The organism is Rhizobium sp. BK591 (assembly GCF_014195045.1).
In the GTDB taxonomy this organism is placed as follows: domain Bacteria; phylum Pseudomonadota; class Alphaproteobacteria; order Rhizobiales; family Rhizobiaceae; genus Rhizobium; species Rhizobium anhuiense.
The window spans coordinates 1-57,671 of record NZ_JACIAZ010000010.1 but is presented as its reverse complement, the minus strand read 5'-3'; the positions used below and the strand labels follow the sequence as shown (position 1 = coordinate 57,671).

Below are 57,671 nucleotides of genomic sequence, written 5' to 3'. Positions count from 1 at the left end.
TTCGCCGTGTAGGCGTCAATCTTCGACGCGGTGTCCCTGACGTTTTTAGATGCTACTTGCGGCATCCATTCCTCTTGACGGTTATGAGCCCTTTACGGGGCAATTTCCGTCAACGTTGCCAGAGGCCATCCGATTCCACAAGGCATTTTTAGTTAATGAAATCTTAACGCCCATGAATCTAAGGGGCGGGTCATGGCCGCAAATGCCCATGCGAAGATTCAAAAACTTTACAGTTGTAAAGTTCCGAATCTTCATCGCCCGACGCAGAAAACTTTACAGTTGTAAAGGCCGCGCACATTCGGAACCTTGCGCGACGCTTAGCATCGTGAAGCCTCCATGACCGTGGATGGCCCGATTCGCGCCTCCACTACAAGAGCATGATCGCCCTCTCCCTGGCTATTCGGTCGAGCGCCTCGCCACAAGCTTATAGGTAGAAGCGGCGCTCCTGAGGCCAGCCTGTTTCACGAGCGATTTCTGCATCTGGCCTCCCTCACGCGGGGATCGAGGTGTGCCTAAAGGTACCCGAGCCGACGAGAACAAAGCCATTCCGACGAACCCGATCCGACGCAAGTGCAGAGCGCGCGGGTCGTAGCGGACCTAGTATTTTCCCCTTGAAGGGACCGGCGGATCAATCACGATATTGACATAACGAATGGTCTTGCCCTGCTCGACCGTCTCTTCGGGCATTTCGTGTTTCGGGATCGGGTCCATGGTGACGGCCACGAGATGGATCTGAGATTTGAGTTCGATCGCGCCGAGGGCGCCAGATACGTAATTCAATGCCTGTCCCTTTGCCGAAGCGAAGGCCTGTTCAATCGCGCGGCGATTGACCTCTTTGATCTTTTTCCATTCTGTCAACACGAGAGCCCCGCCAGACGCTCCGACAATACGGTCGTCGATCGGCTCGAAGGTCACCAAGTCGGTACGAGCACCCTGGGAATCGACCTTGAAAGCCCAAAGACCATGCCACAGCAGATGCGTGGCACCGAGGCGCTCACAAGCTTCCTCACGCTTGCCGAAGGCGGCGGCCCAATCTGCCTTGAGGCGCGCGTCGACCGATATGAGCCGTTGCAAATGCTTGAACGCCAGATCGGTCTTGTTGCGAATCCACAATTCGAAATCTGCGAGGAGATATGTAATTTCGGCCTCAAGAAGGCCAATTGAAAGCACCCAGTCTTTGACCAGTCTCTTCATCTCCGTTCGTGGATGGGCGTCCACGTCGTCGGGAATGAACAGTTCGGCGGTAACGCGCCTGCCGCTTTGAAGCCGCAGGTCGCACTCGGCAAACCCCTTCAGCCCTCTGGCAGCAGACCGCTGGATGAAGTCGAAGCAACTGTCATATGCGTGCCTCAATTCCCTCAAGAGATTTACCTCCAGGGCGCCACAGGGTCGATCGTCGACAAAATTATCTTGAAGATAAAGCCAGGTCCGCTGTTCCAGCGCCCCGATCCACTTTGCAAACGGATCCCATTCTTCCCTCACGTCCATAACCGCACCCTTTAAATCTGACGCGCCTTCGTAGCGAAAAGAGACCAACGGCCCATAAAGGAAACGCTTCAAATCAGAACAATTGGGAATGAAGCGCCCTCCCCCATGTCCTGTTCGCTCGTATCGAGCCTGAGCAAGAGTGGTTTGTCTTTTTTCCGGTCACCGGCTCGAGTTTCGCCAACCTACGCCATTGAGGATGCGCCGGTTGACTCGACGGCCAACCACAAGTTTTTCCGGGAGGAGGGGCGAGGCTTCAGGTCGTTGGATCGAGCGAACGTCGTTCCACTCAATCGAGCAGAGGAGGCCGCTGAACCGGGATCAAAAATTACCCAAGAGACCATTTCCAGGTGAACCCGACGATTTCCGACGGCCGGCATTCTGATTTGCGCCAAAAAACCAATCTACCATCCTTACACACTACTGAGCCGACTTGGATTTAGCGTCGGCCGCCCATTCCCGCAGCCGGTCGAGCGTCTCGTCACCAAGACCCGCGATACCAGGGCACGTTCCCGCCGTAGACCGCGACAGGATAATTTCCGATGCTGCGGCTCGAGGCTCAGAGGGAAGTTCGACGATGGCGCCGTCTTCACTTGATGTTCGTCCCAGCATCGTAGCTGCAATATATGGAACGCCCTTTCGTGAGCATGCAAGCTCCGCTAGGAATACGGCGCGCGCTGAGTCATCGCGATCTTGCTCAGCACTGTGCCAAAACGCCAGTGGCGTCGCGTCTTTAGGATCGGGTTGCCCCGGGTCGACCACCGAAAGAGCTTTCGTAATTTTGTCTCGGGTATCACTCGATACGACGCCGTCCGTCGCGTCCGCCAAATCGAGATCATATTGGCTTTTTTCGGTCGGCTTTGAGAATGTGTTGATCAAGGATGATCTCGTGATGATCGCCGACTCTGCGCCGCTCGTGCGCCAGTTGATCCCAGGGTCGAAGACAGCACCACGAAGATCTGAACCGTCGAGAGAAGCCCCCGCAATATCGGCTGGATCAAGCATAGCTCCATTGAATTCCGCGCGGTTGAGTTGAGCCCCTTGAAGCTTTGCTAAGGTCAGGATCGCACCATTCAACTTCGCGTCGGTAAGAGTTGCAGCGTAGAGTTTGGCACTCAAGAGAACCGCTCCTTCAAGATCCGTGGCGTAGAGAGAAGCGCCTTGAAGCTTTGCCTCTATAAGGATGGCACCCTTCAAATTCGCACCGTCCAGGCCCGCACCTTGCAGTTTGGCCCGTCTGAACACAGCTTCTTCGAGATTGGCGTAATCGAGTGATGCCTCCCGAAGATCCGCACAGCCGCTCCCGAAGCCTGGGACCTTGGCTTGCCCGATTTCCGCGCCGGTATATTCGCATCCAAAAATAGCGCCCTGCAGCTGCGTCTCCTCAAACACGGCGCCTTGCATGAAGGCACCGGTAAAATCTGCCTTACGCAAGTCGCTGCGGCTGAAAAATCCCATTTCGAGATGTCGCCCGCGAAATGATCTCGATGTTTTCTTTTTTGCCAGCGCCGCATCGTCAAGCTCAACAAAATCGTGATCGGGAAGCACAAGGCGATTGGAGAAAAGGCTATAGGGAACACCGCGCACTTCATCGATGAAACCGTCGAACAGGGCTTCGCTGAGCGATACAAGACAATCGTCGTCTTCCCCGACGTCTTGGACGATCTCATTTCTCAGTCGACAGAAGGAATGCCCCTTCGGCAACGACCAGTCGATGATTGCCGCCACCCGATTATGATAGATTGGCTCCCCCGGAAAAGTTGCGATGAATACGGCGATTAGAGCGAGCGAGACGCTCAACGCGACGCCAATTCCATAGATCCACCAGTTCGCCCTGAAGGAACCCTGTATTTGTGGCCAGAGGTACCAAACGAGTGTCACGCCGCCAACGATAGCAAGACGATGCAGCCAGGTGATCGCCTCGCTGTGGTAAGGCAAGAATTGAAACTGCATTTGCGCCAGGATGAGAAGTGGCCCCAGAACTACAGTAGCTAGGGCGGCGCCGGCGATGAGGAGATGCAATGCCCCGCGGCTGTTGTTGCTCGGCGCTGCAATGAGCTGCACAGGGATAAAGTTCGGCAATTGCATACGGAGCGCATCGTCAACGCGACGGCGCTCGCTCACATCTTCGATCGCGGAAAGGCGATCGTTCTTTTTTTTCTCCCAATCACGCAGATTGTCGCTCATGAGCTTCAAGTTCAAAAGCAGGTAACCCCACATAATCAAGTAGAGAAGGGGAGCGAGCCAGAAGAAGGCAACGAGTGGCACCTTGATCCCCACTAAGGGTAACTGAAGCGGATTTTCCAAAAAGAGGTCGATATGGGCTACTGAACCCACCGCTACAAAGAAATACGCTGAGAGCGATACGAAACTTATCCAGAGACCGCGAGCCATGGAGACTGCGTCTTCCAGAGCCTTTCTCGAAGCTGCGAAATCGTCGGCTTGGTCGATCAACTCCTTCGCCAAAGCGAGCCCAGCAGGTGCCGAGATGGGCTCTGACATCTCCGACACATCAATTTTCCCATCCGCGTTCGCCACTCGAGGTTAACTCCTCTCGCTTCGGCAGAGGATATCAGTCCTTAAGGCAGACGCAATGCTACCAATCATTGCTACGGGAGCGAAATGCAACGGGTTCGTTTGTGCTGCTTATCAGTCAAGAAGTCGTGCCGCTCGCCCGCGTTGTCTGTTGGCATTATTGTAGTAGCGGGAGGCTTGCTGTACCGAGCGATGACGCGATTGCTCCATCGCTTCAGGGAGCGGTATCCCCTGGTTCGCCGCTTCCGTCAGATATCCCGACCGCAGGCCATGCGCTGAAAACTCCTCACTGTCTAACCCCGCCATCTCCGCTCTTTGCTTGATCATCGCATTGACCGACTGCGGATCGAGCGCCCGCCGCGAAACCTTGCCCCAGCGCCCGATCGCGCGAAACACGCTGCCGCTGTCGATCGTCGCGGCCACCATCCATGCATTGAGCGCCTCCACCGGCCGGCCGGTCAGATAGACGACATCGTCCTGCTCGCCGGTGCTGGTCTTCGTTCTGCCGAGATGGATGGCGAGCGAGGGGAGGGGAGGGCCATCCGGTATCTCGATCGGCGGCTCGACGGTCAGCTGCTCGCATCGCAGCCCGGCGATCTCGCTGCGCCGGCGGCCGCCGGACGCGAAGGCGACCATCAGGATCGCCCGGTCACGCAGATCGCGCAGGCTGTTGGACGCGCAGGTCGCCAGCAGTTTTGCGAGCACGTCACCGGTGACCGCCCTGGCGCTCTTACGAAGACGTTGTCTTGGCGCGGCTCGGATCGCCAGCCGAATGGCTGATTTGAGGGCAGGGGAGGCGAAGGCGCCGTCGAGGCCGCGCCATCTGGTCAGCGTCGACCAGTTCGCCAGCCGCCGGCGCACCGTTGACGGCGCGTGCGGGCCGACGGATTTGAGAAACCCCTGGCTCCGAAGACTCTGGTCGACGGCCGCCGGCATTCCATGGTCCTCATTGGTCTCGCGGTGTTGTGGATCCCACAGGTGATGCGCCACGAACTTCAGAAGAAGGGCCTCGGGCGCCGGCCAGGGCAGCGATCGTCCGGTCACGGCCAACCCCCAGGCTTCCAGATAGGCGAGATCCGAAGTCAGCGCCCGCAGCGTATTGTCGCCCATCCCCTGGTTGACGAGATGGCGCAGCGTTTCGACATCCTGATCGGTCAGCAGCTCGGCAAGTTCGTCGCGGCGCTCGATCGGCAGTACGGCGGCGATGGTGTCGAGCTCTTCGGCACGGCGCTCGACGGCGGTCAGTGATTTTTTGGGTTTGGCCAAGGACGCTCCAAAAGGTAGCGGGTTTTGGCGGCCTTGAGGGCCGTGAGTTGCCCGATTCTCTCTGATTTGCGCCCTGAAATCAATCTACCATCGATAACCTGTACTTATCGATGGTTAGACACCGCTTTAACGAAAGTATCCTGTAACGAACTCTAATTGCCAGATAGCATTCGTTTGGAAAATCATTTACCATGATTTCAATGGCTTACGATATCGCGAAAATTAGAACAACAGCCCTGATGCAGCCGGCTTTCGACGCCGGTATCGAATTGGCCCGTCTCGACGAGCGCATCGCCCGCTCGCGGGTCGGCGCGGGGTTTATCGAGCGGTCCCACTTCACCGACGCCTGCGCCTCGCTGTGGATTGACGGCGAGCTGGTCCATCTCGAGGACCTTGTCCTGCACGACGCCACGAAGGATATTCGCACACCCACCCATGAGCTGACAATCGCCCGCGACGTGCTGCGCACCCGCCGGCGCATCGCCACCCAACTTGCTGGCTGGGCCTTGTCCGCAGAGGGTATCCGAAGCTTGCGACAAACGTCGGACATTAACTCGGCCAGTGCCGAGGCTACGGAGCCAGCTGGCGTCATGCGGCCCGGGGTCGCCGCAAAAGATCCGGAAGGGGAGGGGGACGATGGTGATGACGCGGAAACCCTACCCGGCGTCGACTATGCCGCCATTGATGCGCTTCTCGCCCGATCCGAAGCTGCAATCGAACAAGCCAGGAAGGCGGGTCGAACTCCGGCCGACAACCGCGAGCGAGACCCTCTCGTGTATGATCTTGACTGGGACGAGGATGCTCGGCTCGGCGAATGGCGCGCAGTGTTGCGCCAGGCCGAAAACCTGCCGGCGGTGCTGCAAGCGATCGTCGCCCTCGATGCCTGGAATGAGCTGTCGGTGCTGCAGCATGCGTCCTGGCTGGGCCGGCTGCTGGCCGCCTCGATACTGCGCCAGGCCGGCATCACCACCGGCGCCCATCTCGCCGCCATCAATCTCGGCCTCAAAACCATTCCCGTCGATCGGCGCCGGCATCGCGATCGCGAAACCCGGCTGCTTGCCATCGCCCACGGGTTTTTGGCGGCCGCCGAGATCGGCATGAAAGAGCATGACCGGCTAACGCTGGCGAAGACGATGATGGATCGGAAGCTGGAGGGGCGGCGCACGTCTTCAAAGCTGCCTGAGCTGGTCGAGCTGGTGATGGCGAAACCGTTGGTGTCGGCCGGGATGGTGGCGAAAACGCTGGAGGTGACGCCGCAGGCGGCGCGGCGGATTGTTTTGGAACTCGGCTTGCGCGAGATGACCGGGAGGGGGAGGTTTCGGGCCTGGGGCCTGCTGTGATTAGCTGTGCCTGAACGCGTGTTTGCTCAGTATCGGCAATACAACGGCGTTTTCTGCAGCGATTGCGACGTTAAAGAATTCGCTTGCAGGAACGACATCTGCGCTGTTTCCTTAGGCCCTGAAAGTTCGGTGGACTTGTGGATAGTCAACGATTTGCACAACGAGCGCGCGTCGGACATGTCGTCATATTACTCGCTCTAGTATATTTAAAATCTGTAGTGAGTGCATGACTTCTAGGGGCCGTTTAATTGATGTCTGACAGTGCTTTCAAGTTTCTCCTTCGAGACGGTAGCCAACCATATTTTCCCTCGCGGTGTTTTGTCGTTGCAGATCCGGCTGCGGCAGAACGCGATCAGTGGTCGGTAGAACTCGACGAACCTGTCGGCGAGCGCTGGGTCCACCGCATCGACGATATCAAGGACTGGATGTTGCACGGGGAAAAAGATACCCGGCAAATGATCTTTGACCGAAGCGACCGTTTCACGCCTTTTCGGACCCTCAACCGTGACGAGGTTTTCAGGGCTTATTTGCGGAAGCTCCTGGAGCGTCTGCCGACTGAGTATCATTCGCATCGCAGACATGCACTCATGCCGTCAATCGCGGAAGAGAAGACACGTACCCGATACAAAGATGCCGTCGAAGCGGCAATCCCAGGAATCACTCTGCTCCCGGAGCCTGAGATGGTGGCAGAATACTTCCGTTTGGTGAAAGGCTCGCTCGAGCTGGAAGAGCGTAGAAACAATATTATCCTGGTGGTCGATGTCGGCGCATCGACTGCCAACATGACGATTATTGTAAGTCGACGTGATCAGAAGATCGTTTCGGCAGGGAAAAAGGGCAGTCAACGCGACCTCCGACTTCGGGCGCTTCGAGGAGACAGCGTTGGCAATGCCGGGCGTTGGGTAGATATGCGTCTCGCCGAAATGCTCGGAATGCCCGAAACCGCTGAGGCGTTGCGCGCTGTCGAAAGTGCCAAGATAAAGGTTAGCCTGAGTGGAAAATCGACCACGTTCGAAAGTGGCACCACGACCAAGCCGTCATCATTGACGCGGAAGTCACTGTCATCCGTCTCAAAAGAATTGTGGTTTCACCTTCGCCCGCTCTTCGAAAAGCTTTGCGAACGGCTCTACGAAAACCAGACGTCTTCGATTGACGCAAAGCGGTTGAGCGCGGATCGGATGCAGGAGTTGGGTGTCAAGTCACCTCAGGAAGGATATCGCCTGATCGACACAGTTCTACTCGCAGGTGGCACAAGCCTTTTGCCGGGTTTCGACGAGGCGATGCTGGAAACACTGTTCCCGGAGGGCGAGCCACCAAAAGTCCTTAGGGTGGGGAGTTCCTTCGCGATAGCCGCGGCAGCTGGGGGGCTCGCCCACATCCTCCAGAACTACGACCCTCCCCGGCTTCGTAGCCGACGCGCAGACAACACCGAGGTTCGGTCCGCCCCTCTTGAGTCAACGCTTCCCGATTCCCTTCTGCTCGGCATCAAGCAGCCCGGCGAACTGGAGCAGCGCATAGTGGTGCTCGATGCGTACGATCCGTTCGTGGATGACGGCGGTGTGAGGCCCATCGAGGGGCTGCCTGCCCTTGCAGCGGGTTCTCATCCGAAAATGCGCCTGGTTCCCGGTTTCGGAGCCGGGTTGTCGGCGCGCCAAGGGCGCCCCTTCAAAGCAATGGACGTGCGGCAGTCACCCGGCAAGATGTCCCTGAAGTGGGACCCCGACGAACAGAAAGCCTTTATCGTCTCCGACCAGATCGACGGGACCGGTTATCTCTGGATCGAGGGCAAAGATTTCCGAATGCGCTCGGAACCCGCATTGGAACCGTTTGAAGGCGAGTTGGAGACAGGTGATCTTGCCATCGACGGCGCGGAAGACCTTATCCTGGACCTCGGTATGTCCAAGATCGTCGTTATGACCGCCCAGCGCGGCAGGACCTCAGCCAACGAGCTCGAACGTTTGATGCGCGACGGCATTGGAACGGCCTCCGGCGACGGCGCAACGCCGGCGGCCGTCACCGTGTCTACATCGGAACTTGTGGATTCAATCGACGATCAACCACTCGCGGCAATCCAAGAGAAAGGGGAAAAGCCGCGTGACGAGCACGTCGAGGTGGCGGCAAGCCCGGATCCTGCTCGACCGCAAGACGCCGCTAGTCCTCTACTTTCCCAATCCGCTCTCAGGAAAGCGACCGCCCCGACAAACGGGTTCGATCACCCCGGCAACGTTCACCACGACTGGGGAAACCGGGTGCCGGAAACCGTTTTTTCGAACGCCCTGTTATCCCTCAAGGAAGCCGTGATCCGAAATACGCCGACGTTTCACTTCGATGACGTCGTAGTAACGTTGCTGGCAATGTCCGTCCGACCGGTCGTCCTGCTCGCCGGTCCCCCCGGCTGCGGAAAGTCGTCGTTGGTCAGGATGATTGCCCGCATGCTGGGCACGACGCACGGCGAGACATTCCACGAGATCGCGGTCCAGGCGCACTGGGAAAATGACAGCGTGCTGTTCGGCGAGTCCGGACTACTTCGCCCGATGCTCGGCAAGACGTCGAACCAGCACCTGATCCTCTTCGACGAATTCAACCTCACCCGGCCCGAATATTATCTTTCCCGGTTTTTCCACGCTTTGGACGGCGGTCATGGACATATCGAAAGCGGACTTAGCATCGCACCGTGCCGAATACTCGGAACGATGAATGTCGATGACTTCTCCCGACCTCCGTCGCCTAAAGTCATTGACCGCTGCTTTCTCCTGGAGCTTTCCCAAATCGCGTGGAATACAGACTCAGACGGAATGGTGGACCTGGGAAATATCGATCCCCTGCCCGGTCTCCCGGTGGTGAACCAGGGTGGAGCGGGCAAAGATGAGCGCATCGAGCATATCCTAAATGCACTCCACGTCGCGGTTCATGAACATGGTCTCCGTCATGACCTGCTTCCTTCCCGCCGCGTGCTGGGCGACATCAGGGCTATACTCAATCTGCATCATCAACTGGATCTGCAGGCCAAAGGTTTGCTAGACCGAGGTGAGCTCGTCGACCGGATCGTCGCAAGCCGCATTCTCGTGAAGATATCCGGCGCGATCGATCAGGTGCTGCCCGCGCTTGATGCCCTGGAAAGGGCGGCCAACGGGCTGGACGAACTGGTAAGAACCAAGGCTCGGTTGAGGCTTGCGCGACATCAGGCGCGTCTCGGGTTCGTGTCGCCTTGGCAGTAGAGGCTTCGTCGATCATCGCGGTTCGGGTCGCGGACGCCGACGGAGTCTACAAGGAGCTTCCGTGGAATCCGACAACTCGATATCTGATCCGGGACGACAAGCCCTACCTTGATGTCCTCGTTCGGGGGCCGCTCCTCAATGCCAGAATGGACCTTAAAGACGAATCGAAACTTCGTGACTTGAAGGAGATCCAGGAAAGCGGAGCCAGGTGGCAGAGATGGGACCTCGAAACTTATCTTGCGAGATTCCGCCGCTTCGGGGAGATCAACCTTGAACTCAAGGTTCCGAAAAACTCGGCCTTACGCTGCTACATAATACCGACCGCATTGCTGGACCTCCGGGATGTCATAGCCATGGTCGATGACATCGAAAGCGAACTTGGAATAGTGGCAGCTTGGGATGTCGACAGCCCGAAGCCTGAAAGATCATGGAGTCGGGGAACTGATCGGAAAGGTTCGATAACAGCCCTTGAAATCATTCGGGAGGCGTCAGAAGAGCTGGCAGCGGCAGCGTCTCTCCGACGGGAGCCGTTCATCGAGTTGGGGCCTCGCTCCAGACGGAACTTGCCTCTTCCGGAAAACGCTGTCGTGTCACATTGGGCGGCGAGAAGATGCGCGCAGCTTCGGGATTGCGCGGCCGCCTGCATGGCAGAGATTCAGTCGCTAGAAGACAGGGCGACACGCGGACACGCCGAAAGGCGAAGAGAACGGATAGAAGAAAGGCTCGCCACGCTGATATCGGTAAAGATGGAACTGGAAGACCTCACCAGTATCATCGCGCGGTTCGGTAATGACAGCACGGAACTCAACACTCTCGTTTACCCTACGCCCCTGTTTCATCGTGACCATCGCCTCAGGCTACTCCTGCGCGCGTTTTCGCCCCTGATGTCGGAGGCGATTGCCGAATCCGAGGCACTGCGATCGCGCTATCCCCCGATCTTTCTGACCAAGCTCTGGGAATTCTGGGGAGCCGTCTGGCTTGTGAAGGTGTTCCGCGAGCTTGGCTTTGCCGGACATTGCATTACGGAGCTGAAAAAAGCCCCTGATGCGTGTTCCTGGCGTCTTCGAAAAGGGGATATGCAAATCGAACTCGATTTCGAGGCCGAGCCGAATTACGTCGACTATTCCAAGATTCCGCCTTCGCACGAGCGGGCGGTACCAGTTTTAGAGTGGGCGGCGCTGAACCAGGAAATGGACCCGGAGCGCCCGTTCCTGGGACTGGAAGAGAAATGCACCCCGGACTACCTGCTCAGGATAACGGTCGGCGATGAGCGTATTCTCGTCGTCGGCGACGCTACTCTCGCGAGCGCGGAGCACCATCACAAAGACCCCAAGCCAAAAACGGTCGAGAAGTATCGCCGCACTCTCGGTTGGTCAGTTGATGGCGGAATAGTAAGATGTCACCCGATGGGCGGGTTCGTCATTTTCCCTCCGCCTTCTAGTTCTTGGAAAGAGTTCGAGGTCATTCCCGGAGCTGCGGACTGCGTGATCTTCGCACCGGGGCCAAGAGATTCAGAAATTGCAAAGCACCGACTCCTAAGTCTGTTGGGCGCTATTTCGCCCAACCTCAAAGCTAATTTGGAGCCCTAGATTTCTTCGGCATCGGCTATGTGTCGAGCATTCCGGGGTTGCTTCAAGAGAGTCGTTTGGTTGTGGAGGTCTTGGTTACAGGGGATCAAAGCTCGGCCACCAGTGAACAGACTTTACTTTTTTAACAAAAAAGTGCATTTGGCTTTATGTGTCTGACATGAGGTGATTCATGCGTCCGGGTGACGAGCTCAGAGATGTCGTCTGCAATGAACTGACACCGTCGTTCGTCGAGAGTATGACGAATTTTGCGGCTTGGGAGTATCGACAACTTTATGACAGGCTGGCTGAAGAGCCGCTGATATCACCCGACCAGCGATACTATGAATTCGCCCGGGGTCGCAGCACGGCGATATCTAAGGCCCTAATCCGCGCCGCCCAAAAGCACGACATTCCTTACGACATCAAGCGCTTGGCTTGTAATGGTCAGGGAAAGCTGCTGGTGAAGGCCGGACGGGTCATCGTGATGCAGGAGCCGATGGATGCACTCTATGGTGGTCGGCCGCGTGCAGCGGACTATAAACAAGAAATCAGCCGGCATGCGGGTATCATTACCCAACTCGAACTAGATCTTGGAGACCGTCCGCCCCAATTGCTCAACTGGTCTGACGGCCTCCTTGCGGTTCTACTCCATGGAGCATGCGGATCAAGGTTTGGAGAGCGAGAGTGCGAACTTGGCGCATTAATGCTCGCGATCCCTGACGCCGATTATGAAAACTGGATCGTGAGGCTTGATCTCCATGATCTTGCGATGTTTGGAGGCGCACGCACCGATATTGGCGCCTCAAAGTACGGCCACAGCATACAGGAAGACCGCGTTATCGTGAGAAGGAAGAACGGGAAGGGCGTGTTGCGATCCAATGGTTAAGGGTGTCGCAAATTTTTCGGGTGAGAAACTAACGGAAGCTCGGCTGGCGAGCGGCCTCCGTAAGAACGCGCTTGCTGATAAGATCGGCGTGACGTCGATGGCTATAACCCGCTATGAGGCAAACCAAGACCGACCGACCCAGGATAATCTTGAGGCTATTGCCATAGCCTTGGCTTTTCCAGTCGAATTCTTTACCCGGAAGGCTTGGTCAGAGAGTTTGGGAACGGTTTTCTGGCGCGACCAGGTCGCGGAGACGAAGGCCGCCCGCGAGATGACCGAACAACGTATGAAATGGCTCTGCGAATTGTTCTGGACACTCGAAGAGGAACTCGATTTTCCTGAGCAGGCAATCCCCGAAGTCGACCTTCCCAGCGACGTACGGTTGATATCACCGGTGATGATCGAGAAATGCGCAAGCGAATTACGCCGGCAATGGCAGCTGCGCAGCCTACCGATCCGGGATGTCGTACTCAGCGTTGAGAATGCAGGAATTCCGGTCGCAATGCTGGATATCCCTTCCGAAAAGCAAGATGGCTTCTTCTTTCGGTCGCCATTGCTCAAACGTAGTTTTATCGGTGTGAATGTCCACAGCGCGACAGCCGCAAGAGCTCGGTTCGATGTGGCCCACGAGCTTGGACATCTTGTATTGCATAAAAATGTCACGGCGGAACAGAACCGCGATCCCGACCTACACAAGATTATCGAAAAGCAGGCGCATCGGTTTGCCGGAGCTTTCCTTTTTCCAAAGGAAAGCTTCTGGGACGAAGTCACCATACCGTCACTTGATTATTTTTGTGCCTTGAAAAAGAGATGGGGCATGTCGATTGCCGCAATGATTGCCCGGGCGTTCGACCTTGGTATGATCGACGTCGAGGCAAAAAAGCGGCTTTACATCTCCATGAACCGGAGAGACTGGAGGCAGCCCGAGCCGTTCGATGACGTGATGGTGATGGAGCGTCCAAGGATGCTTCGTAGGGGTGTCGAAGCCCTTGTTGCGTCGGGAGACTACTCTCAGGACTTCCTTGAACATATGTTGGCACTGCCTCGGAAGGAAATCCTTCAACTTGTCGGCCTAACCGACGCAGGCATGAAAAGCTTTGACTCGGTGAGCTATCTTCTCAAGCCGCCAACGGTCGTCGAAGCAACCGATTTGGAGACAGGCGAGATCGTCAGATTTCCACAGCGACTTCGGAGTTGAGCACGGAATATCATCCGATGGATGTCAAGTGATTGTGTCGAGTTCGCAAGTGGTTCGGCGGCAAAGTTATTCATCGCCGCGTGTCGACCTATACCACCGCGCCGTTGGCCTGCGCCGCGGTATCTCAAGCCGTCGCGGACTCGACTGTGGCTTTTGAAGCAGGAAGCATATCAACGAAAATATGCCTCAGCCGGATTTTATGATCTCCACCGTTTTGCACGAGCGCGCCCTCAAGCACGGCTAAAGATTGTGCGTGCTGATCCGTCGCTGCGAGACCAGCATTCTTGCCGTAGATCTTCACGAGACGAGCATCGATGTACTTGACCACATCGGAAGCCGGCAGAGCTAATACATAGCCAAGCATGAAACCCCAGTCATGTCCGGCGGCATATCTGCTTTTGAAAAACCGATCCACTCCCTCAGTTACGTAGCGCGCGTTTAAGCCTGTATCGCCCGCGTGGACGCGTTTGCACTCAATGGCTACGTACGCGTCCTCATCACCGAATTGATGCATGAACTGCAAAGTTATATCGATCCGACCTAGAAGAGTTGGATCGTTCGTTGACATGTCCTCAAGCTCGACTTCGCCACGAATCTGCAGATTGGTGAGCCCGAGCGTTTTCTTCACGCGCCTCATGGCTTTGCGAACTACAATCGTGATTGGCACCTCAAGCATCCCAGCGGTGAGATCGCTACGAGCGGCAGAGCTTCCACGGCATACGAGATCCACTACTGTCGCAATTTGGTCGTCTGACAACGCGAATGTAGGGCGTCCAACAGGACCGTCAGGCGCGAGAAGGGACATCCCGCCTCCGTACCCAGTGATCAGCGAGAATGGCGTCGGCGTCGTTGAGGCCTAGTGTTTGAGTCCAGCAACGCGTCTCGGACGGTTTTAGAATAAAAAGATCTTCATCGCTATACAAACGCATTTGCCGTCGTTCATTGAGATAGGGAGGTATGTCCGCCTCAAGCTGGCCCCTTAATAGGTTTGTCAGCGATCCGAGCTCCTTTGCGTCTCCGATACGAACAACAGGCTTCTCGCCAGGACCTCCAGGTGCCATCATAAACCTAACGGCGGTGATACCCGGAACACCGGCTGCTAGATTGCCATTCTCCAATTTCGTTGGATACACAATAGCCTCAAGATGTCGCTCATTCCGTGCGCGAAGGTAAGCGTCGACTGAACCAGTAACCTGGGCTGCATAAGCCCTGAGGCAGTCTGAATCTGGCGATGCCGTAAGCCCAATTCTCTCGCCGCGATTTTCAAATATCAGGTAACGGGCCCGTGAAACGCTCTCCCGGACTAATACGCGCTCATCGCGCTCAAGGTCGTAGAGATCGAAAACAGCCTCGTCTAATCTGGAGAGTACTTGATGGTCACCAGGATGGTTGGCCGCGAGGCTCTCTGCGTCGATCACCGCCCTTAAGAGGCTGGTGTCGGCGGTATTCAGGTGAGGGATACGCAAAGACAACAGATCATGTGGCAGGACTGTCGGTCGCTCTAGACCCCAAGTCGGTCCACCCATAGCGAGCTGAAACGAAACGATGCTTGAGTTCAGTATCCCGCTGAGGACATACGCTAGAGGTTGGTCTGAAGTTGCGAATGAGACACCCGTAAAGTTCTCGCTGTAGAGTGCATCGTGTTCGAACACGGCCGCGCTAAATCGACCACGCTCGGCGCCGGCGTCGGAGCCTGCTTTCGAACAGACCAATAGCGGCCCCTTGAAGATAGAAGGGCTCCTGGTTCGGTGTAGTGTTTTGTGGGTAAGCTTGTGCAGATTTTCGAGTTGCAACCGAAAAGGGTTGAACACGTCGGGAGTGATCACCGGCAAATCAAAATAATGATCTGGCGGTGCGCTTTGCCCAGCGCCATTCACCTTGAATCCTTGACCGCGATGCTGCCTTTTGGCGATGCCGAGATCAGTCAATGCCCAATCGAGTGTTGGAAACTCCCTTTCAAGGCGCTCGATCAGCCAGCCATCACGCACGGTCCCAAACGTCGCTGCCTTTAGGAAGGGTGGTGTTGCCAGGACCTGTTTCAAGGGAACGGATCTGATTTCACCCGGGCCAAGGTGGAACACGCCGGTACGACGAAAATCTGGCGTCCAAGGAATGGATCCCACGAGCAGGCGAGTCTTATCTGGCCCCAATGCGCAACGAGCAAAGAAAAGCAGAGCAGGCCCAACCGCATCTGGGAAAAGTTCTTCGCGGCGAAGGTATGACAAATTGATTAGAGCTGAAGGTGCCAGCCGCTCCAACAAATGGGCGCGCGCAGCGACCGCATGCGTGTCTTTCGAGAAAAACGGAGTCGCTTTCATCACCATGCCAATTCGGCCCACGTCCCCGACCAAGTCGGCTGCGAGTCCGAGAAACGCCTGGTCAGGGCTACGCCGTGGCCTTAGCGTCGACGCATCAGGTGAGCGACGTTTTTTCACCCCTGTCGTCACGAAAGTCCACGGCGGATTGCCTACGACGGCGTCGAAGCGAGATTTGGTAATTTTCTCTGGCAGCTGGTCGGCGAGGGAATCTGCTTCAAACAGAGTTGTGTTGATGAGCCGATCAAATTTTAAGTCGGCGATATCATCGATCGGGTCTTCATCCAGTTCGAGAGCTGCCAAGTAGAGGCTGAACGCAGCAATGCCGAGAGCCGACCGGTTGATGTCAATACCGAAAAGCTGATTGTAAAGTATGTGGCGTACCAGCTTCCGGCCGACCGGTTTCCCCTCAGATGCTCTCCAAACTAACCGACGGAATGCCTCCACAAGGAAAGCACCAGAACCGCACGCCGGATCGATTATTCGCGCGTCATGCGGCAACCCCTCGAAAACAGGGTCGAGCGTCAAATGCACGAGTTCCACGGGCGTGTAATGAAGACCCTGCGATCTCGCCTCATCCGCGGCGCTTGTCCGTGCAAACTGCTGATAGATGGAGCTGATTAGATCAATCGGGATAGCGTTGAAGCGGAAGCGGAACAGCCGTCCTTGACCATATCGTTCTGAAATAAGGCTGCGACCTTCAACAAAATCCCTGATAAGTTCAAGGTGTTGCGAGGTAAGTTGTTCTCGCTCAGCACCCGGGTCATCCATCGGGAACAGGTCGCCGTTAAACGTCATCCTTAGCCAGTCGAAAAGTGCAAAAGCTCTTTCGGGCGTAGCAAACATCTCGCTTAGGTCTGCCGGCATTTCAGGAGGTAGAAAAGACTGTGCGATCCCTCTGTCCAAGAGATACCATGTGAAAATGCAACGACCGATGAAGCGTTGAGCAATGTCGCGAGCATGAGCCAGGTCGCGAACGCTCTTGTTCTTTTCCAGCGCGGTAAGACGATCTTCTAGCGCACTGATCTCCGCGAGCAGTTCGCGATCGACCCTGTGTCGCCTATCGATCTTGGAGCCGATAGCACTGGCCCAAAAGGCGCCGGTCTCAGTCGCGATTCGTCCGCACTGCGCATCAAGATCACGCAGCCGATCCGCTGAACTTAGAACGAAACTGTCGAGTACGCGTGGTTCGCCATTTATTATGGAGCCATCTTGCTCAGGTGACGCGTAGCAGTCGTAGATCCGTATGTCGGTCGGAGTGACAACCCAGAGAAGGGGTGCGACGCCGACATTCCACGCGGCTTCCTGCCACCGTCGCAAATCGATTTCGCTGGGAGCCGTGAAACCGGCATCTTTGAAGATGCTGGTTGGAGCGTTCTGTGCAGAGAAAATTGCGTCTGCATTCAGACCGACGACATCATCAGAGAATACCGCCCGCAGTCTCGCCGCGCGTGGATCCTCAGCCGATACGAAGCCAGGAGCCAATCGCCCGGTCGCGCTGAGGTATCCGGTCGCCTCTAAAGCTAGCTTGAACGCCGGACTTGTCACACTGATCTCCGCCGCTTCCCAGCGTCGGGCTGGACGAGGCTGATGCCAATCGAAGCATGGTCGACCGGATCAAGTGCGCGGACAGGAAAAAGCTCGAGCTGACCGGTCGATCTTGTAGGCAATGATAACCCAAAGCCCCTTGCCAGAACTTCAAGATGTGGGTGCAGGACAATCAAGATGCCGTCGCGAGAAGGTGCTCGCGAGGCTTCATCTTCCAAAGACCATAGGTTCCCCCCTTCCAGGATTAGCGTCTTGTCTCGAAGTGCGATGAACGACGTCTTTCTTAGACCAGTCTTGAGGCTCGTAAATAGAGATTGATGAAACTGAAGCTCCAGATGAAACCTGTCTCGCAAGGCAGCTGCAATTCTTAGAAGGAGGACTGTCTGCCATGTGAATCCGGCAGGCGAGCCTTTGCTCTTTGGAGGGAAGTCAGCTGGAATAAGGGCGCGTCGGCTTGTCCACTCACGAAGAGTGGCGGTCGAAAGTCCAGTCAACAGCGACGCGTCGGGGGTTGTGACAAATTTCATAACAGGCCTGAATGATCGGGTATTGTACCCGATCTCCCAGAATGGGTAACATACCCGATCTGAACCGTAAATAGACTATGGTTGCATTAGCCTGGCCGGCCCTGTTATCGCTCAACAAATTAAAGAGTTAGCCGGGGACTTTTCGCTGAAGCACCTACGACGACACGGCCGAGCATGCCCTGATTATTCTGGGCGCCTTCTCAGCCTGACAGATGAGACACGCAGGGGAGGGGTGACAATGATCATGGACGACCGCATGCCGCATGCGCTTAGCAGCGATGAGATCCTAGTAAGGATCGGTTTGAATGAGAGCGTGATCCGCGACCAACTGGGGACTTATGAGCAGAAGACGGCCATTTTCTCATGGCTGGACACGCTCAGAGCCATAGAAGAGTGCATCAATCTGCTCGTCGTCGATTGGTCAGCAGAAGAGGAGGCAGTCATCGCAGAGCTCTTCGCGACACGCGTCGAAAGATTTCTTGTCGAACCGACCTATCTCATCTGGATCAGGGAATGGCTCACCGTTAGGTTCAACGCAAACTTTGCGGCCCGGTTTGGAAACTTGATGGTCCAGTGTTTTGCCATAAGGCACTCCTTTGCCATGCACGGTATCGAAACGGCTGAAGAAGGCCTCGCAGACGTCGGCTCGATGATTGGTTATTTCCAGTCTCGCCGCAGACATCTTGTTGCTGTGCTCCAGCTCATGCCGCACGTCTGCCGGGGCGTTAAGCCTCTGCATCCGCTGGACACTTTGAACGTCGTCCTACCGCTTGTTGAGCTGCACGCCCTTCCAATGTCTGGCTGCCAAACCGTGCTCAACGTCAGGTTTGCGCGCCAAAGCTTGAACCTGTCCGACGATTCGAAGTCCGAACTTGCTATGTTGAGCCCGCTGTTCCTGGAGCCAGAACGGGCACCAATCGTTGACATGCCAATAAACGAAGAAGGACTGGAAATCCTGAGAAAGCGCGAACAGGTTCGCGATGACAGGCTCTTTTCGGCGGCGGAGCTTCGCAATGATATAGCGTTTATCGAGGCAGCCTATGCAGAATTTGATCTTACAGCGTCCGACTTTCCCGCATGCTCAAAGCTCATCCGCAAGCTTTCCAACGATTATATCGACCGCGATTTCTGGATCGCAATTACACCTCCTGACCTTGAGCGGCTTTTTCGCCGGTTCTCAGCATCTAAGGCGCTGAAAGATGCCTTCGTAAATCGCTCCGGCGACTATTCGAACTGCCTATCGACGTATGCGCCGATGGTCTTGGTCGGCGGAGTATATCGGTCTACCGTGACTCTGCTCAGCCGTTTCTTATACAACTGGCGTGCTCGCAGTCTTGACCGAAAAAAACGGTACCAGATCAGGTCGGGGTTTATTTTCGAGGACGCCGTCGCCGCAGAACTGGGAAAGCAGGGCTTCGCGCTGCAGGCCATCACACGCGTCGGCCGCGCTGAATTCGACGTGGTTACAGTGCGAGAGGGTATAATCTGGAACGTTCAGTGTAAGAACAATTTCCGGCATCTGGACCAAGTCGACTCCAACGCGGAACGCTTTGCAAGATACAATAGGAGCTTGGTGAGAGCATACGAAAGGGCGCTACAAAAGGAAGTGGGCCGTGAACACCTTCTGAAGACGAAGATCGGGCTCGATCGCGTCCAGCACATGCTGGTTTCACGCTTTCCCGTCGTGACCGACGATCTACGGGTCTTGCCTTTCAGCAGAATCGGCGACTTCAGTCAGAGGGCGCAGCTCGTCTTACAAGGTGCTTAATGACGCAGTGGCTCAATTCATATTTTCCTTCAGAAGGCTGATCGGGCGCTTTTAAGACGGGAGCCGCACTAATGGGAATAGGGTCGAGGACGAGCTAGCCGATAGCCGCTATAGTCGTTTTGCGCTTCGCTTCCAAATCATCGAAATAAGCTTTGATGTCCGCTGGCATAGGGGTCTTTGGCTCTGGCAACCGCGCAAGGTGACGCCACCTCTTGTCCAGCGCGTCGAGCGACACCTCGTCAACTAGCCCTCGTTTCGCTTGGGTGATGAAGACCTTTCGAAGCTCGGTCGGCACATCTTTATGCTCTTCCAGTCGCTTTGCGATCCATAGCGTGACATCGACCAACTCCAGACCTGCGCTTTCGTCACCTGGAATAAACGTGGGTGGCACGTCCGGCATCATGGAATAATCAAATTTCGGCATGCCCGGTCCCAGGTCAGTCGTGTGCTTGGCTGACCTCAGATTCTCGTACCAGCTGGCAAGTTCTCCCTGTGCTTTGTTGAATTCAGTCTGCCGATCTACGGTGATTTTGCGTACGGTGCGCCTCTTCTTCGCCGATTGGACCGCCATGACTTGCATCACCTGCTGAAAGCCCACGAGGTTGGGCGAAATCTGTAGTGCAGTATCATGGTTGCCCGCGCCATAGCCGATATCGAACGGGTTTGCCGCAGCCCACTTCAGCGCCCCAGTCACGAGCTCCTGGGAGCGCTGATCTACCAGCCTGTCCACACGTGCGATTAGAGCGTTGCAAAGCGCGGCCAAAGCTTCTGCGCATCTTGCTGCATTGGTTTCTCTCCGTGCCGCCCAAGCAGCTTTTCTAAGCCGCTCGTCGAACAGCGACGCGACTTTGAACAGCATGACATAACGGAGCGGGGTGAAGTAATGATGCCATGACACTGCATCGTTGACGCCAGAGTCGAAGACCTGGTCGTAGAAGCATATGATCGCGTGATCCGGTTTCGTGACCTTCAGCATCGAGAACCGCAAGTCATGCTTCCTGCTGAATGAAACTATCCTGTCAGCGATGGGGATTAGGCGCCCAGCACCAAGTTCCGCGGCATGAATGCGCTTCACGCCCAATTCGCTCCTCAAGTCGGATAGCAGGGGCTCCGCTACAATGTCCAGATTAGCAGGGCAACCTAGGACGCCGTAGTACAGTTTAGGTTGATGGACATCGAACAAATTCAGGCCCGTATTTCCGCTCTCGTCGATATAGTAATACACCAGCTGTTGTCCCCGCTCGTCCTTAGTCAAGGAAGACCTCGAGGTCATATGGATGTCAAGGGACACTGTTCGCAGGAGAAAGGGAAACGAGCTCGGCGCGCTTGTCTAAGCTCCTCTATTAGCCAGACGTGGCGACCGTGGATCAGCAGTGCGCGTTCCTTGACAGCACAGTCATCGGAAACTTGAGAAAATCTGATTGATTTCCAAAGCTTTAACAAAGTAAAGGGAGCTGACCGGAGGTTCACATCCCATCAAGGCGATGACCTTGATCAGGCACATCTTGCTCGATGCCAACTGCGGTTCACGCTCAACGACGGCTTTGCGCCCGCTTATTCGGTCGTTCCATCCGCGTCGACGGCTCCCAATATCCGCCGGTCTGCTTAGGTTATTTTTGAATGTCTGAGACGGGTGGAGAGTGCGCTCTGTGCAAGCCATTGAGATTGGTAGTCGGGGAAAACGGTGCGCTATTTTTGAATAACGCACCGTTTCGAAGATAATTTTCATCATGAAGAGATGACGGGCCGCTTGGGACCCGCCATCTATTATTACCCGAATGGCTTGCGGAAAACCGAGTTCGACCCGCCCAAAATGCCATCGGTATTCGACGGGTCCAGGAACCGCAAAGTTTTGCGCACTTCAGAATTCTCGCCGCCGGCAATCACGTTAGCGAGCTTACGAAGTTCGGAATTCTCGCCGCCCAAGATGCCGTGCTTTGCGATGTCCTTAGGGCTAACGCCGCTCACCGCCTTGAACACCTGCGTGACGAGATTGTGCTCGTCCTTCGCCGCTTCAAAGTTACCGCCAATCCAGCCGATTGGCGCGAGCGCCACACGAACGACCTGATTGCCGACATCGCTTTTGCACGAACCATCGAGGTCGTTCTTGGCATTGGTGTACTCGTCCTCGGTCTGCGCTCCATATTGAGTAACCTCTTCCTTTGCCAGCGTGCGAAAGGTCGTATTGATGAGCGCATCCAGGTCAGAGGGTGCGATAGAGGCGATCATATCGTCAAACCAAGCTCCGAACGCACCGTCCATGTCCGTCACCTTGTAGTTCGCCAGCACAGGGGCGACCTGTTCATCAAATACCGGACGCGCCTGTTCTCGTTTTGCTTTGAGCCACGCCGCGCGGAATTCGGGCGTATAGTTCATGGTGTCGATACTGGCGCTCGCCGCCACGAACTTCTCCCTCATCTGCTGCCGTTGCTCTGAGAAATCGCTTCGAGCCTTGATGCACGGATCGAGAAAGTCGAATGCGCCGGCGGCGAAAGCGGGAGTAACGCTCAGGGTGGCCAATCCCAACGCCGAGACCAAGAGAAACCTTTTCATGACACTGCTCCTTCTTCGGATAATTTGGGGTGGAGTGGGGTGGCGAGCTCAAGACTCGCCACTTGCTAGTCAGCCGAACGGCTTGCGAAAAATCGAGTTCGGGCCGCCGAAGATGCCGTAGCGACCGATGTCCTGAGCGCTAATGCCTATGACGACGCGCAGCACTTTTGCGAATTCGCCAGACTCGCGGTATGCACCCTTGAAGTTGCCGTCCACGATATTCACGGGAGCCAGAATGATCTTTCTCAGCTCGCCGTTAGGACCAAAAGGCCTGTCCGATAAGATGAACTCGTGGAGTAGTACACCGACGCCGGCGCATGCAATTACTGAGGGCGGAGCGGCCAGGGCCGCTTCGCAGACGACCACAGTGCTATCGGCGCGGGCGGGAGCAGCATAAACAAGAGCTGTTAGGCTCAGCGCCGCTGCCGACCCACCTTTCCATGTGGCGTTGCGAATAGACTTCATCGGTGACTCCCATTTCTGGAACGACCGGGGGTCCGCCCCGGGATCGTCAAAAGCGATCTATGGGGAGCCTATTGAAATGGAGAAGATGAAGCCAAAGTAGCGGCAAATTTTGCCGCGCTATTTTGAAGGTCCGCTCAGATGTTGGTTGAGGAACTTCACTGTTACAGCTTCTTGTGTTGGCGTATTTTTCCGCACGCCCATGGCGATGAGAAGGGCACGTTTTTGCCATGCGGTGAAGTACAGCATGGTCGCGTTATCTTCCTTCTCGGAGGAAACAAAGTCCGCTTCATCATACGCCGTGGAAAGGTCTCGCAGGCTGCGCTCTTTTTTCCCGCCACCTCTTTGAGACATGAAGTGTTTGTAGAAATCTTGGGCACCGACCCATGGCCTCGCATGGGGAGCAACCACCTCATTGTAGATGTAGTTAGCAAGACAAACGAGAAATCGTCGATGCTCTTCCGCAACAAACACCTTGTACGCTGAGTACCATCTTTCGTCGGCTTGGATGTAATCCACAGCGCAGGTGTTCATTGTTGCAATCTCTGCTTGGGAGAACCGCTGTGCGTCTTCAACTCGTGTAAAATCCTCGGGAAGAACCCGGAGACTTCGTGCGCTACCGCCGTCATCGTTGTGGCGGAGATACTTCCAAGTACGCTCGATGGGCATCCAAATTCCCACAAACTGACGCAGAGGTGCGCATCCTCCACATCAATTATGTCGAAAAGTGGTTTCTATCCCATAATTATCGTATCCAAACAATTGGCCCGACCGCTTTCATGAACTAAGAGAACCGGAATTCCCGAAGCCCGTCCCACGCTTTGGCTGGTTGGCAAGTGGCCAGTTTGGGTTCGGAAGCGGTCACGCTGACCGCCTCCGACAAATGACAGCTATCTCTCGGTTGGTGGCCAAGACCTGTCAGTCCGCTCGCGGACCCAAATTGCGTTCCTCTATGGCCGTGGCACTGTATTCGAACTGGATCGTCCTTGAAGGCATCTCTGCCGGCTTGTGCAGCCGTCGAAGCTTACTATAGCGTCGCCATGGATCGAAGCGCGGCCGATACGCTGTCGGAATTCGGCATTGAGATTCTTCCGCCGGACCGCGATTACACGTGTGCACCGGATCAAACGACATGTCCGTGTTGTCGAACGTTACGTCCGGCCTCGATGCCTCGCACCATGACCGCCGGTGGCAAAGCACCTCCATCAATTCAAGCGGCGTTTGACGACGCGCTGGCGAAATTACCGGACGGTTATGTCGATGGACATTTTGGTAATGGATCATGGGGCGTGACCGTTAAGCGGTCGGAGGATGGCAAACGAATCTGGCTCTATGGCGAGGAGCTCAGCGGAACCGAAATCGTCAGCTTCAACCTCTATCGATTGGCTGGACCTGGGCCGACACTGAGGCCGTGCGAAATGTCCTCCGCCAAGGTGATCGAATTCGTTCTCGGTTTCGAGCCCAGCAGAGAGAAGGGGGCACCTCGACCATAATGGCCGACCAACAAGCACAGGATTTATATTGCGTTGCAGCAAATGCATGGCTGCACTGCGATCTGAGCGCTGGCGGTCGGGGCAGCCTCTGATATCTTCAGGTCAACGAAGCAATGCACCTCCTCCCGCAGAGCTTCGTGTTTCAGGCGACCCACTCCTCCTCCCAAGGGGAGCCTGACGGAACAACGGCACTCCTCCTCCCAGCCGTTGTTCAATCTTTTGGAAAAGCCTGCCGCACCTCCTCCCGCGGCAGGCTTTTTCGTTTTCCGATACATTCAAGCTCTGAGTTCAGGCGTCAAAGCAGACTGCCCTGTTCCACCGGTTCCCCGGATTTGGACACGATCGTGGATCGGTACGGTTCGCGGGACGAGATGATCAGCGCATCATTCGGTAATGGGCGGGCCAGCTCCTTGGCCTCTTCCCATGGCGCCCGCATCCAGGTGTCGGTCTCTTCCTTCGTCAGCAACAGGACCGGCATGGCCTTCTCATGGATCGGCTTCACCAGGTCGTTGGGATCTGTGGTCAAGAATCCGTAGAGATCATCGGTGGTGAGACCATCCCTGACCTTTCGGACACTCAGCCATTGCGGCACATGGAGACCGGCAAAGAACATCAGCGGCTTACTTTCGTCGCGGGCGAACCAGGCATTGGGCACGTTTCCGCCATCCTCCTGGCTGGCCGGATCCGGCTCGGCGAAACTAGTGATCGGGACAAGGCATCTATTTTCGACGCCAAACCATCGCTTCCAGTGCGGAAAACTGAGCTTGCGCACGTTGGTCGTGCCGCGGTCGGCCTCCATGCGGATCAGGTCTTCGAGATCGAAGGCCTTGTCCTTGGCGGCACGTTTCTCAGCCTTGGCTTTGGCCGCCTTCTCAAGGGCGAAGCGCGGCGAGGGCAGTCCCCAGCGCGCATGGACCAGTTGCATCTTTCCGTCGGCGGTGTTGCGGACGATCGGCCCCATCTGATCGGGGTTCATCTGGTAGGCGGGCATCAGGTTGATCAGGCTTTCGGCGTCCTGGGCCCATTTGGCGACCCAATCCTTGTCTTCCATGCGATAAAGATTACACATAGTAGGCTATCTACTCCGCTTGAGCTCGAATGGAGGACAATCTAGCGCATGGCGCCGGTTTCGCTAGTCGAGCCGGAAGACGTCGGCATTGTCCTGGCGTTCTCGCAAGCCCTTGTACGACGGATGACGGAGTTTCCCGTCAGTCGACCAGGCGCGAAACTCGATCTCGGCAATGAGCGTAGGCTGGACCCAAACAACATCGGCGCTTCCGGAATAGGCCAGCGGCGGTTGCTTTCGCTTCCATCGCAGCGTGTCCAGCGCCTTCCGCAACCTGATGATCTCGGCTTCCTTGAAGCCTGTTCCGACGCTTCCGACATGGACGAGATCGGCATCGCGGTAGGCGGCAAGCACTAATGAGCCGAAGCCGGCAGGGGACGCCGCCGACCTCTCATAACCGACGATGAAGAAGGCCTCGCTCTGGACGCATTTGACTTTCACCCAATCCCCGGTCCGGCCCGAGCGATAGGGCCGGTCGAGGTGCTTGCCGACGATGCCTTCCAGGCCGAGGCGGCAGACATGCTCCAGCAGGACAGCTGGTTCGGCATCGAGTGTTTCAGATAGTCGAATGGCGCCGACCTGGTCATTCCCTGGGGCGTTTAACGTGTCCTCGAGAAGGTGTCGTCGAGACCGGTATTCGACACCGCTCAGATCGTGCCCGTCCAGATAAATAAGATCGAAAGCGTAAAGGACGGCGTCGGAGGCACGGTTGCCAGCTTGTTTGCCGGATGCGCCCAGCGATTGCTGCAGCAACCCGAAATCCGTCCGCCCCTCTTCGTCGAGCACGACGGCTTCGCCATCGATGATCATCGTTGCCGGTCCGAGCGCTCGGGCGGCCTGCTCTATGGCCGGAAACCGGTGCGTCCAGTCATGGCCGCCACGCGTGAGGATCCGGATCCCTTGGGGCTCGATATGAACGGCAAGGCGATAGCCATCCCATTTCAGCTCCCAGCTCCACTCGTCTCCCGTTGGCGGATAGGCCTTCAGTTGCGCTAGCGCGGGTTCGACGCGATCTGGCATGGGATCGAAAGGGAGCTGCGGTTGGGCGGGATTGCGCTTCCTGCGCGGCTTTGTGCGGATCGGAGCCTCGGTATCACGAAGGAGGGGTTTTGATCTCGGAGGCTTGGTCATGCCAACAGTTCAGCAGAAAAATCTTAAAGACACTGTGACGATGCCGACTTGTCCCCGCAATTCACACAAAGGGAGTAGCGCTCGCAGACGCTCCGGAAAAAACCTCCAGCCGCTACCCACCTGATTCTCCTGAGTATTCTTCAGTTTCCTAATGTTCAGGATAATATTCCCGGGTGGTGTTCCGGCTGGCCTAAGGCCCCTCCTTGTCGAGCGCAGTCGCGTCCTTTGGGCGTAGGAGCTTTAAGTCCGCTCGGGATGCAGGTGAACGGCGGCCCAGTGCAGTGCTTGGTGGTGCGTCCGTGCGTGCAACATTCCGCACGTCCGGGCCGCCGGCGCCAACTAAAGGGGACGCCGCGAAAATCGAAATAGTGAACCGTTGGCGCCGGTTATTAAGCCGGTAACAGGTATCACACACGCCATGAGCCGGCCTATCCGAAAGCGATCTGCCTGGCGCTGGTCGATGGCATCGATACCGCACTTCGCGCCCCCGTGCACATCGATCGATGGGCGTCCCGGCTACTGGCGGTTGCTCCGACGGTCAGGACTAAAGGCGCCGAGCCGGTTCAAAGCAACTGAAGCTTTCGTGAGCAGGGTTAATAAGCCTTATGAGCGAACGGGGGGTTATAGTTTGCGGTTTTGCGCTTAAGCTACGCAAGGCCCATTCACCCCGGACTGGAGGATCTTCCGTGAGCCCACCGATCGAATATGAATTGCGCCGCCGAACATTCCTTGCCGGCGGTGCCACAGCGGCCATTGCTGTTCACTTGCCTCGTAGCGCTAGCGCTCAACAGTCCAACTCAGCAGCACCTGTTGGTGCAGAGCAGTCGAACGTTTCGCTGGTTGTCAACGGCAAACAAGAACAGCTTCAGCTCGATAACCGCACGACTTTGCTCGATGCACTGCGCGAACACCTGCGGCTGACGGGGACAAAGAAGGGTTGCGATCATGGGCAGTGTGGCGCCTGCACCGTTACAGTGAATGGCCGCCGGGTAAACTCCTGTCTTAGCCTCGCTGTCATGCATAGTGGCGACGAGGTTACGACGATCGAGGGAATTGGAGGGCCGGATAACTTGGATCCGATGCAAAGCGCCTTCCTGGAGCACGACGGATTCCAATGTGGTTACTGCACACCCGGGCAAATAGCGTCGGCCAAAGCCGTCCTGGATGAAATCCGTGCTGGCATTCCAAGCCATGTCACCCAGGACCTGACAGCTTTGATCAAAGTAACCGATGCTGAGATCCGCGAGCGTATGTCCGGAAACATCTGTCGATGCGGCGCCTACGCCAACATTCTCGCCGCCATCACCCAAGTCGCGGAGGAGCAGGCATGAGAGCGTTTTCCTACGAAAAAGCTGCCGATCCAGTGGCGGCAGCATCTCGTGCAGCACAGGTGCCAGGCGCCAGATTTATCGCTGGCGGCACCAATCTGCTGGATCTCATGAAGCTTGAGATCGAGACCCCCGTCCATTTGATCGACGTCAATGGCCTAGCTCTCCACAAGATAACCGAAACCACTGAGGGCGGTCTGCGCATCGGAGCACTTGTGCTCAACACTGATCTCGCGGCCAACGCACGAGTACGGCGCGACTACGGCGTCCTGACCAGAGCACTTGTCGCGGGTGCTTCTGGACAGTTGCGCAACAAGGCGACAACCGCCGGCAATCTTCTACAGCGAACACGCTGTCCGTATTTTTACGATACAGCGCAGCCCTGCAACAAGCGGAACCCAGGTTCGGGCTGTGCGGCATTGAGCCAAGGCGCGTTTTCCCGGCAGCTTGGAATCATCGGCACCTCGGATGCCTGCATCGCAACCCATCCGTCGGATATGGCGGTCGCGCTACGCGTCCTCGATGCGGTGGTTGAGACAGTAACATCCACAGGCGTTACCCGTCGCATTCCCTTGGAAGAGCTTCACCGCCTGCCGGGAGATACGCCCGATAAAGAGACGGCGTTGATGCCGGGCGAACTGATCACCTCGGTAACGCTTCCGGCTCCGGTAGGCGGCCGCCAGACGTATCACAAGGCACGCGACCGTGCGTCCTACGCATTTGCTCTGGTTTCGGTTGCGCTCATTCGCCAACCCGACGGGAGCGGTCGGGTGGCACTTGGCGGGGTCGCACCCAAGCCATGGCGTCGTGCCGAAGCTGACGCGGAGCTCCCAAATGGTGCGCGCGCCGTCATGGCGCGACTGCTCGAGGGAGCACGTCCCACCGAAGAAAACGCGTTCAAGATCACGTTGGCAGAGCGGACTTTGTCCGCCATGCTTTCCGAGGAGTGAGACGATGGAATTTAACCAGCCCGCCGATCAGAATATTTTCGACCAAGCAACCATCATCGGGAAGCCGCATCAACGGATTGAAGGACGTCTGAAGGTGACGGGTCGCGCACCCTATGCCTATGAGCGCCATGATGTCGTAAACAACCAGCTCGTTGGCTATCCGCTTGGGTCGACGATTTCCAAAGGCCGCATCACGTCCATGGATACCACGGCGGCGCGCGCGGCTCCCGGAGTTGTCGCGGTCGTTACAACGCTGGAAATGGAACCCCTACCGCTCGGTTTCTACAACGTTGCACGATTGTTCGGCGGAAACGAGGTGCAGCACTACCATCAGGCGATCGCCGTGGTCGTGGCCAAGACCTTCGAACAGGCCCGCTCCGCTGCCGCCCTGATCAAAACCAGCTACGAGATCGAAGAGGGCGACTATGACCTGGATGCTGTCTTCAGGCTGGTTCAGGGCTCTGGAAAACCGACGACCGATGTAGGCGATGTTGAGGCTGCCTTCCGGAATGCTGCCGTTGTCACGGACGAGCTTTATCACACGCCGTCGCATAGCCACGCAATGATGGAGCCGCACGCGTCTATCGTTGATTGGTCAGACGGCGACCGACTTACAGTATGGACCTCGAACCAGATGATCAACTGGAACCGGGATTCCCTGGCAACTACATTTGGAATCGATAAAGATAAAATTCGTGTGGAAAGCCCATACATCGGCGGCGGCTTCGGCGGCAAGCTCTGGCTTCGCGCCGATGAGGTTCTCGCTGCGGTGGGGTCTCGCGCTGCGCGCCAACCGGTCAAACTTGCGCTCCCGCGCCCTATGATGATCAACAACACCACGCATCGATCTGCCACAGTGCAGCGCATCCGCTTGGCTGCGGATACGGGCGGCCGCCTCATCGGCATTTGGCATGAAGTCGCGTCGCACACTCTGCCCGGCGGCAGGGGCGAAGACGCGACGGCGCAAACGCCGTTCTTCTATGCTGGAGCCAACCGTCGGATTATCCATCACTTGGCGGATATGAACCTTCCTGAAGCCTCTGACATGCGTGCGCCAGGTGAGGCGTCGGGTCTTATGGCGCTGGAAATCGCCATGGATGAGATGGCAGAGAAACTCGGCATGGATCCGGTTCGGTTCCGCGTCCTCAACGATACCCAGGTTAACCCGAGCGACCCCAAGATGCCGTTTTCCGAGCGACATTTTGTTGAGTGCCTTGAACGTGGTGCTGAGTCCTTCGGATGGGACGGTCGTAATAGGTCTCCGGGTAAGAAGCGTGAGGGCATGTGGTTGATCGGTCACGGCATGGCTGGCGCCTACCGGGGAGGACCGACACTGGACTCCGGAGCGCGTGTGCGGCTTAAGGCCGGTCGTTTAATCGTCGAGACCGATATGACGGATATCGGCACGGGTTCCTACACGATCATCGCCCAAACCGCAGCAGAAACCATGGGTTTGCCGATGGAAGCAATAGAAGTGCGGCTCGGAAACAGTGCCTTCCCGGTGGCCTCAGGATCTGGGGGTCAATTTGGCGCAGCGAGTTCGACCGCGGGTGTATATGCGGCCTGCCTTGCTCTCCAGGAAACGATCGCCAAACGACTTGGACTGGACAATCCACGGTTCGAGGGTGGCAATGTTCAAACCGCCACAAGGTCAGTTCCTCTCTCTGACGTCGCACCTGATGAAGAACTGGTCGCCGAAGACACGATTACCTTTGGCGACTTCAAAAAGTCCATGGTGCTCGCCACATTTGGCGCGCATTTTGTAGAAGTCGGCGTCCATATCGGCACCGGTGAAGTCCGTGTTCGGCGTATGCTCGCGGTATGCGATGCCGGCCGCATCTTGAATCCCACCACCGCTCGCAGCCAGGTTATCGGTGGAATGACGATGGGGATCGGCGCGGCACTTTCGGAGGAGCTCGCGACGGACCTCGGCCGCGGCTACTTCGTCAATCACGACCTCGCCGGTTACGAAGTGGCGGTTCACGCTGATGTCCCGCATCAGGAGGTGATCTTTCTGGATACTACCGACGCGTCGTCGACACCGTTGAAAGCCAAAGGTGTTGGCGAGCTCGGGATTTGCGGTGTAGCTGCCGCGATCGCCAATGCCGCTTATAATGCGACGGGCATTCGCGTTCGGGATTATCCGATAACACTGGATCGCATGATAGACAGGCTTCCTGCTGTCGGGTGAGGCTCAACTAGGATCGTGCCGCCTCGCGAAAGAGCGAGGTTCAGATATCTACCCGTTGCTCGCCATCCGGCCGGATCAGGCCGTATTTCGCGCTGGCGCACGATATCCCTCGCGTCAATGACCGGCGTGTTGTCAGTGGGATTATTTACGGGTTGAAGCATGGACCTCAGTGGAAAGACGCGCCAAAGAAACATCCGGTGTGCGACCAAGGGGCCGCAGGACGGCTGTTCCACCTGCTGGCCAACTGGTTCCCGCCTTTTCCCGGCTTCTACCTCTACTATCCGAGCCGCCGCCAGATGGCCCAGCCGCTACGCGCGTTCATCGATTTTGTGAGTAACGATGGTCGGGATTAAATCGGAGGGCACTGCGAGAACGTCGGATTTCGGGGCTACAGCGCAGACATAGTGATCATCATCGTCAGGCGCGGCCTTGCCAGCCCTACCGATTGCAGTAAGGCGCGCTAAGCGCCTGTGTTCGTTTCAACGCTCCCGGTCGAGACAGAAGAACGAGAGCGCCGCGCCGAGAAACAGCAGCACTACCGCGACGATGAGCGAGAGATGCATGCCATGCATGAACGCGGTGGATGCCGTATCTCGTACGAAATAGCCGCACGTCGCGACGCCGAGCATGCCGCCGACTTGCCGCGCCGTGTTGAGAACACCTGACGCGCCGGCTCGTGATGGTTCGACCGAGGAGAGCGTTACATTTGTCATCGTCGGCACCATCAGCGCGATGCCGCTTGCCGCCATTAGCATCGGCACGACCAGTCACCAGTACGAGCCGCTGACACTGACGGGAAGTAGGAGAAGGTATCCAATCGCTGCCAGAAGGAGGCCGAACACCATGAGCCGGCGTGCGCCAAGGCGTGTGATCAATCGGCCTGCGATGATGTTCATGACCATGAGAACAATGGTCATGGGCAGGAAGGCGATGCCGGTCTTCGAAAGATGCTGCTCCAGTTGGAAGAACAGGCTGAACCCGAAGATCAGGCCATAATAGGCGAAGTTGACGATAATGCCGGTGAGCGAAACGATTGAGAAAGCAGGACCGGAGAAGAATGACAACGGCAGCATTGGTGCCCGGCTTCGCGCCTCGATCAGGATGAAGACCATGGCGGCGAAGATGGCTACGGTAAGGGTCACGAGAATCCGCGGATGCATCCAACCGAGATTTGCCGCGTTGGAGCGATGCGAGTGCAATGATGGCGGCTGCCTGTCCAGGCAGATCAAGCGAGCGCGTATCGTTTCTGGGACCTGCTACCGAGTAGCGGAGGATCATGGCCAGACCGATCAGTCCGATCGGAATGTTGATCAGGAAAATTGCTGAAGCACAGCTCGCCACTGAGTTGGGAACATATCAACCTTACCGGCATCTACACCTGGGATGCGGAACATCAGATGCCGAACGGATTCCGAGCGCTCCGCCTTCCGGCTGGGCTAAGGCGTGCCGCGTGAGTTCGCGCCCCGTTCCCCTTAGCGTACGATTTCGCCCTGCTCTTGTTCCGACCCCATGTCGGCCAGGAATTCCGCCTCGATATCGGGACCGTTCCTGCCGGAGTAGGGTTGCGGAATCTTTTCAATCGCCATTCCCCGACCTGTTCGTTAGATAATCTTGAGTTGCTTATGACCTCGACAGCGCCGCTTCATGAAATTATCTGTAAAACATGACCACGATCACCGAAGACACGATCGCCAATCGAATCAGCCGCATTCTCGCCGACCGTATCATCACAGGTGCGCTGGAGCCTGGTAGTCGGCTTAGGCAGGATCACATTGCTGAAGAATTCGGCACCAGCCACGTGCCAGTGCGGGAGGCTTTCCGTCGTCTGGAGGCGCAAGGACTCGCGGTGAGTGAGGCGCGCCGTGGTGTGCGGGTCGCGTCATTTTCGCTGGCCGAGGTTCAGGAGGTCGCTCGCATGCGTTCTGTCCTGGAGGGACTTGCGCTCCGCCATGCCGCGCCGCATCTCACTCCGTTCATCCTCAGCCAGGCCGAAACGGCGATGGTTGCCGGTGACCGTGCGAGTAATATCCGCGAATGGGACGAGGAGAACCGCCGGTTCCACAGGCTGTTGCTCGCACCTTGTGACATGCCGCGCCTGCTCGCGGCGATCGATGATCTACATACGGTCGGATCGCGACTTCTGTTTGTGAGCGGCCGCGGCGGATGGACGCCACGGGTTGATGTCGATCATCATGCCATTCTCGATCATCTGCGTAAGGGCAAAATCGAGCAAGCCATTGTCGTGCTGGATCGGCATGTGCAGAGGATTGGCCAAAAGCCGATCCAGTATGCCTCCGGCGCAACGGGCGAGGCATTTGCCATAGAGGGCTGAGGTAAAGCCCGAGCTTAATTTGTCATCGATTTGAGGGATCCGCACATCCACGCGGCCGGACGTGTGCCGACGGAAAACCTCTCACTTCCGTCTATTCTACTTTCAGTTGCTACCCGGATCAGCATTCGCGTAAATGGCTATTGCAAAGTCCTGCCTTTCGCAGAATTATAGATAAAACTATCTTCTATCTATTGAATGCTGAAGGTGATTGATGACGGATAATGTGACGCTACCGCCCGGTGCTCTCATCTCAATCGGCGAGGCGGAAATTATCTATAATTTGCCGTTCAATGATCTTCTCTTTCGTGCCCACCAAATTCATCGCGCGCACTTTGATCCGAATGCCATTCAGATGAGCCGGCTGCTGTCGATCAAGACTGGTGGCTGTGTCGAGGATTGCGGCTATTGCAGCCAGTCCGCCCACTATCCGACGGGTCTCAAGGCTTCGAAGCTAATGGAAGTCGAGCGCGTGCTTGGCGAGGCGCAGAAGGCAAAGCAAGGTGGCGCGACACGCTACTGCATGGGCGCCGCGTGGCGCAATCCCAAAGAGCGCGACATGGAAGCTCTAGTCGCCATGGTCGAGGGCGTAAAAGCACTGGGGATGGAAACCTGCATGACGCTCGGCATGTTGACGCCGGCTCAATCCGAAAGCTTCGCCGAGGCCGGCCTCGACTACTACAACCACAATGTCGATACCTCCGAGCGCTATTATTCGGAGATCATCACCACCCGCACTTTCGAGGACCGGTTGGCAACGCTCGCCAATGTCCGCGATGCCGGGATCAAGGTATGCGCGGGTGGCATCCTCGGGATGGGCGAGACGGTCGAAGATCGTATTTCGATGTTGGTGACGCTCGCCAATCTGCCGACACCGCCGGAAAGCGTGCCGATCAACATGTTGATTCCGATCCCCGGCTCCAAACTCTCCGATGCCGCGCCGGTCGATCCGATCGACTTCGTCCGGACCATTGCGCTCGCCCGTATCCTGATGCCGCGCTCGCATGTCCGCCTTTCGGCCGGCCGCACCGAGATGAGCGACGAGATGCAGGCCCTTTGCATTTTCGCTGGGGCTAATTCCATCTTCGTCGGCGACACTCTGCTGACGGCCGACAATCCCGGCGAGGATCACGATGCGGCCCTTTTCCGCAGGCTGGGGCTGAAGCCGATGGAACTGGAGCCGTCGGCTTGAGTTCGCCAGCGCTAGCCCGCTACGAAGCAACGCTTGATGGCCTTGCGCGCCGGTCGCGGATCCGCGCGCTCGCTCCCCAGCACGGCGTGGACTTCACATCCAACGACTATCTCGGGCTTGCCAATGCGCCCCGCCTGAAGGCGGCGATAGCAGCGGCGATCGACAGGGGCGTTTCCGCGGGCGCCGGAGGTTCGCGGCTGCTACGTGGCAATCACCCCGAACATGAGGCGCTCGAAGCAGAAGCGGCGGCGTTTTTCCGAGTCGAGAGGGTGCTCTATTTCGGCAGCGGTTTTGCGGCCAATGTCGCGCTCTTCTCGTCTCTGCCGCAGCGGGACGACCTGATCGTCCATGATGCGCTGATCCATGCCAGCGCCCATGACGGCATAGCGGCCAGCAAGGCGGAGGCGGTTGCGGTGCCGCACAATGAAGTCGACGCGTTCGATCGGGCGATCCGCCGCTGGCGCAAAGCCGGCGGCAAGGGGCGTCCCTGGATCGCTGTCGAGAGCCTCTATTCCATGGATGGAGACCAGGCGACGGTCGCTGACCTCGCCGATCTCGCCGACCGGCATGACGGCTTCCTCGTCGTTGACGAAGCGCATGCCTCCGGCGTGTTCGGCCCGGGCGGCCGCGGCCTTGCCTCGGGGCTGGAGAGCCGCGGCAACATTGTGGTGCTGCACACCTGCGGCAAGGCGCTCGGCGTCTCCGGCGCGCTTCTCGGTCTGCCTTCTGTTCTCGCTGACTATCTGATCAACCGTGCGCGCAATTTCATCTATTCGACCGCCCCGTCGCCGCTGATGGCATCAGGGGTGCGCGAAGCCTTGCGCATGATCGCCGACGAACCGGAGCGGCGCATGCGGCTGGAGGGCCTCAAAAATTTCGCCGGCGAACAATTGTCCTCCCGGCTCGGCATCAGTCCTAGCGGTTCGCAGATCCTGCCGGTGATGATCGGCGACAATGCCCGCTCGCTCCGGATCGCCGACCGCATGCGGGCCGAAGGCTACGACATCAGGGCGATCCGGCCTCCGACCGTGCCGGAGGGGACGGCGCGGCTGAGGATTTCCATCACGCTGAATGTCGATGAAGAGCAGATTGCGGACATGGTGCAACGGCTGGCGACGGCGCTCGAGGAGGAGAGGTCATGATGCCGCGCTTCGTCGTCTCCGGTACCGATACGGGTATTGGCAAGACAGTCTTTGCCGCCGCCCTGACCGGCGCGCTCGATGGCTATTATTGGAAGCCCGTCCAGGCGGGGCTCGAAGACGAGACCGACAGCGAGACTGTCGCGCGGCTCGGCGGCGTGCCGCGTGCGCGCATCCTGCCGGAAGTCTATCGCCTCGCCACGCCTGCCTCGCCGCATCTTTCGGCCCGGCTGGCTGGCGTTGCGATCAATCCGGACAGGCTTGTGCCGCCGGTGATCGAGCGGCCACTGGTGATCGAGGGGGCAGGCGGGCTGCTCGTGCCGCTCTCGGATGACCTCGTCCTCGCCGATATATTTGCCCACTGGCAGATTCCGGTCATCCTTTGTGCCAGGACCTTGCTTGGCACGATCAACCATACGCTGCTCTCGCTCGAAGCACTGAAACATCGCAACATTCCGGTGTTCGGCATCGCCTTCGTCGGCGACGAGAACCAAGAAACGCAGCATATCATCGTCAAGATGGGCGGTGTCCGCTCGCTCGGCCGGCTGCCCTGGCTTCAGAACGTCACTGCCGACGGACTTCGCCAAGCGTTCCGCGACAGTTTCAATCTCGCTTCCTTTGCGCAGGTATCTGCATGAACCGCTCCACCGTTTGGCACCCGTTCACCCAGCATGCGCTCGAACCGCCGATGAAACGCATCGTCTCGACCGAGGGCGCCTATCTGATCGACGAGGACGGCAATCGCCTTCTCGATACGATCTCGTCCTGGTGGGTCATCACACATGGCCATCGGCATCCGGCGATCATGGCGGCGATCCGCGCAGCGACAGAGGCCTATGACCAGATCATCTTCGCCGAATTCTCCCACGAGCCTGCCGAACGACTGGCCGGGGGATTGATCGAGGTCGCGCCGGCGGGATTGAAGCATGTCTTTTATTCCGACAGCGGGTCGACCTCGGTCGAGGTGGCTCTCAAAATGGCGCTCGGCTACTTCCACAACATCGGCAGACCACGCGACCGGATCGTGGTGATGGAGCAAAGCTATCACGGCGACACGATCGGCACGATGTCGATCGGCGAACGCGGCGTGTTCAATGCCGCTTATGAACCGTTGCTCTTCGGCGTCGACCGGCTCGCCTTTCCGGAAACAGGTCATGAGCAGCAGACGCTTGATATGTTCGAGAGCTTCTGCCGTTCGGGCCGCGTCGCAGCCCTTGTGATCGAGCCCCTGGTGCTGGGGGCGGGCGGCATGAAGATCTATGATGCCCGGGTGCTTGCCGGGCTCAAGGAAATCGCCGGACGACATGGCTGTCTGCTGATCGCCGATGAAGTAATGACCGGCTGGGGCCGGACGGGGACGATGTTCGCCTCGGAGCAGGCCGGCATCAGATCCGATATCCTGTGCACTTCCAAGGGGTTGACCGGTGGCGCCCTGCCGCTTGCGGCAACACTCTGCACCGGCGACATCTTCGACGCCCACCTCTCCACCGACCGGCGGAAGACCTTCTTCCATTCGAGCTCCTATACGGCCAACCCAATCGCCTGCGCGGCCGCCGTCGCCAATCTCGACATCTGGCGCAGTGAGCCTGTCCACGAGCGGATTGAAAATCTCGCGGCACGGCACCGGCAGAACCTCCAGCGATTTGAAGGAGACCCGCGTTTCATCAACATCCGGCAGTCCGGAACGATTGCGGCGCTCGACCTCGCCGTACCCTCGGGCGGTTATCTCGCCGAGGCCGGTCCGCGCATGCGGCGGCTCTTCCGCGAGCGTGGGCTGCTCATCCGTCCGCTCGGCAATGTCATCTACCTCATGCCGCCCTATTGCGTGACGGCGGACGAACTCGACGACGCCTATGACGCCATAGACCAGGTCGCGTCGATCGTTCTCGGGAGCGCGGGCTGATGTCTGGCCGCTCCTCCCGCATGGTTGGCTTCGGGCATGCCGTGCCAGCGCGGCGGGTCGTCAATGCGGAGATCGAGGCGCGCCTTGGTCTCGAAACAGGCTGGATCGAGCGCCGGACCGGCATCCGCGCGCGCCACTGGGCCGAAGACGGCGAGACGCTGAGCGGCCTTGCCGCCAAGGCCGGGCGGATGGCGCTTGAAGACGCAGGGATCGCCCAAAGCGAGATCGCGCTGACGCTGCTTGCGACCTCGACACCGGATCATCTGATGCCGCCCTCGGCACCGCTGCTGGCCCACCGGTTGGGCCTCGAACGGTCCGGCGCGATCGATCTGGCCGGCGCCTGTTCGGGCTTTCTCTACGCACTCACCCTGGCGGATGGTTTCGTCCGTGCGCATGGCCGCGCCGTGCTGGTGGTCGCCGCCAATATCCTCAGCCGCCGCATCAATCCCGCCGAGCGGGCAAGTGCAGTGCTGTTTGCGGACGCGGCCGGCGCCGTCGTGCTGGCGCCGAGCACGAACGGGCGAAGCGGCCTCCTTGGCGCCGATCTCGCATCGGATGGTAGCGGCTATGGCCTGATCAACATTCCCGCTGGCGGCAGCAACCGGCCATTCTCTCCTGAGCTCAGGCCCGAGGACTTCCTGATGACTATGCAGGACGGCCGTGAGGTCTTCTCCCGCGCTGTCGCCCTGATGACCGAGACATCGAAGCGGGCGCTTGAACAGGCGGGGATTGCCGCATCGGATGTCGACCAATTCGTGCCGCACCAGGCCAACGCGCGCATATTCGACGCCGTCTCGGGCAACCTCGGCATCGCGCCGGAAAAAACCATCCGCACGATCGAGCGCTTCGGGAATTCGTCGGCCGCGACCATCCCGCTTTCCCTCTCCATGGCCAATGCCGAGCGGCGTTTCGCGGAGGGCGAGGCACTGTTGCTGACTGCCGCCGGGGCTGGCCTCATGGGCGGGGCTGCGGTCTGTCGCATGTAACCACAATGTCGAATCTGGAAGGAGCACAAATTGGAAAAATACGTGGGCGCGAAGCTGCATGGCATTCGAGTGACGGCCTCAAAGCTGAACTACCATGGGTCGATTACCATCGACGCGGACTTCTGCCGGGCGGTCGGCCTGAAACCGCTGGAATATGTGGAAATCTGGAACAAGATGTCCGGGGCCAGAATCAGCACTTACGTGCTCTATGGTGATCCCGGCTGCAAGTGCTGCATTCTCAACGGTGCGGCCGCTCGTACATGCCAGCAAGGCGATGAGATTATTATCGCATCCAGCGTCTTTTGCGAGTTCGATGAGATCATAAAGCTGCGGCCGCGCGTCTTGGTGTTCGGCGCCGGCAATGAGATTGTCGACAGAATTACTTACGAGGTCTTTCGCCGAGCGGATGGCTCTCCCGACATGTCGGTTACCACCGAACTTGCCAACAATGACTACGGATTTCCAGCGGCACTGCCATCGAGCCGATCTTCGTAACGCGGTTGGGAATTGGGTTCTGGAATGGTGCCCAAGGGCTTGACGGAGCACCATTTCTCACAATAGCTTAGCCCTATTCACCAGGGGGGTCCCGCCAAGGGGCTGAGATACTGCTGGTCGGATCGGCTTTGGCCGGCCGAGGCGCAGTGACCCGTTGAACCTGATCCAGTTCATACTGGCGTAGGGACGGTGCGAGCGCTGCGGCGGCGAGGGCGGGATTCCGTTCTTCGGATTCCGACGTGTTCTTCCATCATTCCAACTCTGGAACTGGGTCTCCAAACGTCAAACCTTGGAGCCTCGAACCATGAATATCGCAACCACCAAGCTCACCCCGGTCGCCGGCCCGCTTCCCGCCTCCACGAAAGTCCTGAAAGCTGGAACGATCCACCCGGACATCCGCGTGCCGATGCGTCAGATCGCATTGCATCCGACCTCCGGCGAACCGCCGGTCACCGTCTACGATTCCTCCGGTCCCTATACGGTAGAAGGCGCCGCGATCAGTATCGATGCCGGCCTGCCGCGCCTGCGCGAAAGCTGGATTGTCGCCCGCGGCGATGTCGAGGCCTATGAGGGCCGCATCGTCAGGCCGGAGGACAACGGCTTCGTGTCCGGCAGCCACCTGACGCCGGAATTCCCGATCCGCAACCAGCCTTTCAAGGCAAAGGCGGGCAGAGCCGTCACCCAGCTCGCCTATGCGCGGGCCGGCATCATCACGCCGGAGATGGAATTCGTCGCCATCCGCGAAAACCTCGGCCGGCAGGCGGCCAGGGAACCGCTCGTGCGCGACGGCGAAAGTTTTGGCGCCCAAGTGCCGGATTTCGTGACGCCGGAATTCGTTCGCCGCGAAGTCGCGGAAGGCCGGGCAATCATTCCCGCCAACATCAACCATCCCGAATCCGAACCGATGATCATCGGCCGGAATTTCCTGGTGAAGATCAATGCCAATATCGGCAATTCCGCCGTCACCTCGTCGATGGCGGAGGAGGTCGAGAAGATGGTCTGGGCGATCCGCTGGGGCGCCGATACGGTCATGGACTTGTCGACCGGCCGCAACATCCACAATATCCGCGACTGGATCATCCGCAATTCGCCGGTACCGATCGGCACCGTGCCGCTCTACCAGGCGCTCGAAAAGGTGAACGGCATTGCCGAGGACCTGACCTGGGAGGTCTATCGCGACACGCTGATCGAGCAGGCCGAGCAGGGTGTCGACTATTTCACCATCCATGCCGGCGTGCGGCTCGCCTATATCCCGCTCACCGTCAACCGCGTCACCGGCATCGTTTCCCGCGGCGGCTCGATCATGGCCAAGTGGTGTCTGCACCACCACAAGGAGAGTTTTCTCTACGAGCATTTCGAGGAGATCTGCGACATCTGCCGCGCTTACGACGTTTCCTTCTCGCTCGGTGATGGCCTGCGCCCCGGTTCGATCGCCGACGCCAACGATGCGGCTCAGTTCGCGGAACTGGAGACCCTCGGGGAGCTGACGAAGATCGCCTGGGCGAAGGATTGCCAGGTGATGATCGAAGGTCCCGGCCATGTGCCGATGCACAAGATCAAGGCCAACATGGACAAGCAGCTCGCGGTCTGCGGTGAGGCTCCGTTCTATACGCTCGGGCCGCTGACCACCGATATTGCGCCGGGCTACGACCACATCACGTCGGGGATCGGGGCTGCGATGATCGGCTGGTTCGGCACCGCCATGCTCTGCTACGTGACACCTAAGGAACATCTCGGCCTGCCCGATCGCAACGACGTCAAGGTGGGCGTCATCACCTACAAGATCGCCGCACATGCGGCCGATCTCGCCAAAGGGCATCCGGCGGCCCAGGTGCGTGACGACGCGCTGTCGCGCGCTCGTTTCGAGTTCCGCTGGGAGGACCAGTTCAACCTCTCGCTCGATCCGGAAACGGCGCGTTCCTTCCACGACGAAACGCTGCCGAAGGAGGCGCATAAGGTGGCGCATTTCTGCTCCATGTGCGGCCCGAAATTCTGCTCGATGCGGATTTCCCACGACATCCGCGCCGAAGCGCAGAAGGAGGGCCTGGAAGCCATGGCCGCCAAATACCGCGATGGCGGCGATCTTTACATGCCGGTCGCCGAAGCGGCGAAAACGCCAACCGGAGAATGACGATGCATATTCTCGTCAAGGGGGCCGGCGTTGCCGGCCTCACCGTTGCCTGGCAGCTCTACCGGCACGGTCTCCGGGTCAGTGTCACTGAACATGCCGACAAGGTCGGGGCCGGCGCTTCCGGCTTTGCCGGCGGCATGCTGGCGCCATGGTGCGAACGGGAAAGCGCAGAGGAGCCGGTACTGACGCTCGGCCGTCTTGCCGCCGATTGGTGGGAGGCGGCATTGCCCGGCCATGTCCATCGCCGGGGAACACTTGTCGTGGCGGCCGGGCGCGATGCCGGCGAACTTAACCGCTTTTCCCGCCGGACGGGCGGATGGGAATGGCTGGACGAGCAGGCGATCGCGGCTCTCGAACCTGATCTCGCAGGCCGTTTCCGTAACGCACTATTCTTTCGACATGAAGCGCATCTCGATCCGCGACAGGCACTCTCGGGGCTGGCCTCCGGGCTCGAGGAAGCACGCATGCGTCTGACATTCGGCGTCACGCACAATGCTGACGTTGCCCGTTATGATCGGGTGATCGACTGCACCGGAGCTGCACAGATCGGCCAGCTGCCCGGATTGCGCGGCGTTCGCGGAGAGATGCTCTGCGTCGAAACGCGCGAGATAACGCTCTCTCGTCCCGTTCGCCTGCTGCATCCGCGCCACCCGATCTATATCGTGCCGCGCGAAAGACATCGCTTCATGATCGGGGCGACGATGATCGAAAGTGATGATACCGGCCCGATTACCGCGCGTTCGCTGATGGAGTTGCTGAATGCCGCCTACACGCTCAATCCTGTGTTCGGCGAGGCAAGGGTTACGGAAACCGGCGCGGGCGTGCGGCCGGCTTATCCCGACAATCTGCCGCGTGTGACGCAGGAGGGGCGCACCTTCCATGTCAATGGCCTCTACCGCCACGGTTTTCTGCTGGCGCCGGCCATGGCAGGCGAGGTGGCGCGGCTTCTTCTTGAAGAAGGCAAGAAATCGGTAAGGAGAGCGTCATGACCTTCATCATCAATGGCGAGGAACAGGAGGTCGCGGCCACGACGCTCGCAGATCTTCTTCTCGCTCTGGACTACGAAGGCGGATGGCTGGCAACCGCGGTGAACGGCGAGTTGGTGCACCGCGAGGACCGCGCCGATTTCAAGCTCGGCGAACGCGACCGCATCGAAATTCTCTCACCCATGCAAGGAGGCTGAGATGCTGAAACTTTATGATGTCGAAGTCCACTCCCGCCTGCTGCTCGGAACAGCCCGCTATCCGTCTCCAGCTGTCCTTGCAGAGGCGGTGAGGCGCTCGAAGACGGAGATTGTCACCGTTTCGCTTCGCCGCGAAACCGTCGGCGGCAAAGCGGGCGGCGCCTTCATCGAGCTGATCCGCGAGCTTGGCGTGCGCGTGCTGCCGAATACGGCCGGATGTCACAGCGTGCAAGAGGCCGTGCTGACGGCGAAGATGGCGCGCGAAGTCTTCGGCACCGATTGGATCAAGCTGGAAGTGATCGGCCATCACGATACGCTGCAGCCCGACGTCTTCGGCCTTGTCGAGGCGGCTCGCATTCTGACCGGCGAGGGCTTTCAGGTCTTCCCTTACACGACCGACGACCTCGTCGTCGCCGAAAGGCTGCTGGAAGCCGGCTGCCGCATCCTGATGCCCTGGTGCGCGCCGATCGGCTCCGCCATGGGACCGGTGAACCCGATGGCGCTGCGGGCATTCCGGGCGCATTTTCCGGATGTGCCGCTCATCGTCGATGCCGGCATCGGCCGCCCGTCTCATGCTGCCGCCGTCATGGAGTACGGTTATGATGCCGTTCTTCTCAACACCGCCGTTGCCGGCGCAGGCGATCCCGCCGCCATCGCCGAGGCCTTCGCCCTTGCCATCGATGCCGGCCGCCTCGCGCATGGCGCCGTACCGCTGGAGCCACGTGACATGGCCGTTCCATCCACGCCCGTCATCGGAAAGGCAGTTTTCTCATGAAGCTCGACCCCTTCTATCTCATCGTCGATAGCGCCGACTGGGTCGAACGTCTCGTGCCGCTGGGCGTCAAACTGGTGCAACTGCGCGTGAAGGATCGCCCGGACGAGATCCTGCGCCAAGAAATCCGTCGTTCTAAGGCCGTTTGCGCAGCGGCGAATTGCCAGCTGGTTGTCAACGACTACTGGAAACTGGCGATCGACGAGGGATGCGATTTCATCCATCTGGGCCAGGAAGATCTTGTGGAATCCGACCTTGATGCCATTCGCAGAGCCGGCCTGAAACTCGGTCTTTCCACACATGATGAGGCGGAGCGCGAAACGGCTTTGGCTGCGAAACCTGACTATGTGGCGCTCGGCCCGATCTATCCCACCATTCTCAAGCAGATGAAATGGACGCCCCAAGGTCTGGAACGGATCACAGACTGGAAGAGGCGTGTCGCACCGTTGCCGCTGGTGGTGATCGGAGGGTTGAATGTCGACAGGCTACAGGGCGTATTCGACGCGAGCGCTGACACCGCGGCCGTTGTCACCGACATCACCTTGAATGCCGATCCCGAAGCGCGGACGCGCGAATGGATCGAACGCACGACACCGTGGCGTTAGGGAAGGTGCCACCACGACGCCGTGGCGCGCCCTCAGCTCACACGGGTATACAGCGGATGGTCGGTCGAGCCCTTGCATTTTTTACGACCGAATGAACGAGTTGACCGGCAACAAGAATCCGACGTTGTCATCAATGTCTCGCACCGCTCTCCGCCGACGCACGCCATGAGGTGAAACACGTGCCCAAGTCCGGGCAGGGCGACAAGGGCGGCCGCAAGCGCTGATAGGGGCGCAGGCACATGGCGCTGATAGCTTCGCCGGTTGCCGCTGCAAAGAGCGCGACCGTGCTCATTCTCGATGACATCTGCTCGTGAATGAAACCGAGTCGGCAAGGCCCACTTCAAGCACGTGCCGCCCGGCCGCTGCAGCGCGACCGAGAGTTTCGACGTCGAAGAGCCTCGGGAGAGGCTGCGTCCGAACAGTACGAGGGACCGTTCGAATTCGCCGGCGTCATCGACAAGGTCGTCATCGATCTGAAGTGGGAAGAGGGTCGCTTCGCCACGGCAGGCGAGGCGACCTGGACCACTGGAAACGCCGTCGCCCACGCGAGGGGGGCTTGATGTTGGACCGCGGACGCGAAGAGAATTCTCCGCGCCTGGAACGTGCCGCCGATCAACGCACGGCTTACGCTAGCCTCCATTCGCGCATCATCAATCACCTTTCCGCGGAGGTAATCAGAAGCTTGTCCGCACCATCGGCGATCGATGGCTGTTGTCCGACCTTCTGGACGGTATCGGGTTCTTGTCACCATGCGGCCGTCCGCGACGCAGGGCTAGACCGGTGGCGCGATAGTCGCTATTTGCAGGGCATGTTGCGACGCTGAAGACGTCGCCGAAACGTCATCGCACATACCCAAGGCTCCCACGTGAAAAAAGTCCAGCGCAGCTTTGCCGTCGAATACAAATCTGGACGGCGAAAGGCCAATTCCAACCCGAACTCGATCTGGGGAGACATGGATCTCAAGTCCGTTGCTCAAGATCTGCAAGACGAGGCAATGCCATTTCTTTCTGCAGCGCCTCGCGCTAGCAGCGACGCGATGCTTTTACCTGGAGAGCAGGCAGGGCCGTTGTTGACACTGCCGATCGAGCAGGAGACAAATGCATCGACTTTACAGGAGACCATAATGGCCGACGAAAACGATACGATGACAAAAGCTGACACGCCGGCCGCCGCGGCGCCTGATGTACCGAAGAAGGTGCGCAAACCTCGCGCCAAGAAGGCGGTGCCTGAAACGGCCTCAGCAGCCATTTCTGTGCAATCGGCAGCGGCTTCGAATGCCACAGCCGGTAAGCAGAAGAGAGGACGTAAAGCAAAGTCTGACGACGGTGCGACAAGCGCCAGACGTGCGCCTAATAAACGTGCTCCGAGGGCGGTGCAGACAGCGACTGAACCGTCGGTGGCGGCAGTTGACGAGTTTGCGGATCTTCTGCAGCTGGAAGAGGAAAATCAGAGACTGCGCAAGCTGCTGGCGGAGAAACTTCGTGCTGAAAATGCTGACTTACGAAAGCGGCTCAACCTCGGTTGACTGGCAGCATTCGACCAAGCGGTGGCCGCATTCTCATGTTTATTAGGACGATCATTGTGGCGCGGTTATCCCGCCGCCAACGCTCTTGCTCGCAGTCTTGCATGCGGGGTAGAATTCGAGGTCGAATAAATGGCGTCTCCATGGAAACTGCTTACTCGGCTGGTGTCACGCCGACGGCAGCAGAGGCAAGAACAAACCTCGACCGATGAGGTGAAGCCGGAAGTAGCCTTGACCACCGGTCGGCCAACGGAAACGACCGCCGACAACGGGCCGAACTCCGTGGGGCGTCCTGCCGACGAAGCTTCCGTCACTCACAATCAACATGCGGCGGTGTTAGCGGACCCAGATCATTCCGAAGAGGCGGCAAGCAGCGTTAATGACACGGTAGATATCGGAGGCGCCCGGCTCGTTGAAGCGGCTGATCCTGCCTTTTCGAAGGACGCCGATACAACCCCATACGACGCGCCAAAGTCCTCGCCGAGCGGCGAAAATGCAACGCCAAAGCGCAGCAGACGGGCTAAGAAAACGGAAAGAGTTGAGGTCGTCTCCCCACCGTCTCCAGCCCTTCCCACCTTTTTTGACGATGCGATTTGCCTCGACGAAGAGATCAGGCTGCTACGGGAGCGCTTGGCGCGCAAGCTTCGGCTTCAGAATGCACAACTGAAGAGGATGCTGGAGCGGTTCGAGCACTGAATGTGCCCTTATCCATCTCCGGACTGCTGGCTTGAGCAGCGGGTCGAACACACATCAGTTTTAAGCTCGGCCGAAAAAGCGGCTTCTGGCCGAACGAGGCGCCCACAAGCGGCAACCTGCGCCTAAACTCGAATTCCGGCTGATCAAAATTAGCGGTGCCGGTTTGTGGCCCTCGCATCAGGATTTTTGTCAATTCGGGTAGCATTGAACTTCCCCTTTGTCGGCGGATCCACGGTCTGAGTCCATGGCGTTTATCCGCCAGTCATCGGTCCTGTACAACCTCACACGCGGTCGCCGCTCGGCTGCACCATTATCCCGCTTTCGACGGGCACGGGCTCAGGAGAACGGGGCCAAACTCAAGATCGGCTCTTAATGCAAATGGGATTCCAGCTCCGTTCACCTGGCTCCGTCAGGGGTGATCACGCCCTGAGGATGAGTGACAATCCGTGTTCGATGGTTGCTTCTATGCTTCAGGCAGTTTCATCATCGCGCCCTCGCGCTCTGTCGTGAAAAGTTACTGGCGCCGAACGGCCCTAAAATCCGTCGGGCTGGAGCCGATCAGTTGCCGGAACTGGGTCGAAAAATGGAACGCCGAGTGAAAACCCAGGAGCCCGGCAATCTCCTTGATCGATTTGTCGGTGTTCACCAGAAAGTCTACGGCGCGCTGAATGCGGACGGTCATCTGATATTGCTTGGCCGACATGCCCGTCTGCTCGCGAAAAAGGCGCCGGAAATAGGGATAGCTGACACCGAGTTCCTCGGCGAGCAATTCGACCGAAAGCGGCAGGCCGCAGCGCTCCATCAAAATCATCCGGGCCCGATCGACGAGCCTGCCGGATACGTTGCTGTTGATATCGGTGGGTCGGCATAAGAGGGCCAGCAGCTGAAGGCCGAGGGTTGAGATCAGAGGCTGATTGCGCAGGCAATCGTCCTGCGCCAGCGTGTGGATCGAGGTGAACACATTTGAAATCTCGGCGCTGCTTGCATGGACTGGCCGCTCCGGTTGCAGCAAACCAGCGTCGCATGCGAAATCGAAGGCGCTTCCCCGGCATTCGATCCAATGTTCGACCCATCCGGTCCGGCGGTCCGGAGCAAACCGGTGCCAGACGCTGGGAAAGAGCAGGAAAATAGAGCCTTCGGCGATCGTGACCTGTCGACGTTCAGGCCCGAATTCCAGCCGGCCGCTGCCCGCACTGATCTGCACGATCTGATAGGCGCTCAGGATACGGCCGCGCGACCAGCTGAAATGATGATCGTCCGGATGTCGGCTCGGCGGGTAATCGGAATGAGGGGCGATTTCGGTGTAACCGGTGGAGACAGCGGTGCAACCCCACGCCGCGCAGAGGCGATTATCAGGCATATAGACGAAATAGCTCTGCACAATACTGACCTGGATTGAGGATCATTTTTTGTATGCAAAGGATCACTTTTGCGGAATTTGTCGTCGTGTCAACGAAAATGCTTGGTGTTAACGTCATGAGGTAAGGTCATTTTACGAATGGCCCACATATCGGCTGAGATCATCAGCGGTTGCCGCTGCCAGGGAGGGCAGAGGTCGGAGGAGAGAGATATGAATTATCAAGCCAGACTCCTGGTTGTTGCCGCGTGCCTTGCCGCGTCTGCTGCCTATGCCGAGGATTTCCACGGATTCGATCCGCTGAAATTCGATGGAAACATGCTGCGGACCGAAGATCTGAAGGCAATGGCGGCGGACGCCACTAAGGTAACCCCGCCGAGGAACGGCAAGGGCTACAGCATCGGTTTCGCCAATCTGCAGCGCGATATTTCCTTCGGGGTGCTCGTCGAGAAGGGTATCCAGCAGAATGCGGATGCTGCCGGTGTCGAACTGGTGATCGCTGACAACCGTCTTGATGGGCCGACGGCGCTTGCCAATGCCAAATCCTTCGCAGAGCGCAAGGTCGATTATGTCATCGAATTCCAGACGGATGCCAATTTCGGCCAGACCGTGATGGACGTCTTCAAAGCGGACGGAACGAAGGTCACCGCGATCGACATCCCGATGCCAGGTGCGAGCTTCTTTGGCGTCAACAATCCGAAGTCAGGGTTTATGGGCGGGTCCTATCTGGCAACGGCGGCGCAGAAGAAATTTGGCGTCGATGCCGTCAAGACCGGCTATCTCGTCATCGGCGCCCTGCCGCAATCGGGCGTCATCCCGCGCATGCGCACGGAAGGCCAGCGGGCCGGTTTTCTGGCGCTGATGAAGGACTTTCCGGCCGATCACATCATCGAGATCGATACCAAGAACACGCTGCAGGAATCCTTCGCGCAGATGAACAACGTCATCGGCCGCATTCCGCCAGGCGTCCCGATCCTCCTCATCGCGATCAACGATCAGGCGACGATGGGGATGCTGCAGGCCGTGCGGGGTGCGGGCCGGACAGATCAGGCCATCGCGGTCGGTAACGGGGCAGACGAGGCCGAGGCGCTCGCCACCGATCCTAACCTGGTCGCGGCAACTGGCTCATTCCCCGGCAGCTACGGAAACTATCTGATCCCGATCGCGCTCTCCGCTCTTGCCGGAAAGCCCGTCCCGGACGCGACATTCGTCACTCACCAGATGGTCACCAAGGCGAACATCTGCCAGTTCTACAAGGAGTTCCCCTGCGTCGGCGAGGCGGATAGCTACGTGTTTCCGGAAACGGAATTCGCAAGCTACCTCGCAGACCTGAAGAAGCAGGACTGGCTGAAGGGCTATGAGGCCATTCTCCCTCAGCAGTGAGCGGAGACAGTCAAGGGAGTGTGACATGACCGACCAGAGAACCGAAGGGGGCCGCAATCCGCGGCTCCAGATCACCAATGTCAGCAAAGCCTTTGCTGGCGTAGCGGTTTTAAAGAACGTGTCGCTTTCGGCCCATGCGGGCGAAATCGTTGCACTTCTCGGTGCCAATGGGGCCGGCAAATCGACACTCATGAAAATCTTGTCCGGCGTCTACACGCTGGACAGCGGACAGATCCGAATCGACGACAAAATCACGACGATCGCCACCCCGCAGGATGCGATTCCGGCCGGTATCCGGCTGATGCCGCAGGAGCTTTCGGTGCATCCGGACCTGTCTGTCGCTGAAAACATCGCGCTTGGCTCCATGCCGAAGCGGAGGTTTGCGGGCATTCCCATGATCGACCGGCCGGCAATGGACGGACAGGCGGAGGCGCTGCTGAAGCGATTGCGGCTCGATCATGTCGCGCCAGGCCGGCGCATGGGCTCGCTGCCTTTGTCCGAGCAGCGCATTGTCGAAATCGCCCGCGCGCTTTCCGGCAAGGCGCAGATCCTTATCATGGACGAGCCGACGGCATCGCTGGGCGAGGCTGACGCCAACAATCTGTTCGAGGTGATCGAGGCGTTGAAAGCCCAGGGTGTCACCATCATCTATATTTCGCATTATCTGGACGAGGTCTTCCGGCTCAGCGACCGTATCGTCGTGTTGCGCGACGGCGAGGTTCGTGGCGCTTTCAAGACGGCGGAGACCTGTCGCGACGAGGTGCTGACGGCAATGCTCGGCAGCGATCTCGGCGACCTCTATCCGGCCAAATCAGCACCGCGTTCGGATGCCAAGATCGTCCTGTCCGTCGAGAGCCTGTCTCTTCCCGGGTGGCTTAACGGCGTTTCGCTTTCCGTGCGGCGTGGTGAGGTATTTGGTGTTTTCGGCCTGATCGGTTCCGGCGCCGAAAAGATCGGCCGCGCCATCTATGGCGCCGAGTCTGCCGCGCGTGCCAAAGCCGTCCGGCTGAACGATATCGACATCGGCCTGTCCGGGCCGCGAAAGAGCGTACGCGCTGGTATCGGCTTTGTCGCCGCCGAGCGCAAGCGTCAGGGGCTAATCGGCAATTTGTCGGTGCGCACCAACACCACGCTGCCCTATCTCAGCCTATTCACGCAATCCGGAGTCGTCGATCAGAAGCGCGAAGACGCAAGTACCAGCGACTGGATCAAAACCTTGCGCGTCAAGACATCTGGCCCGGATCAGGAGATCCGCCTTTTGTCCGGTGGCAACCAGCAGAAGATCTGCCTGGCCCGCTGGTTGCTCGGAAGCCCCAGTTTCCTGATCCTTGAAGAGCCGACACGTGGCGTCGACCTTGGCGCCCGGCGCGAGATTTACGCGGAAATCCGCCGTCTGGCGGAAGCGGGACTTGCGATCCTGATCGTTTCCTCCGACGCGGAAGAGGTGGCGGGGCTCGCCGATCGCAGCCTCGTTCTGGAGGATGGAAAGGTCGTGGCCGAGCTTGGACAGGATGCGACCGCGACGGACCTGATGCGCGCAGCCGAGCCTCGGCCTGTCGTCGGCGATACGAATGAACTGGAGAAAGCATGAGCAAGTCGTCCTCCATTTCCGCAGCGTCGGATGTTTCGAAGAAGCAGGCAAGTTCGCTGACCGACCTTCTCGGCCGCCCGGCTGCCGGCATCGTGCTTCTCCTGGTGTTCTACATCCTGCTTCTGGCCGCTTTCTCGCTTCTCTCGCCATATTTCCTGACGCTGAGCAACCTGTCCAATATCGGCACCAACATGGCCTTCATCGGCCTGATGGCCGCCGCCGGTACGCCACTGATCATCGGCGGCGGGCTCGATCTGTCCGTTGCCGCCGTTGCCGGCCTTGCCGGCGTCATCGTGGCGCTGATGCATGCCAACGGCATCAATATCTGGGCGGGCTGCTTCACGGCGCTGATCATCGGCTGCGCGGTCGGCGTCCTCAACGGCTTCATCGTCACCCGGCTGAAGCTCAATCCGCTCATTGCTACGCTCGGTACGATGAGCATCTTTTCCGGTCTCTCCATGGTGATGACCGGGGGCCTGTCGAAGCCGCTCTTCGTTCCGGCCTTCAATTGGCTCGGATCCGGCCGCCTGTTCGGCATCCCGTTTCCGATCATCCTGATGCTTCTCGTGTTCGTCGTGCTGTGGCTGATCCTGTCGAACACACCGTTTGGACGTTTCGTCTATGCGACCGGCGGCAATCCGGAGGCCAGCAGCCTGCTCGGCGTGCCCGTCGAGCGGACCCAGATGGTGCTGTATATCGTCTCCGGACTTTCAGGGGCTGCGGCCGGCATCATCCTTGCCGCGATGCTCGGTGCTGCGGCGCCGAACGCCGCCGGACAGCATCTGCTGACCATCATTGCCGCCATCATCCTCGGCGGCACCAGCCTGTTCGGCGGACGCGGCAGCGTCTGGGGTACGCTGATCGCGGTCCTTATTCTCGGCACACTCAACAACGGTCTGACGCTTATGAACGTGTCCTCCTTCTGGCAGGACGTGACCCGCGGCGTCGTGCTCTTGATGGCGGTCGGCCTCGATCAGCTGCGCGTGCGCCTGCAGAGCTGACGCTTTTCACTATTGCATCGGAGAAACAGAAATGTCTGAACGCCCCTTGAAGGCCGGCCTTTTCGGCATCGGTCTGGAGGCCTACTGGCCGCAATTCAAAGGTCTGGAAGCGCGGTTGCGCGGTTATGTCGATACCGTCGAGGCAAAACTTGCGCGCCCGGGCGTCGAGGTCGTCAACCTCGGGCTGATCGACACGCCCGAAAAGGCGCTCGAGGCCGGCCACCAGTTTCGTCAGGCCGATGTCGATATCATCTTTCTCTATATCACCACCTACGCGTTGTCGTCGACCGTTCTGCCCGTGGTCCGTCGCGCCAAGGTTCCGGTGATCATCCTCAATCTGCAGCCGACCGCAGCGATCGACTATGCCACCTTCAACGCTCTCGGCGATCGGACAGTGATGACCGGCGATTGGCTGGCGCATTGCTCTGCCTGCCCCGTCCCCGAAATCGCCAATGTCTTCCATCGGGCTGGCATCAGCTTTCATCAGGTGACCGGCGTTCTAACCGGCGATCCGGTCGTCGAGGACGAGATCAACGACTGGATCGAGGCTGCCCGCGTCGCGCATGTCATGGCCCATAACCGGCTCGGCGTCATGGGCCGCTACTACAACGGCATGCTCGATATCTATTCAGATCTCACCGCGCAGGCAGCAGCCTTCGGTACCCATATCGAGGTGCTGGAAATCGACGAACTGGCGCGGTTGCGACGTGATGTGAGCGAGGAAGACGTCTCCACCTGCTTGGCGACGATCGTAGCCGAATTCGATGTCCAGCCGGATTGCGACCCCAAGGAACTGGCGCGTGCGGCAAAGACAGCCGTGGCGCTTCGCAAGCTGGTCGACAAGAAATCGCTCGGCTCGCTTGCTTATTACTACGAGTCCCAGCCCGGCCACGAATATGAGGATATCATCACCTCGGTAATCGTCGGCTGTTCGATATTGACGGCCAGTGGCGTGCCGGTTGCCGGCGAATACGAGATCAAGAACGCCCAGGCCATGAAGATCATGGATAGCTTCGGCGTCGGCGGCTCGTTCACGGAATATTATGCCATGGATTTTGCTGCGGACGTGGTGCTGATGGGACATGACGGGCCCGGGCATACCGGAATTGCAGAGGGGCGCACCAAGATTCGGCCGCTGCAGGTTTTTCACGGCAAGGTCGGTTCCGGTGTCAGCGTCGAAATGTCGGTCAGGCATGGACCCGTGACGCTGCTTTCGGTTGTCGAGAGTGCCGGCAAGATCAAGCTGCTCTGCGCCGAAGGTGCATCCGTCGCCGGTCCGATCCTCGAAATCGGCAATACCAACAGCCGTTATCAGTTTCCGCTCGGAGCCCGTCGGTTCGTTGAGGCGTGGAATGCGCAGGGACCTGCACACCATTGCGCAGTTGGTATCGGGCATATTGCCGGTCGCATCGAGAAGCTCGGGAGCCTGCTGGACCTGGAGGTCGTCAAAGTTTGTTAGCCGGAGGAGGGAAGAGTGGGGCTTGGCAAATATCAATTGGATGGCCGGGCAATCGGTACCGCTGTCGTCGCGTTACCGTGGGTCTCGTTTAGCCGGCACTGGCTGGTGCGCTGCTAATAGCCCGATTACAAGCATAGTCGAAGCTGCATTGCTGGACGGAGCGTCTGGGCACGCCTCCGCTACCTTTACCTCTCGGCCTTAAAGGCATAATCAGTAGGCTCTATTCACAAGCGGTGCTCCCGTCAAACGCTCGAGGAAGCGGTTCTTTCTGCTAAATCGATCTCGAAAAATGGCTTCGGCACTTTGGGCTGCCGCATCGCGACGCACCAGATCAGGGATGCCGTAACACGCCACCCCGCAATCAACCTTGCGCCGGCGAGCCTTGGGCTTGCTTTGGGTGCGCTCAGCGACGAGCTGGAAGGATCAGAATCTCGAAGCGTCCGGACCGAGTACCTCAACCATCTCTAAATTTGATACGTTGTTCCAGGCATTGGGCCACCGTCAGATAATAATTCCGGGCAGTGGCGTTCATCTGACGTTCGCCCAATTCCCGGAGTGCGTGTATCTTGACTATCATTGCCCCGCCGCTGCGAGGCTCAAGAGCAAGAACATAGTCAGCCTGTTCAGCAGCCCACTGGAATTCGCCGGCCGCCAGCGATGTCTCGGCATTCCCCAGCATTTTCGCTGTGCCACCGGCCATTGCGACTAGCTTCTCTGCCCGTTGTTTTTCAGTCAGCGGGAAGATATGCGCAGGGTTGCCATCAAACCAGCCTGCATTCTGCTGGTAGATCCCACGTACCGCCCAAGCAACAGTGCCGTAATATTCCTGCAGATATGGATGTTGCGCCAGTTCTGCAGGCAGCCTTATCTCCTGAACCAACTCGTCGGCGGTCTTGCCGTTGGTAATTCCTTCCATGGTCTTTTCGTAGACGAACTTGATTCCATCCCGGTAGGTAGTAAGGGCCTCCTTCCCTTCGTACGCGCCAGCGATCGTGCCCATGTGGCCAGGAACGACGACCCTCGCATCGAGAGCAATCAGTTTTTCCAGACTTGCAATCCATTTTTCTACGGGACGGGCCGGAACCCCTCTTAGCGGCGCGATGTTGGGAAAGGTCTTCAGGAGGACGTCGCCAGCGATCAACACCTTGCGGTCCGGCAGCCAGACTGAGATGTTTTCATCGGCTTCACCCGGAGTGTGGATCAGTCGGATCGGCACGCCAGCGATCTCTAAGCTTTGTTCTTCTCCATCAAAAGTTTGCGTGGGCGGCAAGAAGCCTTCTCGGGTATGGGGCGTGACCCTGCCATACTCCAGCTGTGTGCCGACGTTTATGAATTGATCGTCGGGCAGAGCGGTTCCGAACACATCACCACCATCACGTTGTCCGCGAACTGTGTCCGGCTTGGCCATGACTAAAAGCTTATGGCTATAGATTTCCGGCTTGTCATTGCCTACGAATACCGTTGCACCGCCGGTATGGTCAGGGTGATTGTGGGTGTAGATAATCGCACAAACGGGGCGAGTCATCCGATCGCCAAAGGCTGCAACGATCGCTTTGGCGTCGACAGGGTTGGCTGAGGTGTCGACAATGATCGAGCCGGTTTGAGCGTGAATCAAGGTGACGTTGCTGGCGGAATACCCGACCGCAGTGTAGACGCCCTCGGTTACGTTTTCGACGCGTTTTTGGAATTCGGCAGAGTGCGCCTTCAGCTTGTCTCGCCCGGAGAAATCGTCGGCAGCCAAAGGTGGATCCGTCATGCCGAGCGTTGATACAATAGCCATGGCGCCTCTTACCTGCCTTTCCACTGAAAGTACAATCTAGTAATCGATTTTGAGCAGCCCAACCGGAAGCATGATGCTCATGCGCGGAAGATCCTACTCGTTGGCGACCGACGAAATCAGTTACCTGGAAAAGCCGCTGGTATATTTAATGGAGTGCCAATTCGGGCAGTCTTTCTGTTGCTACCACTCGGTGGGGCTGACTTTGTCGACATGGTATTCGGCCGCCGCGAAATGCCACTGACCTTCTGCTCGAACACAGTTGGACATGATTCCTCATGCCAGCCTTGGCCTAGAATCAATAGTCCAGAAGGCCCGCGGTTCAAGCAGCAGGGGTGCCTAGACTTCTGTGATGCCGTTCAAATCCGGAAGCTCAAAGCCATTCGAAAAGCGAGAGCTCTGCAGCTCCAACCGCTCATCACTGGTTGCGTAATGCTGGTTCGTTTTAAATGAATCCTCGGGTGGAGCTCAGCTTAACCACAAGCTTACTTACAAACGGCCCTCAGGGTGACATTTCATCCGATACGGAACTCAACCTGCACAAGAGATCCGAGTTATTTGCCCTGATAGGCTTTGATGCTGGTAACCTGCCAGTAGCGCACATTTGCAGATAGCACATGATTCTGCACGCCTGGATCCTGGCTCACCCATTGTTTGGCTGCTGCGATGTTCTCAGCTTCGAACACAATCATTCCGAGCACCCTGTCATCGGTAAGCGCGCCGAGCAGCCCGCCAGCCAAAAATTTATCCCTTAGTGTCTGCCCATAGGATACGTGTTCCTTAATGGCGATCTGCTCCGTAATGTCTTTGCTGTCGTCGTAGGCAGGACCGCGTTCATAAATCACAGCGAAAACGCCACGCGTCCCTGCGGCTGCTTCCTGAGCAGCGGCGCTTGGCGCAAGCTTGGCAACAGTGCCGGTCATGTTTATCTCCAATGATGGGATACAACCGACCATACAAGTGAAGTCACTCAATGATTAGGGTGTAAAAATCGCTAGAGGCTATGATCTCCACTCATCAATCAACTGGACGCGCTTTTCAAATGTACCCTCTCGAAATCCAGGAAGAGCAGAGCTTCACTCCTGGTGACTTTGACGCTCTGGCCTTCCTATGAAGTTATCTAATCCGGTCAATTCGGTGAATTTCACGTCGACTCTGCTGTTGGTCTTGTGGCGTCGTTGTCTGCGAAAGTCGGTTTGAAAAATATTCTGCGCTTTGCATTTTGCAACCGCTACTCCGTTGGTCTTGATGGTCCCGGTAGGAGCGATGGTTACCCATCGCCCCCCGGCCAGATCCGTACGTGCGGCACTACCGCATACGGCTCCTATCGGATGTTGTGACGGCAAGCCGAGCATTTGGATGCGGATGCATCAGGCGGCACGGTGGCAGGTATTTGAGAAGCAGTCTTTGGAAACGTCCCCAAGACATGCGGCTGCGCTGACTTCGACGCATTAATGCGTGTCGCCAAGCTCGCCCGACCTCCCACAGGAACCCTCCCAATCGTCTCAGATTGTCAGGTACCGCATGGTAGTTCAAATACCCCTGTAACACTTGCCGTAGCCACCGACCTACCACTGCCACTGGTTCATGGCGTCGCCGCATGAGCGTTTCCCGAATGGTCATCAGCGTCGTGCGCATGCGCTTCTTGATCGTCAGACGGACAATCTTGAAGCCCCCATCATTGCGCCGCCTGCCACAGCAATGTGTGAATCCCAGAAAGTCGAAAGTCTCTGGCTTGCGGATACCGCGTTCCCGGCACTGTTGCACAGCATACCGCCCAAAGCGGATTAGCCGCGTCTTATCCGGGTGCAGTTGCAAGCCAAACCGCGCCAGACGCTCCCGCAATGCCTGCAGGAAGCGCTGTGCCTCTCCTTCGTGCTGGAACCCAATCACGCTGTCGTCGGCATAACGTACAATGATTACGTCGCCTCTGGCATTTCGGGTACGCCATTGCTGGACCCATAAATCCACTGCGTAATGCAGGTAGATATTCGATAGCACGGGGCTAATTACAGAGCCTTGAGGGGTTCCTCGCGTTGATGCTACGCGGCGGCCGTCCTCAATCGTGCCCGCTTTCAGCCATTTGCGGATCAGGCGTATCAGCCGGCGGTCACCTACTCGATGTCCCAGGAAACGCAGCATCCACTCGTGATCGATTTCTCGTAAAACGAGCGAATATCCGCGTCCAGTATCCAGTTGATCTTCCGCTTGTCGATCCCAACCCACAAGGCGTCCAGCGCGTCATGCTGGCCTCTTCCTTGTCGGAACCCGTATGAGAAGCCGAGGAAGTCTTCCTCATAGATCGCGTTCAGAACCGTGGACACGGCCATCTGCACGACCTTTTCTTCCAACGCTGCAATGCCGAGCGGACGGAGTCTTCCGTCATTCTTCGGAATGTAGACCCGTCGGGACGGTTGTGCACGATATGCACCGGACTGAATTTCCCGATGCAGTTCGTGCACGCGCGCTTCGAGTATCTTCTCATAGTCGTACCACGTCACGCCGTCCACACCGCTCGCCGCTTGCTTGCGAAGAGCATGGAAGCTCTCCACCAATAGCGTCGGGGTGATGTGATGCATCAGCGCCGTGAAACGCAATTTCGGGTCCCGTCTGGCGGCTTCCCGTACGCCCTCTATACCCATCGAAGTGTGTTTAATCCGGCTCTGGGTCCGGCACGCTGGGGTTTCGACGACGTTCCTTCCGACTACGCCCCTTCCCTCCATTGCCTCCGCAGGATCGTCTCGCTTGTTCGGCAACTTCTGCGGTACTATGGGCGTATCCGACTTCTCATCAGCGTCGATGACTGGATTGTGGTCAACGACCTTCCCAGTCCCGTCCAGCACATTTGCACTGGACACTGATGAGATCTCGCTGCTTCCGTATGAAAGACTTCCCGGCATGCACAGGGTCTCCGACCGCGCGGGATCAGGGCATGGCTTGCGATTGACACCATGCACCGTGTTGCCTTCCGCTTCGCTTAACAGCGTCGGCATCCCGAAGTGAACATTTCGCGGCTCAATGGCCGGCCTGCCGGTTTCCCCTGTCAACGCTTCGACGCACACCTCGCGATGTGTGCCGCATGACTCGGGGTCAGAGTGACTCGCCACTTCTTCTCCGTATTGAACTTTCATCAACTATCTTTCATCGGCTTTGCAGCCGCACTAAGCGCGATTTTCCCCGCACCTTCTGCAATTGAGTGAGCTTTGGCATGAGGTGTCCACCAAAATAGGTGGACACCAAGTGATGGAAGAAGGTCAAAAACTTGCCGTGCGGCTGGTCGGTCGGAATGGGAGACGCCGTTTCGATCAAAGTTCGAAAGACC

At 58.2% G+C, this 57,671-nt stretch carries 47 protein-coding genes, 2 pseudogenes and 1 riboswitch (1 of these 50 running past the window's edge); of the genes and pseudogenes, 30 read left to right on the top strand and 19 right to left on the bottom strand.

Translation table 11 applies throughout. The features are described 5' to 3' along the window. From repA to FHX10_RS32140, 4 genes are all read right to left on the bottom strand, one after another. Positions 1-65, bottom strand: partial view of a plasmid partitioning protein RepA gene (repA, locus tag FHX10_RS32155; RefSeq protein ID WP_132575318.1) — the 5' portion only. 1,150 nt of this gene lie to the left of the window's left edge; 65 of the gene's 1,215 nt are visible here — the first part of the coding sequence; its start codon is at positions 63-65; the stop codon falls past the left edge of the window. A gap of 532 nt (positions 66-597) precedes the next feature. Next, positions 598-1,488, bottom strand: a complete 891-nt coding sequence (locus FHX10_RS32150; protein ID WP_132575320.1) for a hypothetical protein — start codon at positions 1,486-1,488, stop codon at positions 598-600. 417 nt (positions 1,489-1,905) lie between these two features. Next, entirely contained in the window at positions 1,906-4,023 is a 2,118-nt protein-coding gene (locus FHX10_RS35630) for a pentapeptide repeat-containing protein (RefSeq protein WP_132575322.1), read from the bottom strand. Between the two features lie 111 nt (positions 4,024-4,134). After that, a complete protein-coding gene (locus FHX10_RS32140; protein WP_132575324.1) occupies positions 4,135-5,286 on the bottom strand; it encodes a site-specific integrase in 1,152 nt (383 codons plus the stop codon). 191 nt (positions 5,287-5,477) lie between these two features. Between FHX10_RS32140 and FHX10_RS32135 the strand changes: the two genes are divergently transcribed. The 5 genes from FHX10_RS32135 to FHX10_RS32115 all read left to right on the top strand — a co-directional run bounded on the left by FHX10_RS32135 (position 5,478) and on the right by FHX10_RS32115 (position 13,496). After that, positions 5,478-6,626: an RHE_PE00001 family protein gene (locus FHX10_RS32135; protein ID WP_165932273.1), complete on the top strand. Its 1,149-nt coding sequence runs from the start codon at positions 5,478-5,480 to the stop codon at positions 6,624-6,626. Positions 6,627-6,877: 251 nt separating this feature from the next. Further along, positions 6,878-9,844, top strand: coding sequence for an AAA family ATPase (locus FHX10_RS32130; RefSeq protein WP_132575326.1), 2,967 nt, complete (start codon positions 6,878-6,880; stop codon positions 9,842-9,844). After that, the gene (locus tag FHX10_RS32125) at positions 9,835-11,433 is read left to right on the top strand and encodes a hypothetical protein (protein ID WP_132575328.1); all 1,599 of its coding nucleotides are present in this window, start codon (positions 9,835-9,837) and stop codon (positions 11,431-11,433) included. Before FHX10_RS32130 ends, FHX10_RS32125 begins: the two co-directional genes overlap by 10 nt. 169 nt (positions 11,434-11,602) lie before the next feature. After that, positions 11,603-12,298 (top strand): hypothetical protein, encoded by a 696-nt coding sequence (locus FHX10_RS32120; protein WP_132575330.1) that lies wholly within the window; start codon positions 11,603-11,605, stop codon positions 12,296-12,298. Then, a complete protein-coding gene (locus tag FHX10_RS32115) occupies positions 12,291-13,496 on the top strand; it encodes an XRE family transcriptional regulator (protein ID WP_132575332.1) in 1,206 nt (401 codons plus the stop codon). Before FHX10_RS32120 ends, FHX10_RS32115 begins: the two co-directional genes overlap by 8 nt. Before the next feature lie 124 nt (positions 13,497-13,620). Here the strand turns inward: FHX10_RS32115 and FHX10_RS32110 are convergent, their stop codons facing one another. After that, complete coding sequence (locus tag FHX10_RS32110) at positions 13,621-14,301, bottom strand: hypothetical protein (protein ID WP_132575334.1); 681 nt, start codon at positions 14,299-14,301, stop codon at positions 13,621-13,623. Further along, positions 14,282-17,359: an N-6 DNA methylase gene (locus FHX10_RS32105; RefSeq protein ID WP_132575336.1), complete on the bottom strand. Its 3,078-nt coding sequence runs from the start codon at positions 17,357-17,359 to the stop codon at positions 14,282-14,284. Before FHX10_RS32105 ends, FHX10_RS32110 begins: the two co-directional genes overlap by 20 nt. A 765-nt stretch (positions 17,360-18,124) precedes the next feature. On the opposite strand from FHX10_RS32105, the gene FHX10_RS32100 reads away from it, so the two are divergent. Next, positions 18,125-19,654, top strand: a complete 1,530-nt coding sequence (locus FHX10_RS32100; protein ID WP_132575338.1) for a hypothetical protein — start codon at positions 18,125-18,127, stop codon at positions 19,652-19,654. Between the two features lie 94 nt (positions 19,655-19,748). Here the strand turns inward: FHX10_RS32100 and FHX10_RS32095 are convergent, their stop codons facing one another. The 4 genes from FHX10_RS32095 to FHX10_RS32080 form a co-directional block, all read right to left on the bottom strand. Further along, positions 19,749-20,909 carry a DUF3800 domain-containing protein gene (locus FHX10_RS32095; protein WP_207910836.1) on the bottom strand — a complete coding sequence of 387 codons (1,161 nt, stop codon included), beginning with the start codon at positions 20,907-20,909 and terminating at the stop codon, positions 19,749-19,751. Positions 20,910-21,424: 515 nt separating this feature from the next. After that, positions 21,425-22,207: a hypothetical protein gene (locus FHX10_RS32090; protein ID WP_132575339.1), complete on the bottom strand. Its 783-nt coding sequence runs from the start codon at positions 22,205-22,207 to the stop codon at positions 21,425-21,427. A gap of 69 nt (positions 22,208-22,276) precedes the next feature. After that, positions 22,277-22,672: a hypothetical protein gene (locus FHX10_RS32085; RefSeq protein ID WP_132575341.1), complete on the bottom strand. Its 396-nt coding sequence runs from the start codon at positions 22,670-22,672 to the stop codon at positions 22,277-22,279. Between the two features lie 117 nt (positions 22,673-22,789). Continuing rightward, the gene (locus tag FHX10_RS32080; protein ID WP_132575343.1) at positions 22,790-23,338 is read right to left on the bottom strand and encodes a hypothetical protein; all 549 of its coding nucleotides are present in this window, start codon (positions 23,336-23,338) and stop codon (positions 22,790-22,792) included. A gap of 497 nt (positions 23,339-23,835) precedes the next feature. On the opposite strand from FHX10_RS32080, the gene FHX10_RS32075 reads away from it, so the two are divergent. Continuing rightward, the gene (locus FHX10_RS32075; protein WP_132575426.1) at positions 23,836-24,162 is read left to right on the top strand and encodes a hypothetical protein; all 327 of its coding nucleotides are present in this window, start codon (positions 23,836-23,838) and stop codon (positions 24,160-24,162) included. Between the two features lie 295 nt (positions 24,163-24,457). Here the strand turns inward: FHX10_RS32075 and FHX10_RS32070 are convergent, their stop codons facing one another. After that, positions 24,458-25,231: an SOS response-associated peptidase family protein gene (locus tag FHX10_RS32070; protein WP_132575345.1), complete on the bottom strand. Its 774-nt coding sequence runs from the start codon at positions 25,229-25,231 to the stop codon at positions 24,458-24,460. A gap of 63 nt (positions 25,232-25,294) precedes the next feature. Next, entirely contained in the window at positions 25,295-26,359 is a 1,065-nt protein-coding gene (gene ligD / locus FHX10_RS32065) for a non-homologous end-joining DNA ligase (RefSeq protein WP_132575347.1), read from the bottom strand. A gap of 420 nt (positions 26,360-26,779) precedes the next feature. On the opposite strand from ligD, the pseudogene FHX10_RS32060 reads away from it, so the two are divergent. The 4 genes and pseudogenes from FHX10_RS32060 to paoC all read left to right on the top strand — a co-directional run. After that, a pseudogene (locus tag FHX10_RS32060) lies at positions 26,780-26,923 on the top strand (DUF1403 family protein); the annotation flags it as partial. A gap of 122 nt (positions 26,924-27,045) precedes the next feature. After that, positions 27,046-27,690 (top strand): aldehyde dehydrogenase iron-sulfur subunit PaoA, encoded by a 645-nt coding sequence (gene paoA / locus FHX10_RS32055; RefSeq protein WP_312862930.1) that lies wholly within the window; start codon positions 27,046-27,048, stop codon positions 27,688-27,690. Then, entirely contained in the window at positions 27,687-28,637 is a 951-nt protein-coding gene (locus tag FHX10_RS32050; protein ID WP_132575351.1) for an FAD binding domain-containing protein, read from the top strand. The genes paoA and FHX10_RS32050 overlap by 4 nt, the downstream gene beginning before the upstream one ends. Before the next feature lie 4 nt (positions 28,638-28,641). Beyond that, complete coding sequence (gene paoC, locus FHX10_RS32045; protein ID WP_132575353.1) at positions 28,642-30,828, top strand: aldehyde oxidoreductase molybdenum-binding subunit PaoC; 2,187 nt, start codon at positions 28,642-28,644, stop codon at positions 30,826-30,828. A gap of 479 nt (positions 30,829-31,307) precedes the next feature. Here the strand turns inward: paoC and FHX10_RS32040 are convergent, their stop codons facing one another. Beyond that, entirely contained in the window at positions 31,308-31,589 is a 282-nt protein-coding gene (locus FHX10_RS32040; RefSeq protein ID WP_132575357.1) for a hypothetical protein, read from the bottom strand. Positions 31,590-31,595: 6 nt separating this feature from the next. Next, complete coding sequence (locus tag FHX10_RS32035) at positions 31,596-32,057, bottom strand: hypothetical protein (RefSeq protein ID WP_132575359.1); 462 nt, start codon at positions 32,055-32,057, stop codon at positions 31,596-31,598. Positions 32,058-32,491: 434 nt separating this feature from the next. Here FHX10_RS32035 and FHX10_RS32030 point away from each other — a divergent pair, with 434 nt between their 5' ends. The 15 genes from FHX10_RS32030 (at position 32,492) to FHX10_RS31960 (ending at position 45,781) form a co-directional block, all read left to right on the top strand. Next, entirely contained in the window at positions 32,492-33,160 is a 669-nt protein-coding gene (locus FHX10_RS32030; protein ID WP_130815771.1) for a GntR family transcriptional regulator, read from the top strand. Between the two features lie 211 nt (positions 33,161-33,371). Next, positions 33,372-34,349 (top strand): biotin synthase BioB, encoded by a 978-nt coding sequence (gene bioB / locus FHX10_RS32025; protein WP_132575361.1) that lies wholly within the window; start codon positions 33,372-33,374, stop codon positions 34,347-34,349. Further along, positions 34,346-35,491 carry an 8-amino-7-oxononanoate synthase gene (locus FHX10_RS32020; RefSeq protein WP_132575363.1) on the top strand — a complete coding sequence of 382 codons (1,146 nt, stop codon included), beginning with the start codon at positions 34,346-34,348 and terminating at the stop codon, positions 35,489-35,491. Before bioB ends, FHX10_RS32020 begins: the two co-directional genes overlap by 4 nt. Next, on the top strand, positions 35,488-36,126 hold the full coding sequence (gene bioD / locus FHX10_RS32015) for a dethiobiotin synthase (protein WP_132575365.1): 639 nt from the start codon (positions 35,488-35,490) through the stop codon (positions 36,124-36,126). The genes FHX10_RS32020 and bioD overlap by 4 nt, the downstream gene beginning before the upstream one ends. Then, positions 36,123-37,391, top strand: coding sequence for an adenosylmethionine--8-amino-7-oxononanoate transaminase (locus FHX10_RS32010; RefSeq protein WP_132575367.1), 1,269 nt, complete (start codon positions 36,123-36,125; stop codon positions 37,389-37,391). The genes bioD and FHX10_RS32010 overlap by 4 nt, the downstream gene beginning before the upstream one ends. Further along, positions 37,391-38,377 (top strand): beta-ketoacyl-ACP synthase III, encoded by a 987-nt coding sequence (locus tag FHX10_RS32005; RefSeq protein ID WP_132575369.1) that lies wholly within the window; start codon positions 37,391-37,393, stop codon positions 38,375-38,377. The genes FHX10_RS32010 and FHX10_RS32005 overlap by 1 nt, the downstream gene beginning before the upstream one ends. A 30-nt stretch (positions 38,378-38,407) precedes the next feature. Beyond that, positions 38,408-38,872, top strand: coding sequence for an aspartate 1-decarboxylase (locus FHX10_RS32000; protein ID WP_132575370.1), 465 nt, complete (start codon positions 38,408-38,410; stop codon positions 38,870-38,872). A 72-nt stretch (positions 38,873-38,944) separates the two neighbouring features. Then, positions 38,945-39,077: riboswitch (TPP riboswitch) on the top strand. A gap of 99 nt (positions 39,078-39,176) precedes the next feature. Beyond that, positions 39,177-41,003, top strand: a complete 1,827-nt coding sequence (thiC, locus tag FHX10_RS31995; RefSeq protein ID WP_132575372.1) for a phosphomethylpyrimidine synthase ThiC — start codon at positions 39,177-39,179, stop codon at positions 41,001-41,003. Positions 41,004-41,005: 2 nt separating this feature from the next. After that, positions 41,006-41,992, top strand: coding sequence for a glycine oxidase ThiO (gene thiO / locus FHX10_RS31990; RefSeq protein WP_184390702.1), 987 nt, complete (start codon positions 41,006-41,008; stop codon positions 41,990-41,992). Next, complete coding sequence (thiS, locus tag FHX10_RS31985; RefSeq protein WP_130824939.1) at positions 41,989-42,186, top strand: sulfur carrier protein ThiS; 198 nt, start codon at positions 41,989-41,991, stop codon at positions 42,184-42,186. The genes thiO and thiS overlap by 4 nt, the downstream gene beginning before the upstream one ends. Position 42,187: 1 nt before the next feature. Continuing rightward, on the top strand, positions 42,188-42,961 hold the full coding sequence (locus FHX10_RS31980; protein WP_130815781.1) for a thiazole synthase: 774 nt from the start codon (positions 42,188-42,190) through the stop codon (positions 42,959-42,961). Next, positions 42,958-43,563 (top strand): thiamine phosphate synthase, encoded by a 606-nt coding sequence (locus FHX10_RS31975; RefSeq protein ID WP_132575376.1) that lies wholly within the window; start codon positions 42,958-42,960, stop codon positions 43,561-43,563. The genes FHX10_RS31980 and FHX10_RS31975 overlap by 4 nt, the downstream gene beginning before the upstream one ends. Positions 43,564-43,877: 314 nt before the next feature. Beyond that, the gene (locus tag FHX10_RS31970) at positions 43,878-44,123 is read left to right on the top strand and encodes a hypothetical protein (protein WP_132575378.1); all 246 of its coding nucleotides are present in this window, start codon (positions 43,878-43,880) and stop codon (positions 44,121-44,123) included. Between the two features lie 305 nt (positions 44,124-44,428). Further along, positions 44,429-45,088, top strand: a complete 660-nt coding sequence (locus FHX10_RS31965; protein ID WP_132575379.1) for a transcriptional regulator — start codon at positions 44,429-44,431, stop codon at positions 45,086-45,088. A 129-nt stretch (positions 45,089-45,217) separates the two neighbouring features. Next, entirely contained in the window at positions 45,218-45,781 is a 564-nt protein-coding gene (locus FHX10_RS31960) for a hypothetical protein (protein WP_132575381.1), read from the top strand. 514 nt (positions 45,782-46,295) lie between these two features. Here the strand turns inward: FHX10_RS31960 and FHX10_RS31955 are convergent. Continuing rightward, complete coding sequence (locus tag FHX10_RS31955) at positions 46,296-47,162, bottom strand: helix-turn-helix transcriptional regulator (RefSeq protein WP_132575383.1); 867 nt, start codon at positions 47,160-47,162, stop codon at positions 46,296-46,298. Positions 47,163-47,351: 189 nt separating this feature from the next. On the opposite strand from FHX10_RS31955, the gene FHX10_RS31950 reads away from it, so the two are divergent. From FHX10_RS31950 to FHX10_RS31935, 4 genes are read left to right on the top strand one after another with little or no spacing between them, the layout of a single operon-like run. Further along, complete coding sequence (locus FHX10_RS31950) at positions 47,352-48,521, top strand: sugar ABC transporter substrate-binding protein (RefSeq protein ID WP_132575385.1); 1,170 nt, start codon at positions 47,352-47,354, stop codon at positions 48,519-48,521. Positions 48,522-48,546: 25 nt separating this feature from the next. Beyond that, a complete protein-coding gene (locus tag FHX10_RS31945) occupies positions 48,547-50,112 on the top strand; it encodes a sugar ABC transporter ATP-binding protein (protein ID WP_132575387.1) in 1,566 nt (521 codons plus the stop codon). Then, entirely contained in the window at positions 50,109-51,113 is a 1,005-nt protein-coding gene (locus FHX10_RS31940) for an ABC transporter permease (protein WP_132575389.1), read from the top strand. The genes FHX10_RS31945 and FHX10_RS31940 overlap by 4 nt, the downstream gene beginning before the upstream one ends. A gap of 31 nt (positions 51,114-51,144) precedes the next feature. Further along, positions 51,145-52,572, top strand: a complete 1,428-nt coding sequence (locus FHX10_RS31935; protein ID WP_132575391.1) for an arabinose isomerase — start codon at positions 51,145-51,147, stop codon at positions 52,570-52,572. A gap of 454 nt (positions 52,573-53,026) precedes the next feature. Here FHX10_RS31935 and FHX10_RS31930 read toward each other — a convergent pair whose 3' ends face one another. From FHX10_RS31930 to FHX10_RS34875, 4 genes and pseudogenes are all read right to left on the bottom strand, one after another. Further along, positions 53,027-54,352 (bottom strand): alkyl/aryl-sulfatase, encoded by a 1,326-nt coding sequence (locus FHX10_RS31930; RefSeq protein ID WP_184390699.1) that lies wholly within the window; start codon positions 54,350-54,352, stop codon positions 53,027-53,029. Between the two features lie 551 nt (positions 54,353-54,903). Then, positions 54,904-55,272 carry a YciI family protein gene (locus FHX10_RS31925; RefSeq protein ID WP_165422182.1) on the bottom strand — a complete coding sequence of 123 codons (369 nt, stop codon included), beginning with the start codon at positions 55,270-55,272 and terminating at the stop codon, positions 54,904-54,906. A gap of 385 nt (positions 55,273-55,657) precedes the next feature. Next, positions 55,658-57,480, bottom strand: a pseudogene (gene ltrA / locus FHX10_RS31920) (group II intron reverse transcriptase/maturase). Between the two features lie 10 nt (positions 57,481-57,490). After that, a partial coding sequence (locus tag FHX10_RS34875; RefSeq protein ID WP_207910837.1) for a hypothetical protein occupies positions 57,491-57,671 on the bottom strand: 181 nt, incomplete at its 5' end.

Excerpts from the sequence above, each read along its gene's own strand:
- FHX10_RS32150 (WP_132575320.1), bottom strand. The coding sequence starts at position 1,488 with ATGGACGTGAGGGAAGAATGGGATCCGTTTGCAAAGTGGATCGGGGCG.
- FHX10_RS32135 (WP_165932273.1), top strand. The coding sequence starts at position 5,478 with ATGATTTCAATGGCTTACGATATCGCGAAAATTAGAACAACAGCCCTG.
- FHX10_RS32130 (WP_132575326.1), top strand. The coding sequence starts at position 6,878 with ATGTCTGACAGTGCTTTCAAGTTTCTCCTTCGAGACGGTAGCCAACCA.
- FHX10_RS32120 (WP_132575330.1), top strand. The coding sequence starts at position 11,603 with ATGCGTCCGGGTGACGAGCTCAGAGATGTCGTCTGCAATGAACTGACA.
- FHX10_RS32115 (WP_132575332.1), top strand. The coding sequence starts at position 12,291 with ATGGTTAAGGGTGTCGCAAATTTTTCGGGTGAGAAACTAACGGAAGCT.
- FHX10_RS32110 (WP_132575334.1), bottom strand. The coding sequence starts at position 14,301 with ATGTCCCTTCTCGCGCCTGACGGTCCTGTTGGACGCCCTACATTCGCG.
- FHX10_RS32100 (WP_132575338.1), top strand. The coding sequence starts at position 18,125 with ATGATCATGGACGACCGCATGCCGCATGCGCTTAGCAGCGATGAGATC.
- FHX10_RS32090 (WP_132575339.1), bottom strand. The coding sequence starts at position 22,207 with ATGAAAAGGTTTCTCTTGGTCTCGGCGTTGGGATTGGCCACCCTGAGC.
- FHX10_RS32085 (WP_132575341.1), bottom strand. The coding sequence starts at position 22,672 with ATGAAGTCTATTCGCAACGCCACATGGAAAGGTGGGTCGGCAGCGGCG.
- FHX10_RS32080 (WP_132575343.1), bottom strand. The coding sequence starts at position 23,338 with ATGCCCATCGAGCGTACTTGGAAGTATCTCCGCCACAACGATGACGGC.
- FHX10_RS32075 (WP_132575426.1), top strand. The coding sequence starts at position 23,836 with ATGCCTCGCACCATGACCGCCGGTGGCAAAGCACCTCCATCAATTCAA.
- FHX10_RS32070 (WP_132575345.1), bottom strand. The coding sequence starts at position 25,231 with ATGTGTAATCTTTATCGCATGGAAGACAAGGATTGGGTCGCCAAATGG.
- ligD (WP_132575347.1), bottom strand. The coding sequence starts at position 26,359 with ATGACCAAGCCTCCGAGATCAAAACCCCTCCTTCGTGATACCGAGGCT.
- FHX10_RS32050 (WP_132575351.1), top strand. The coding sequence starts at position 27,687 with ATGAGAGCGTTTTCCTACGAAAAAGCTGCCGATCCAGTGGCGGCAGCA.
- paoC (WP_132575353.1), top strand. The coding sequence starts at position 28,642 with ATGGAATTTAACCAGCCCGCCGATCAGAATATTTTCGACCAAGCAACC.
- FHX10_RS32030 (WP_130815771.1), top strand. The coding sequence starts at position 32,492 with ATGACCACGATCACCGAAGACACGATCGCCAATCGAATCAGCCGCATT.
- bioB (WP_132575361.1), top strand. The coding sequence starts at position 33,372 with ATGACGGATAATGTGACGCTACCGCCCGGTGCTCTCATCTCAATCGGC.
- bioD (WP_132575365.1), top strand. The coding sequence starts at position 35,488 with ATGATGCCGCGCTTCGTCGTCTCCGGTACCGATACGGGTATTGGCAAG.
- FHX10_RS32010 (WP_132575367.1), top strand. The coding sequence starts at position 36,123 with ATGAACCGCTCCACCGTTTGGCACCCGTTCACCCAGCATGCGCTCGAA.
- FHX10_RS32005 (WP_132575369.1), top strand. The coding sequence starts at position 37,391 with ATGTCTGGCCGCTCCTCCCGCATGGTTGGCTTCGGGCATGCCGTGCCA.
- thiC (WP_132575372.1), top strand. The coding sequence starts at position 39,177 with ATGAATATCGCAACCACCAAGCTCACCCCGGTCGCCGGCCCGCTTCCC.
- thiO (WP_184390702.1), top strand. The coding sequence starts at position 41,006 with ATGCATATTCTCGTCAAGGGGGCCGGCGTTGCCGGCCTCACCGTTGCC.
- thiS (WP_130824939.1), top strand. The coding sequence starts at position 41,989 with ATGACCTTCATCATCAATGGCGAGGAACAGGAGGTCGCGGCCACGACG.
- FHX10_RS31980 (WP_130815781.1), top strand. The coding sequence starts at position 42,188 with ATGCTGAAACTTTATGATGTCGAAGTCCACTCCCGCCTGCTGCTCGGA.
- FHX10_RS31975 (WP_132575376.1), top strand. The coding sequence starts at position 42,958 with ATGAAGCTCGACCCCTTCTATCTCATCGTCGATAGCGCCGACTGGGTC.
- FHX10_RS31970 (WP_132575378.1), top strand. The coding sequence starts at position 43,878 with ATGAAACCGAGTCGGCAAGGCCCACTTCAAGCACGTGCCGCCCGGCCG.
- FHX10_RS31960 (WP_132575381.1), top strand. The coding sequence starts at position 45,218 with ATGGCGTCTCCATGGAAACTGCTTACTCGGCTGGTGTCACGCCGACGG.
- FHX10_RS31950 (WP_132575385.1), top strand. The coding sequence starts at position 47,352 with ATGAATTATCAAGCCAGACTCCTGGTTGTTGCCGCGTGCCTTGCCGCG.
- FHX10_RS31945 (WP_132575387.1), top strand. The coding sequence starts at position 48,547 with ATGACCGACCAGAGAACCGAAGGGGGCCGCAATCCGCGGCTCCAGATC.
- FHX10_RS31940 (WP_132575389.1), top strand. The coding sequence starts at position 50,109 with ATGAGCAAGTCGTCCTCCATTTCCGCAGCGTCGGATGTTTCGAAGAAG.
- FHX10_RS31935 (WP_132575391.1), top strand. The coding sequence starts at position 51,145 with ATGTCTGAACGCCCCTTGAAGGCCGGCCTTTTCGGCATCGGTCTGGAG.
- FHX10_RS31930 (WP_184390699.1), bottom strand. The coding sequence starts at position 54,352 with ATGGCTATTGTATCAACGCTCGGCATGACGGATCCACCTTTGGCTGCC.
- FHX10_RS31925 (WP_165422182.1), bottom strand. The coding sequence starts at position 55,272 with ATGACCGGCACTGTTGCCAAGCTTGCGCCAAGCGCCGCTGCTCAGGAA.